This window comes from Dolichospermum sp. DET69 (assembly GCA_017355425.1).
GTDB lineage: Bacteria > Cyanobacteriota > Cyanobacteriia > Cyanobacteriales > Nostocaceae > Dolichospermum.
Window position 1 is genome coordinate 1369873 of the sequence record CP070233.1, and the last position, 57671, is coordinate 1427543.

Here is a 57671-nt window from a genome sequence, read left to right on the forward strand (position 1 = left end):
CAATAAACTCCTCTGCAATTTCCGACATTGGCCGAGTCGGAACAAAATTCATTAAAGCCTTTTGAGAACCCATGAACTCACCTAAACCATCCCTCAACCGTCCTTCTTTTTGCAAACGAGTCCACATGGCTGTATTCGGTAATGCTTGCAGTAAATTTAGATGAGCTTGGGGAATACAGGTTGCTTCCACAAATTCTTGAATCCGTTTACCTGCACCTGGTTTTTCACCATCAAATCCTAAGATAAAACCAGACATAATTTGCAATCCGGCTTTAGTAATTTTATTGCAGGATTCAACTAAGGAACTGCGAGTATTTTGGGGTTTATTAATTCCTACTAAACTATCTACATCAGGGGTTTCAATCCCCATAAATACCTGAACAAAACCAGCTTTTACCATCAATTCTAGTAATTCATCATCTTCTGCTAAATTTAATGAAGCTTCTGTTAATAAAGCAAAAGGATAATTACGTTCTTCCATCCAGGGAATTAATGCTCTTAAAAATACTTTAGCATTGCGTTTATTGCCAATAAAGTTATCATCAACTATAAACACATAACGCCACCAACCCATCTGATACAAAGCATCCAATTCTGCGAGAATTTGTTCAGGTGTTTTTGTGCGGGGCTTGCGGCCAAAAAGGGTAATAATATCGCAAAATTCACATTGAAATGGACAACCTCGTGAAAATTGCACCGTCATTGCTATATAAGCATTTAAGTCTAATAAATCAAATCTGGGTAAAGGAGTTGTGGTGACATCAGGTTTTTCTATAGCCCGGAAAATCCCCTTTTCTTCTCCCTTTTCTAAGGCTTCTAAGAACATGGGAATAGTGATTTCCCCTTCATCTAAAATTAAATAATCTGCTCCGGCTTCTAGCACAAATTCGGGTACAGATGTGGCAAATGGTCCCCCCACTGCGACTTTTTTCCCTAATCTCTTACCTTTTCTAATTGCTTCCCCAAAATCCTGTTTTTGGATAATCATTGCAGAGATGATGACTATATCGCACCATTCCCAATCTGCATCTGTCTCCAGACCGATATTGCGATCGCTCAACCGGAATTCCCAATCCTGCGGTAACATCGCTGCCACCGTGATTAAACCTAATGGTGGATTGGTAGCACGTAACCCAGCTAAATCAATGGTTTCCTGATAAGACCAAAAAGAATTGGGCATTATCGGCCAGATTAATAAAGCTTTCATTAAATATATTTCCCTGAGTTGTGTTCTGTTAAAAACCCATTTAGTCTTTAACTATAAAAGCTGGATAAATTGGTTTTTATCCGTCTAGGGGTACAGTTTTTTAAACTTCATGATTAAGAAACCAAATAGATGAAGTATGAATAAAATACAGTTCAGTAAACAAGAGTTATCTGCGTCTATACCTGATACAAAATATGTGGTGAATTTATCTGAAAATAGCTATAATATTACTCTGTTAACTTAATGGGTGTTATTAGCAAAAGAATACTTCGGGAATTTTGGGAAAAGCACTCCCAAGCAGAATCAGGACTTTTATTATGGTATCAGCGCATCTCCGATGCTCACTTAGTAACTTTTAATGATGTTAAACGAATTTTTCGATCAGCAGACTGTAACCACTATATAAAACTAATTACTATATTTCCTCCACGACCAATTACCAATGAAGATGAATTAATTGTCTGAATCAGGATACCCAGGATTTTAGGCTTTTCAGGATTGTTATTGATGAATTATCTGTGAGTTATAGATTTTAATTGTCTGAATCAGGATACCCAGGATTTTAGGCTTTTCAGGATTGTTATTGATGAATTATCTGTGAGTTATAGATTTTAATTGTCTGAATCAGGATACCCAGGATTTGAGGCTTTTCAGGATTGTTATTGATGAATTATCTGTGAGTTATAGATTTTAATTGTCTGAATCAGGATACCCAGGATTTGAGGATTTTCAGGATTGTTATTGATGAATTATCTGTGAGTTATAGATTTTAATTGTCTGAATCAGGATAGCCAGGATTTGAGGATTTTCAGGATTGTTATTGATGAATTATCTGTGAGTTACAGATTTTAATTGTCTGAATCAGGATACCCAGGATTTGAGGCTTTTCAGGATTGTTATTGATGAATTATCTGTGAGTTATAGATTTTAATTGTCTGAATCAGGATACCCAGGATTTGAGGATTTTCAGGATTGTTATTGATGAATTATCTGTGAGTTATAGATTTTAATTGTCTGAATCAGGATACCCAGGATTTGAGGATTTTCAGGATTGTTATTGATGAATTATCTGTGAGTTATAGATTTTAATTGTCTGAATCAGGATACCCAGGATTTGAGGATTTTCAGGATTGTTATTGATGAATTATCTGTGAGTTACAGATTTTAATTGTCTGAATCAGGATAGCCAGGATTTGAGGATTTTCAGGATTGTTATTGATGAATTATCTGTGAGTTATAGATTTTAATTGTCTGAATCAGGATACCCAGAATTTGAGAATTTTCAGGATTGTTATTGATGAATTATCTGTGAGTTATAGATTTTAATTGTCTGAATCAGGATAGCCAGGATTTGAGGATTTTCAGGATTGTTATTGATGAATTATCTGTGAGTTATAGATTTTAATTGTCTGAATCAGGATACCCAGGATTTTAGGCTTTTCAGGATTGTTATTGATGAATTATCTGTGAGTTACAGATTTTAATTGTCTGAATCAGGATACCCAGGATTTGAGGATTTTCAGGATTGTTATTGATGAATTATGGAATCTTAATGAAATTCAATATTTCCCTGTTCACTCTCTCTATTATATTACCAAAATGTAATAAATCATTATCATTTCCTTCTATCAACCCACATCCTTCCTCAAATCCCATTATCAATAACTCGATTTAAAACTAATTTTATGTAACGCTGCATAGAATCATAAAATCTATTGATTGATAGATCTTTATCTGCCTCTATCTGCCTCTATCTGCGTTCAATTACTCTTGAGATTTTATTCTATGCTTAGGACGGTTTTCAGGGGTTTGACATCACCCTCAAGGTCTATAAAATTGAGCAAGTTCTCGTTACACTGATAATTATGGGTAAGCAGCGCGTTTTGTCGGGAGTTCAACCAACTGGTAACTTACACTTAGGTAACTATTTAGGTGCAATTCGTAACTGGGTAGAAGTTCAAGACCAGTATGAAAATTTCTTTTGTGTGGTAGATTTACACGCTATTACAGTACCACATAATCCCGCCACCTTAGCGGCTGATACTTACAACATTGCGGCTTTATATTTAGCCTGTGGTATTGATTTACAGTATTCTAGCATCTTTGTCCAATCTCACGTTTCCGCACACAGTGAACTAACTTGGTTGTTAAATTGCATTACCCCCCTCAACTGGTTGCAAGATATGATTCAGTTTAAGGAAAAAGCCGTTAAACAAGGGGAAAATGTTGGTGTTGGTTTGTTAGATTATCCTGTGTTAATGTCAGCGGATATTCTGCTTTATCAAGCGGATAAAGTTCCTGTAGGTGAAGATCAAAAGCAGCATTTGGAACTAGCGCGGGATATTGTCAACAGGTTTAATCACCAATTTGCTAAGAAGAAACCAGTTTTGAAATTACCAGATCCTTTGATTAGAAAAGAAGGTGCAAGGGTGATGAGTTTGACAGACGGAACCAAGAAAATGTCAAAATCAGATCCTTCAGAATTAAGTCGAATTAATCTTTTAGACTCTCCAGAGGAGATTACCAAGAAGATTAAACGCTGTAAAACTGATTTGGTGCGGGGTTTAACCTTTGATGACTCAGAACGCCCAGAATGTCATAATTTATTAACTCTGTATACCCTACTGGCTGGAAAAACCAAAGAAGAGGTAGCAGTTGAGTGTGCAGATATGGGTTGGGGACAATTTAAACCTTTGCTGACAGAAACAGCGATTCAGGCTTTAAAGCCAATTCAAGATAAATATGCGGAGGTAATGGCAGATAAGGGCTATTTAGAGTCAGTATTGCGCGATGGTGGCGAAAAAGCCAGGGCGATCGCTAATCAAACTTTAGCAGATGTTAAAGCTGCTTTGGGTTTCACAGTTCCACTTTAAATCGGCGGTTAGAAACCGCGTCTACACAGACAAAACCCACCTGCGTGGGTTTCAAAATCTTGCTTATGAACTACCTTTAAGGTTTAGGCTTTTAGGTGTAATTTGTTTTACCCTTTAAGAAAACCGAACTATTGACACTCTCAGGTCTAAAGACACTGAGATTCTGCGGACAGAATAGTTTTAGGCAAAACCCAAAGTCTAATTCTCGCTACGATTGTCAAGGATCGTCTACTGAGTTGATTAAGTGAAAGACCTAATCTTCCCGCTACTTTTCGCAAAATATTCGCTGCACCATTTAGATTAGTATATCAACATATTTATTGAATAGCAATGCCATTCCAGAAAAATAACAAATTAGGTTTCACAAGTAAACAGCCCTTTGATAAAGACCCTGTTTGCTTTAAAGTGTTGCCTGGAGTCAAGGCAAACTTAAAAGCCGTCCCAGACTGGCAAGAACGATTAAGAGAATTTACTGATAAGCTTATAGAAAAAATGAAGACTGAAGGCGAATAAATTCGCCCGTGTCGCTTATATCTCAGGGAACCAAGCCACTGAGTTTTACGCTTACCAAGTTATCCTATAAAATTATGCCGGATACCGATAGCACTTTTAATAACTTTCGTAAAGCTGCCCAAAAGGGTGACTTTTTAATTACCGCCGAAGTTGCACCCCCCAAAGGTGGAGATCCTACCCACACCATCAAAATGGCAGCGACTCTTAAGGGAAGGGTTCATGCTGTCAATATTACTGATGGTAGCCGGGCTGTGTTGGGGATGTCTCCGTTAGCAGCTTCAGTGATTTTATTGCAAAATGGCATTGAGCCAATTTGTCAGTTTGCTTGCCGCGATCGCAATAGAATAGGATTACAAGCGGATTTAATGGGCGCTCATGCCTTGGGTATCCGCAACATTTTAGCTTTAACAGGTGATCCGATCAAAGCAGGTGATCATCCTGAAGCAAAAGCCGTTTTTGATTTAGAATCTGTGCGGTTATTGCAGTTAATTAGAAACATGAATCAAGGGTTTGATTTTAATCAAAAACCTCTCACTGATGGGGCTTTAGATTTATTTGTTGGTGCAGCAGTAGATCCCCAATCTAAAAGTTGGTCAGGTTTACAAAGTCGGTTTGAAAAGAAAATAGTCGCCGGAGCGCAATTTTTTCAAAGTCAATTAATTACTGATTTTGAAATATTAGAAAAGTTCATGGATAAAATCGCCGGAGGTTATAACAAACCGATTTTGGCGGGAATCTTTCTCTTGAAATCGGCAAAAAATGCCCAGTTTATTAATAAAGTTGTTCCCGGTGTGAATATTCCTGAACATATTATTAATAGATTGGCAAAAGCGAAACATCCCCTAGAAGAGGGCATGAAAATTGCAGCAGAACAGGTACAAATTGCACGGGAATTGTGTCAGGGTGTGCATCTAATGGCGGTGAAGAGAGAAGATTTGATTGCGCCGATTTTGGATTTAGCGGGGGTGGAAAAGGTTAGTTAATATTGAAATTAGATACCTGATATACTTAATAAGTCAGGTATCTATAATATCATCAACATCGAGGGCGGGGAAACCCCACCCCTACAGGGTTCGTAATTTAATAACTGTATCTCATCTAAGTGCATACCGCTATATCGGCTTTAAAACATTTTGTTAGTGATAAAAGTCAAGATATAGCGGTTCTCCGGCGGATGAAATACAATCGAGGGCGGGGAAACCTCACCCCTACAGAGTTTGTAATTCGATGACTGTATCTCATCTAAGTGCATACCGCTATAGACTTAAACTAAGTTGAACCGAAAGTTAACGCTTGGGGAGAGTCCCACCTTTGAGGTAGATAACGCCAGGAGTCTAGTTTAAGTGGTCTCGTTGAACTAAGAATCCCCGTGTCTTCAGACCGGAGAGTGTCAAGAATTACATACTTCTATCAAAAGGAATATAACCGTGACTTTATTTCACAAGCATACTAATTTATTAATAATGTCCGCATTGCTGGGATTAATAGCTTTGCCAAGCATGATAACTCCAGCTACAGCCCAAAAAGTTGATAATAGTGGTAATACAGACAAAAATCCCAGTCTTAATCAACCTAATTCTACCCCCACCTACCCAGCCGCACCACCACCAGAACGAATTAAACCCTTACCCAATGAGAGACAATTGCAACAGAGGGAAACGGAAGTAGATTATCGAATTAGTAACCTACTGGGAGATCTTACAGGTAATCTGTGGGTAGGTTCGTGGCGCGGATTATCACGTATTGACCCCAACACAGGTAGAGTTATTTCTCGTGTCAGTTTACCAAATATTGCTATTAGTGCTTTAGTCCAAGATAAAGTAGGGCGTTTGTGGGTAGGAAATAATGAAGGTTTAGCAAGAGTAGACCCCCAGACAAGTCAAATTACAGCCCAAAATTTATTATTACCCTCCAAACGAGTATTATCACTGCTACTTGATAAGCGGGGTTACTTGTGGGTAGGAACTGATGCTGGGTTAACTCTAGTTAGTCCTGACCAAGGCTTAATTATGACCACAGTTCAAAATATGCCTGGTGTCAGTGTTAACACAATGACTTTAGATGCTGACGGTCAACTGTGGGCTGGGACTTTAGAGGGAATAGTCAAAGTTAATACTTCCAGTGCTTTACTGATGAAGAGAATTCAAAATCTACCTGGGGGAACTGTCCAGACTTTAGCAATTAGTCCCCAAGGATTAATTTGGGCGGGAATGCCAAATCAATTGTTAGTGATTAACCCAAAAAATGGTATTGTGTTACGGTCTGTTACTCCCCTGCGCGGACGCAACGTTACATCAGTCAGATTTGCCAAAGATGGTAGTGTGTGGGTGGGTACTAACAATGGTTTACTCCGATTAAACCCATATACAGGAGCAGTATTAGACCAAGTTATGGGACTTCCTTCTAGTCGAGTTTTGACCCTAGCACCAGATATTGGTAATAAATTATGGGTAGGAACAACAGAAGGTTTAGCTTGGTTAATGCCTTCAGTCGGTAAAGCCCAACCTCATTTTGGTTTTGGTCGGTATGTAAAATAGGGAACAGGGAACAGGGAACAGGGAATAGGGAACAGGGAATAGGGAATAAAGGAAAGAATTTTCCAGTAATTCCTCATCCAAAATCTAAAATCTAAAATCTAAAATTTGGTTATGGCAGTTACTACCCAACAATTAACTCAATGGAAACAACAGGGACGTGCGATTGTTGCTTTAACTGCCTGGGATTATGCGATCGCTCAACTTTTAGATGTCGCTGGTGTAGACTTAATCCTAGTTGGTGATTCTCTTGCCGTTATCCTAGGTTATGAAACTACCTTACCCATAACTTTAGATGAAATGATCCATCATGCTAAAGCTGTGCGGCGTGGTGTCAAAAACGCTTTAGTAGTGGTAGATTTACCATTCTTGACTTATCAAGAAAGCATCTCTCAAGCCATGCACTCCGCCGGCAGAGTATTAAAAGAAACAGGAGCGCAGGCGGTAAAATTAGAAGGTGGTTATCCGGCAATGGTAGAAACCATTACCCGGTTAGTACAATCTGGGATTCCCGTTATGGGTCATGTCGGATTAACACCCCAATCAATCCATCAATTAGGGTTGCGACAACAGGGAAAAACCCAGGAGGAGGGAGAGAGGATTTTGAATGAAGCGATCGCTCTCGAACAAGCCGGGGTTTTTGCTATAGTATTAGAACATATTCCCGCCAAACTAGCTCTGCAAATTACTGATAAACTCCGTATTCCCACCATCGGCATCGGTGCAGGTTCTAGCTGTGATGGTCAAGTATTAGTCACTTCTGACATTCTCGGACTTTCGGAAAAACAACCACCATTCGCCAAAGTTTATACAAATTTACGAGAAACAATTACCAACGCTGTACAAGATTACGCTGTTGAAGTCCGAGAAAGACAGTTTCCAAAGTAGTTAATATTTCAGGAAAGAGAACCTTTTATCAAGCTATTGATTTTGAGGTTATTGACTAATTTTGTTTTTTTCTTTCATCCATTCCGTCAACTTATCTGACATCTCACACATTACAGATTCCACTATGTCAATCCTAATTAACTGATTTTGGTTTTCTCCTTCAATCCTAATTTACCGCTTTTGATTATCTAACATAACTTGTTGCTGAATAGCTACTTCAGCTAACCGGATATTTTCTTCTATTGGTACACCCTCTGCTGTCACCATTGGCGCATACCATGTAGCTTCTGAATCAGGAGTACGGCGACTCACCAGAATATCCAAAGCTTCCCAATCATTGGGATTCTTACGGACATAAGCTCTCAGTTCAGAATTTGACATTTCAGTAAAATCAGGTTTCATCAATAAACCTCCAATTTCCTTCAGGAAAAATTAATATTTGGATTTCATCACCTGCGAGAATGTATACATATCCCTTCATTTCATTAAATCGAATTAAATGGATATCTAGAAAACAGTTAGACAAATTGTGGCAAACCCTGAGACAGGTTAGGGCTTGTACGGCAGTAGGATGATAAATAGTAGTTTCCTCAATTGTGACATAAATAATCTTAAAACGAATCTGGTGATATTTGATTACAAGTCACTTCACTTTCAACTACTGCCAGCCCTTCCTGGACTCAAGCTATCTAAAAAAGGAAAATATCCGCATCAGAAAAAATCCTCAATCCCCAATTAAACCAACTTCAAATCAGGATATTCAGCAAACAAATCATCTGATGTTAATGTATCCCCTTTTGCTTGGGGAGTCCATAGCAATTCAATAGCTAAAAGTTGTTCACTAGGAAGACTACCAATTTGACGTAAGGCTTGACGTAAATCATCAGCACTATTAATAGCAGGAATTTCACACTTACCCAAAGTTGCTGCTAATAAAGTGACAATAATATATTCTCCTGGTCCTTCGGTAATCAAGCGAGTGGGATTATCTTCACCAGATAAAGCTTCCTGACTCAGAACAGCTTTTAGTTGATTATTGACATTAGAGAGAGTTTCTTCACTAAACTTACTGCGTTCCGCTAAAGATAAACGATTGAATTGAGATTCTGCGGAATTTAACTTTGCTTGTTGAGTTCCACCACCCGCATATACCCAATATTCAGGGTGACGCAATAAAGCCAAACTAGCCTCTTGTAAAACTTCGCTTCTGCCTTCTGGGCTATTGGTATCAGCAGTTTCAGCAATGCGATTTAGTTCGGGTTGTAGATCTCTAGCTTGGGCTAGTAAACCAACTTGTAAGCGAGTAACGGAAACAGAAGGGTTGCTGCTATAGCTGACTTCTTCCGTTTCTCCATTGGTAACACGGCGAAATGTTTGGACTAAAAAATTCGCCATGGTAAAAAAGATGATAATCCCAAACAAACCGCCAAAACCACCACCGAAACCCCATAAGGGCAAAAGAAACGGAAATCCGAAACCACCACCATAGGGAGCATAGTAGCCACCACCGCTAGGCATATTAGTGCGTGGTGCATAAGTACGACTAGAAGGCATTCTAAAGGAACCACCACCAATTCTGCCACCACTACGGGCTGCTAAAGCATCATTAGCATGACTAAAGGCTAAAGTTAGCACTAAGCTAAGGATAAAGACGGTTTTAAATAGGGGTTTGAGGAATCTTTGTAGTTTTTTACTCATAACTCATTTAGGACAACAACTGTATTTTTATGATGACTGCCTCTGTTAGAAGAAGCAAGACTATCTATAATCTACCGCTTCTGATCTTGGTTAGGGAGGAAATAGGGAGAGATTTCTGGAGTTGATAACCGTACCGTGAAACCTCCTTACCATCAAAAAACTTGGGAATCAATTAATAATTCCTCATTCCCGGTGATGCCATACTGATAATGTGAGGGCTGAAAAAATAATTTGTATCATTTATTAATTAATGATATCAGCAATAATTCTTGTTCAATATTTCAGCACTTACTAATTAAGTGTAAATCCTGCTACTTCTAAGTAGTATTTGAGTATCTGAATAAGAGTCTTTTAAATGATACGAGTTTTTTTATATTACTAATTTTGCTACTAACTAATTTTTTCCGGATAGAGACGGAATATTTAGCACTTATATTTTAGGGGGTTTTACTTTTTATCAGTGATGTAAGCACGGTGACACTTAAAAATTTTACACTTACTATCTATCAATTGTTAGCTTAGTTTGAGAAACCAGCTTTGAGAATAGGCTGTATTGTGACAAATATATCCATGTTTACCATTTAAAGGTATTCAATTTTAACATGGGCTAAATGCAATGATTGATACACTAACAAAAATGAAAATCAGGTAAACAACAAAGGTGAAAATGATGGGAATTATTAAATCATAATTTGGCAGTAAATGCTATGACGCAGATTACAAAATTACCTATATTTTCTGGCGATTTGGCATCAAAATAGCCAGTATTTGCGATATTATAAAGGAAATAGTTAAAGTTAACAATTTTCCGAGTAGTTTCTGAGTAATCTCTTGGGAGTATCAGTTATTAATCATAACTATCTTGGATTATACAAATAACTTATCCAGCACTGATAAACCTGGGTAAATTGAACAATAATGGGCGGTAAAATAGGTTGAAAATTTGTAATTTTGTCAGCCTGATGTTTGATCATTCCAAGAAAGATTCACCGAATCAGAATACTTGTTAAATCAAGAATATAGAGGAGCAAGATTTGTTAAAGAGGGAACAGGGAGTAACAAAAAAGGGGGATTTAGACCCCACTCGAAATACTCCACTTATAAAAGTCGAGGTCTCTTACTCCAAGTTCGGGAAATAGGAAAAACTATTCCCTGTTCCCCTCTTTGATAAAAATAATCTCAGTAAACTCTAAAATTCGTGATTATTTTGATAAAGCTGAATGCTCACAAATTTAAGAAAAGTATTGCATTTTTTCTAAATCAGCAAAATTTAAAAACTTTATTTCTATATACAGCAAAATTTAGTAGGAATTTAGCATTGCTAAACCCTTACGGAAGTAAAAGCCTTTTATTGAATTTAAGATAACGCCCTAATTCCAGTTAATTTATCAAGCTTAATTATGGAAAATATATCACGACTAGGGTTACAAGTTAGAGATAATACAGCTTATCCAGATATCCTAGTTATTTCCCGAATATTCCGCCCAGATGAGGCTGTAATTGGTGAATATGTATATAACCGTTGTTTACAAGATCCAGATCGGGTAATTGTTTTAGCGGGTGGTTGTGCTGGAGATAAAAAATTTGATAAATCCCAGCAATTTCCGGTTTATCGTTGGTTTAATTTTCCTGCTTGGTGTGATAACTGGTTAGGAAATATTATTCAATCTGGATTCAATATTAGTGCTGCTTTTTTATTAGCTATAAGATTATATTTTCGCTATCATTACCGCTACATTGAATGGTGTCAAGGTTATGATTTTCCAGCGTTGTTGGTACTAAGTTATATTTTACCAATTCGCTTTTTTATCTATTTACATGATAATGATTTAGTCCGTACAGCTAGTAACCCTTTATGGAGATGGCTATTAAAAGTAACTCTCAAACGCGCTGATGGAATTGTTTGTAATAGTTCTTATATTCGCAATTCTTTGAGAAATACTTTTCGTTTAGACACACCAACTCATGTTATTAATCCAGTCGTCAGACCAGAAAGATTTGGTAATCCTACTAGTCTGAGTCATATTGATGATTTACGTAATCGCATTCGTCAAACTTACAATATCCCAGAAACAGCAATTGTGATTCTTTCTGTGGGTAATTTAGTTAAATATAAGAACTTTGATCGGGTAATAGATAATATTCCCGTATTGCTAAATTTTGGTGTGGATGTTCATTATATTATTTGCGGTGAAGGAAGTTGTGAAAATCAGCTAAAATCCCAAGCCCAAAGGTTGCGAATCGCCAAAAGAGTCCATTTTGCTGGGTATGTACCAGAGCGGGATTTAGCCGGTTATTATGCAGCTTGTGATATTTTCGCTATGTTGAATTCAGATAATCATCAAGATCAAAATATAGATAAGTTTGGTGTAGTTTATTTAGAAGCAGGTTATTTTGGTAAACCTGTAATTGCTTCTCGTTTAGGTAGTGTTTTAGATGCGGTTCATCATGAAGAAAATGGCCTGTTAGTAAATCCCGACTCTGGTTATGAAGTTTTGCAAACTTTCAATCGGTTGTGTCAAGATTCACAACTACGGGAAAAACTAGGCCGTCAAGGTAAGGAATTAGCGAAACGGAAAACCTATCATCGCTGGTTATATAGTCCTGAATCTTGTTGTTCTTGTTTGTTGAACTAACCACCACCAACGATTGTAACTACTTCTAAGCGATCGCCATTTTTAATTTGAGTTTCTAACCAAAATTGACGATGTAAGATTTCACCGTTATATTCTACTGCTACTAAACGCGGATTAAAACCTAACTGTTGGAGTAATTCAGGTAAAGCAGTTGGGGATAAACAATTGCGAGTTTCTCCATTAACTTGGAGATGAATTTGATTGGACATAAATAAAAACTTTGAATTTAGGACCTATGAAAATAATAATGTAGTCAGAATCAGAATATCCACCGATTAAAGGATAAACAGGATGAAATAAGGATTTTATCACCAATTGTCAATTGTACATTATTGAAATCTCTTTCTAATATTTGCTAATTGATATTGATGTATTTCCTTGTGCGTAGTTGAGATTTTGCTGATATTCTATATAGTTATTCATATTTACTGAGAATATTAAATATCGTCTTCACTCAGATTAGCAACTTTTAGAAAATGCCGTAATAGTCCAGGTTTTAGTGATTGATTCCCATGAATAGGAACAGAAATTCGGGCTGGACTGTCGGATTTACCATAGATATGATGACTACCATTAATGCGTAGAAGTTGCCATCCCTGAGATTCTAATACTTTAGCAAAATTTTTCCCTGAAATTGATTTCATACGGCAATTTCTAATATTTGAGCAGATTCATCAAGTTCTAATGAATCAATATCAACAAGTAGGCAACCTTCAACGGCTTCATATATATTTTGTAGTAATTCTTCAAAAGTATCTCCCTGGGTGGCACAACCGGGAATAGCAGGAACTTCTGCCCAGTAACCTGTTTCTTCTTTATGAATAATGACTTTTATTTTCATGGTTTGAAGTTCAAGCTTTTAGGTGTGGTATGATTAAACATAATTATATCTTAATAGTATCCCTTCGTTGAATACAATTTTTTTAAGAATTATTGGTGTCTAAAAATTAACAATAATTAATGGATATTTTTCTCCACTGAGTAATTATTTAAAATAATAATTAATAGTAGTATACAATACCTTAGCCAAATCAAAAAATTCCTTGATTCGTAGGGTGGTTTGTGGAACGTGAACGTTCGCAAAGCAATGGGACGTATCCCGTCAGGGATACGTAAGGCATAACCCAACAAATACGTCGGGTTTCTCTTCGCTCAAGCCGACCTACACAAAAATGGCTAAGGTATTGAGTATAGATAGTAAATTTAATGAAATAATCAACGAAAGAATATTGAGAGAACTTACGCACTGTCCAAATCAATCATGATATGCGTTCACCAAAATACCTTTTTTCAGGGTGCAACTAATTCTATTGTTACCGATAAATCAACCGTAGAGTAGGGGTTTAGCTTTTGCTTTACCCCTAGGATAAATGTGGTTTTCACAGCAACACATATTTGATATTTTTGGTCAATGCGTAAGTCCTCCTCATTCACTTAATTCGATGGAGTTGAGAGAGAAAATATTGAGTTGCTAGAGTGGGTTGATCAGATTGGATGAGCGATCGCACTACAGCTACCCGTCGCGCTCCTGCATTCATGACATCATTCAAATTACTCATGTCTATTCCCCCAATTGCAAACCAGGGAATTTGACAATTTTGAGAAACATATTTCACATATTCTAAACCGGCTGCGGCTTTACCTGCTTTTGTCGGTGTTTCATGCACAGGTCCCACACCAATATAATCCGCACCTTCGGCAATTGCCCCTTGCATTTCTTGCGGATTTGTGGTAGAGCGGCCAATAATGCGCTGACTGCCCAGTAGTTGACGCGCTATAGCAATGGGTATATCCTGTTGTCCCAAATGTACACCATCAGCATCCACAGCCAAAGCCAAATCCACCCGATCATTAATAATGAATAAAGCCCCGTAATGGTGACATAACTGCCGTAGCTGCATAGCCATTTCTAAACGCACCGAATCATCGGCGGTTTTTTCCCGATACTGTAACAGAGTTAAACCACCTTGCAGAGCCGCTTCCACTATTGCCAATAGGTTATCTGTGGGAGATGTTACCAAATATAAATGCGATCGCCATAATAACTGATGACGCTGATAACCCATCAAATTGCTTTCCAGGGTATACACTTGATAACGCATTTGTTTACAAGCTGTCCCCATATTCCCATTATAAAGCTTGCCATATTCTTCTAATACTCGCAATGCTTCTTGCACACGGCAAAAATTAGCCTGTAATAGAGACGTAATATCAGCCCGTTCTTCCTCTTGGGGATGAGTTAAATCAGTTCCTGGATCACCCGGTGTATCTCGTGCTGCCCGGATTTCCGCCGTATGCCAAGTACCCAACTCTTGACGCAGGTGTTTACATATACTCGAAAACTGGGCATTATTTAAACCAAACCGACACCATTCCTCAATAATTCGCAACCCCTCACGAGCGCGATCTAAATTAGCATCTAAAATGCGATAAACAGTTTGCTGTGTGTGACTATGGGACAAAACCATTACAAACCTCTATTTTTCATGCTTTGATAGTAATAGCCAGCCTGATTCATATTTTTATGATTAAATATTTGCTAACTAATCGCGGTTAATTTGTCAAGATATAAATAATATCGTGGACATACTACTATTAAATAGTATAAAAATTGATTGTATAACAGTTGCCAGGTAGCAGTTGATATACAGTTTCAGAAACTAAGAGGTTGTTTGATAGCTTGGGTAGCGTAGCCATAAAGGGTTTCGCTGTGACTTTAGGCATTTTTAGATCCCCCCTAACCCTTAAAAAGGGGGGAACGGTTATCAAAGTCTGCCTTTTTAAGGGAGATTTAGCGGGATCTAAAACTTTTGATACCGACAAGAGAACTTTTCAAACATCTTCTACCGGAATCAAAGTCTCCCTTTTTAAGGGAGATTTAGCGGGATCTAAAACTTTTGAGACCGACAAGAGAACTTTTCAAACATCCTCTACCGGAATCAAAGTCTCCCTTTTTAAGGGAGATTTAGAGGGATCTAAAACTTTTGAGACCGACAAGAGAACTTTTCAAACACCAACAGATTTTCAACGTTCTTGATATATATTTTTCAGGAGTTTTATAAACAATGATAGTTTCCCAAAAATCCGTGAATACTCGGACAAACTCCCTGAGTTTCTCAATTTTGAGTTTAACTGTTGGTTTAGGAGTGACGAGTACAATACTCTTGATAACAAGTGTAAGTAGTGTCTTTGCTCAAGTTCCTATGGGAGTCGAACAAATACTCCAAGGTGAAAAAACAATCTCTCAGATTAACCAATCATTTGTCAACCCAAATACGGGAAATGACAAAACAGGTAATGGTAGTATCAGCGCACCTTGGCAGACAATTGGCCAAGCCTTAGAAGCATCACCATCTAATAGTGTAATTATCCTCTCTCCCGGTACATATAGTACCCAAACTGGAGAAGTATTTCCTTTAATGTTAAAACCAGGTGTGGCCATTCAAGGAGATATTAACAGCAAAGGCAGCACAGTAACAATTACTGGTGGTGGCGAATACCTCAGTCGCAGTTTTGGTGGTCAAAATGTGGCCATTGTCGGTGCTAACCAAGCTAGTTTAAGTGGTGTCACCGTCACTAACTCCAATCCTCGTGGTTATGGATTATGGATTGAATCCAGTAATATTCTAGTGCGAGAAAATACCTTTACTAATAATACCCAAGATGGAATTGCTGTTGCTGGTGATGGTACACCAAGTATTAGCAAAAATTCCTTTGTTCGCAATGGCGCTAATGGTATAACTATTTCTGGCAATGCACGCCCCGAAATCAGGGAAAACATCTTTCAAGAAACTGGTTTTGGGATTAATATTGCCCAAAATGCTGCTCCCGTAGTAGTAGCTAACCAAATTCAGAACAATAGATCGGGTATTATTGTCCAAGCAAATGCTACACCAATGTTAAGGAATAATCTTCTTCAAGGTAATAGAGAAGATGGTTTAGTAGTAATTGCCCAAGCTAGACCAGATTTAGGTACGAGTTATGACCCAGGCAAGAATATATTTCGGAATAATGGTCGTTATGATATCAATGCTCAAAGTGCCAAGTTAGTATTTTCTGCGGCTGGAAATAATCTGGTTAGCAATCGTATCAGCGGTAAAGTGGATCTTCAAGGTACAACCGCACCTACAGCCAGAAATCCTGGTTCTAATCCTTTATCAACAGAAACTTCAGCCCGCACCGTTCCCAATTCTCCTAATCAAAGAACTCTAACACCTTTAAAATTTAAACCGGTTCCTCAGCCCAATCAATTGCCACTATTACCAAATAATCTGTCTGATTCATCCCAATTTAATTATACGCAACTTGATTCCGGTGCTATTGAATTTGTGGCCCCTCAAGCAGCAGCAGGGGAAAATATTCAGAATTCAGCCCCAATATCAGACCCCCAAATTTATCCGGCTTCTGGGCAAAATGTCAGTTACCGGGTGCTAGTGCTAGTTGCAAATAAGCAGCAACAGAATTTTGTCAGTTCTCTCGTCACTGACGCTTTTCCTAAAGTTTGGCAAGGCCGCAGGGTAATGCAGGTGGGAGTATTCAAGGGTCAAGAAAGTGCCTCTGAAGTGATAAACCTCTTCAATAGCAAAGGTTTAAAAACAGTGCTTGAGGCTGTAAAGTAATGGGTAATTGGTGACAACGAGCAACGGTTACCTGTCAACCGTCCACCGTCAACCGTCAACCGTCCACCGTCAACCGTCAACCGTCAACCGTCAACCGTCCACCGTCAACCGTCAACCGTCCACCGTCCACCGTCAACCGTCAACCGTCAACCGTCCACCGTCAACCGTCAACTGACTAAAAAACCAACTCCAATCTTTCGCTGGTGAGGGATTTGAGTTTGGAGGTGAAGGATTCCGTGCGAGCGCTCTTTTGGGGCATAAACTGACCAATAGGCGGATGATTGGCGGTTGCTGGTAACATCAACTGTGGGGCAGGTTGGGGGGAAATTTCCTCAATAATTGGCTGTTGACTGATATTTGGTGTTAATTGAGCAGAAGGAGGGACTGGGACTAGATTTTCTAGGGTAGAGTCTCGTTTCTCTGCTGTTGGCTGTAAATTATTATTTATTTGATATTTATAACTAACTGGGGCAGGTAATAAACGAGGATTTTTAGATTTTTCCATCCTGATTTCCTGTTTAGGGGGTGGTAAAACTGGTAGAGAGAGGGAAGTGAGACGTTCTGGGAATTTGCTACAAATCATGCGCTCAAATTCCATGTTGAAATGATATGTTGTCTCTCCCTTTCGCTGCCAAGAGGTCAAGATTTGCTGGACAGATATGGCTTTATAACGACCTTGATACAAAGCTTCAATAACTGCTAAATGTAACCAATGAATGGGATATTCTGATTGCCAGCAGCTAACTAACTCACTAGCATTGTATCCATTCAGATCAAAGCTGTAGTGAGTTAATAACTTAGTTGCTAATTCGGCCGGAGCTGCAAAGGGTTGAGTAAACGGGGATGTAGTTAACATGGGCTGCAAGTTATAGGCAACAGGTATAAATATTTCACCCATCGCGTCTAGCCTAGCGTACTTTTAGCTACATGAGTAGTTTTTTTCACTAGCAGCAAAAGTGATAGGCAGTGTTTTTCATTCTACTTGTCAATTGCTGATATGCAAAACAATATATGGTGAGTTAATAACTTTTGTGCGTTGACTGGCTACTAATGCCTGATATACCATGGCGGCAACTTCGGCACGAGTGGCTTCCCTGGTGGGTGCTAGTAAGTTGGGATCTGGATAATTAACAATAATTTTCTGCTGGGTAGCGATGGTAACTGCTGTTCGGGCATATTCGGGAATTTTATCTTGGTCAATATAGGTTAGGGTTTTTTGTTCAGTTGCCGAAAGTCCCAATCCGTTAACCAAGGAGACTATGACTTGTAGCCGTTGAACGTTTTGGGTAGGACGGAAGGTGCGATCGCTAAATCCGCCCACAAAACCGCCTCTGGCTGCTATTTCAATGGCGTTAGCTGCCCAAAAATCTTTGGCGATGTCTGTAAATTCTGGGGAAGGACGTTTCGCTGGGGGATTAAAGGCAGCGGCGATTAAAGCTGTGTATTGGGCGCGGGTCATAGCTTGATCTGGTTGGTATGTGCCATCAGCAAAACCCTGAGTTAAGTTCATACTAACTAATGCCCGAATAAATGGTTCTGCCCAATGGCCAACAATATCGGAAAAAGAGGGAATCTCTGTCTCTGGTTTGACAATATAGGCAGAGGGCAGAGGATTTTCTAACCCTGTGGCCACGAGTGCCTGATAAATGAGAACTGCTACTTCAGCGCGAGTGATGTCCCGCAGTGGTTCTAATTGATCTGGTTGAGGATAATTGACAACTAATAGTTTTTGCGTAGCCACTGTCACGGCACTGGTAGCGTAACTAGGAATCTGGACGCGATCACGGTATACCATTAAAACGTTAGGATTACCACCACTTAAGTTTAAACCGTTAACAATGGAGACTAGTGCCTGAATTTTGGTTAAGTTGTTTTCTGGACGAAATGTGCCATCGGGAAAGCCTTTCAAAAAGCCTCTATCCGCAGCACTGGCTATGGCTTTAGCCGCCCAAAAGTCTGATTTTACATCTTTGAACTTATTTAGTTGATTACTTTCGGGTAGTTGAAATGTCTTTGTCATCAAGGCCGCATATTGGGCGCGGTTAATTGGTGTGGCTGGTTGAAAAGAGCCATCAGGAAAACCACTAATAATATCTTTACTGAATAAGGCTTCTACGAAGGCTGCCGCCCAATGTCCTTCTAAATCAGCAAACCTACTGCTTACTCCTATTTGACTAGGAGTGTCAGCGGTAGCAGCCATGAAATCTATCGCCCCAATCACCTGGGGAAGACTTAACTGATTACCCACAGAGATAATTTTTTGATCTGTAACATTTTGTAAATCGAATTTACCCTGTTCTCGAAAAATGTTGTCAGCAGGATCTTGGGGACTGCCTAAATCAGGAACAGCATTACCATTGACTAAAAGACCACCTTGGGTATTATTAGTAATGAGATTCCGCCGTAATACTGGTTTAGCATCACGAGACAGAGCGATCGCTGTCCCATTGGCTGAAAGTTGATTATTTGCGACTAAAGGCGCAGCAAAATCACTAATAGCTATGCCTAAAGCATTATTTTCAAATACATTACGCAGCACTTCTCCTTTGCTATTCTTAGCCATGACTAGCCCACTCACTTTATTGTTAATAAACAAATTATCTACAATACCCGGTTTAGCATTACCAGTGGTGAAAATTCCTTCTCTAGTACAGTTCTTAAATGTACTATTAGCCACGGTAGGTATTGATGATTCAATCCACACACCAGTACCTTTAGTAGCAGGATTAGTCACCGTCACACCCAAAAGACTGGCATCACCTTCTAAGAGTAAAGTGATATTCTGTACCCCAAAACTATGGCTGGTATATTCTCCACTGCCAGAAATGATCATTTCCTGACCTTTATTGGCCTCATTTCCGACTATCAACATGGACGGTGGAATGACTAAGGGAAAGACCTCTCCATTGGCTGTGCTATAAGTTCCCGTAGTTAACTGAATAATTGTTGATGTTTTCGCCTGTTTGAGGGCGCAGGTAATACTTTTTAGGGGATTGGCACGAGAACCCGTATTAGCATCATTTCCTGTAACAGGATTCACATAGAGTGTGGCCACAAGACTAGAATTAACCATTGATTGTTAAACGTGTAAGGTTTTAATAGTGACATCCATAACAATACTATTGCCAAATTACGAGGGTGAGATGATAATGCTTTAACCATGAACTCCCGTTTCTCACTCTTGCTTGGCAAAAACAATCAGCCTTAAAAATTCCTTAAAGGTTTCCGACAAGGATTTTTTAAATGTATTGACGGGGTAGATAAGGGTTTTAGATTCTAAATTACCTTTTCCTCAAAACGCTTATGTATGCTTATTTTTGCCGTTTTTGCCAAAAATTATCAAGGCTCTTATTTTGGCAACAGTATTGCATAATTAACCATATTTTTAGTTAAAATCCGGTTGATGAAAAAAAAGGAATAGGGAAACCCTATTCCCTTCGTGTCCTTCGTCCCTATTCCTTGCGGAACGCTTCGCGAACGTGGTTAATTTTCTATTTCTTTGCTTTGAATTTCATAAATCCTGCTAAAGTAACAAGTTAAATTAGCAGATTTTATGATTTATATATGAACAATAACGATCTAGCTTTTACTCCGGCTTTAGAATTAGCACAATTAATCCGTCTGCGGGAAGTGTCACCTTTAGAGTTGGTGGAAGTATATTTAGAGAGAATTGAACGCTTAAATCCCCAACTGGGAAGTTATTTTACAGTCACGGCTGCAAAAGCGATCGCTGATGCTAAAAACAAAACGGAATTACTGACAACGACTTCAGAATTACCGCCGTTTTTTGGTGTGCCAATTTCCATTAAAGATTTAAGTGCAGTTGCAGGTGTTACCTGTACTTACGGAAATCCGGCACTGTTAAATAATATTGCTAATCATGATGATGGCGTAGTTACAAAAATTAAACAAGCTGGATTTATTATTCTTGGTAAAACTGCAACTTCAGAATTAGGCTCTTGTCCTTACACCGAACCTCCGGGATTTCCACCAGCGAGAAACCCTTGGAATTTAGAATATACTCCGGGTGGTTCTAGTGGTGGTGCAGCAGCATCAGTAGCAGCAGGATTAAGTGCGATCGCTCAAGGTTCAGATGGTGGTGGTTCAGTCCGTGGTCCGGCGGCTTGTTGTGGTGTTGTTGGCATCAAACCAGCTAGAGGAAGAATCACTAAAGCCCCTGTAGGCGATCGCTTAGGAGGCATTGCTGTTGATGGTCCTCTTGCTCGCACAGTAGCTGATGCAGCGGCAATGTTAGATGTGATGTCTGGCTATGTGACCGGTGATCCTTATTGGTTGCCAGATCCGCAACCATCATTTCTCGCTGCGACTCAAATTAAATTAGATTCTCTAAAAGTTGCCTTTAGTACCAGTATTCAGCCCTTTGGAGAAGCTGATGCTAACTGTAAACAAGGAGTATTAAAAACAGTTGAATTATTGGCACAATTTGGACATCAAGTTACGGAACAATATCCAGACTTTAGCGGCTTAATTGAACCATTTATAGCAGTTTGGCAAGCGGGAATAGCAGCAGCAGGAATTCCCTCAGAAGCCTTACAACCTTTGAACCGCTGGTTATTAGCAAAAAATGGTTCTGCCGGTGAATATCTGCAAGCACTGTCCCAAATGCAAATTACCTCTCGGCAAATTATTGCATTTTTTGATACTGTAGATGTGTTAGTATTACCTGTTTATTTACATTCTCCCATTCGTGTAGGTGAATGGGCAGATTTGAGTGCAGAAGAGACATTTGCCAAAATTGCCCACTGGGTTGCCCCTTGCCCTGTCGCAAATGCTACCGGATTACCTGCGATCGCTCTTCCTGTCGGTTTTGATAGCAATGGTTTACCCCTGAGTGTGCAGTTAATTGGTAAACCTGCGGCTGAGTCTACTTTAATTAGTCTAGCAGCGCAATTAGAAGCCGCTAATCCTTGGATTCAACATCGGCCAAAATTTTAGATAAACTGTCAGAATCAGGATTTAGAGGATTTAAAGATTTACAGGATTGTTATCCATGAAATAATCTGAAAAACAAAAAGTTTGCAAATATCTCAATATTAAATCCTGTCAATCCTTAAATCGGTGGGTATCCTGATTCAGACATTTTAATTAGCAAGTTTTTCCTGTTCACGAGCATCAACAACTAGAACTAAACAAAGTGCTGCAACTGCTTTTTCCCATTCTTGACGCACTTTTTCCTCTTCAACCCCATCAAATAAGCCTACCAAACGAGGAACAGCTTGTTCTAAAGCTGCGTGGGGTACAGGACGATGTAATTCAACTAAGTGATTAATACTTTCTTGATTGTTGAGAAAACCAACTACCCATTTTGTTGTATGATCTGGACTGTCAGGAACACGCTTAACTCCTAATTCATTTTTTAGCCAATCATAAAAAAGTGGTAAATGTTCAGCTAAAACTGCACCGGCTGTAGGTAAGGTTTTTTTGAGTAAGTTAATATCTAAACTGTCCAATTCCTTTTTCAAAGCGGGTGAGTTAAGTACCTCATTTAAAGGTGTTGCAAGTATGGATTCTATTTCTGTTTCGGAAAAATCTAGATTTTGAGTGAAAGTTGAAATTAAAGATTTCATTTTTTACACTCCAGAGATGATCTCTTAAAGGTATAAAATAATTATAGCAATACTATAAGCTGTTGCTCATCATATAATTTCTTTTGCACTGGAGTATTGACAACCAAAAACGCAAATAAATGCTGGTAATTAATCAAAAAATCTGATTTTATTTGCCACTTATTATTTGATATTTATTTACAAAACTTAACTAATGGACAACTGATTTGGCATCACAAACAATACATACCCCACCATATTTTTTGAGAAGTGGTCTAAGTACAGAAAATAAGAGAGCATTACCTTCAGACTCGCCCAAACCGCAGTTTTTGATGCTATAAACAGTATTACCAAGACTTACAAAAACTATCATTTCACAGGTACAGCCCCGACAATTGTATCAGCAGAAGCCGCCGCCGCCTCAGCCGCTTATACCGTTCTCATCAATCTCTACCCTAACCAAAAAACCTTCTTTGATACTGCTTTAACAGCCTCCCTAGCTAAAATTACTGACGGTGAAGCAGAAACTACGGGAGTAACCTTTGGTCAAACTGTTGCCAATGATATCCTCACCTTGCGGAGTACAGATGGGTTCAATACCACCGTAAATTATACACCTGGAACTAACCCTGGTGATTGGCAACCAACACCACCAGCTAATGCTTCAGCTTTGTTACCACAATGGGGACAGGTGACACCATTCGGATTAACCAGTGGTTCTCAATTCCGTCCTGCTGGTGAACCCGCTTTAACGAGTGATCAATATACTACAGAGTTCAATCAGGTTAAGGATTTAGGCAGTATTAATAGTACCACCCGCACTGCTGACCAAACAGAAATTGCCAAATTCTGGGCAGACGGTTCAGGTACATTTACACCTCCTGGACACTGGAATCAAATTGCTCAAAATGCCGCTGCAACCAAGGGTAATTCCTTAGTAGATAATGCCCGTTTATTTGCCTTATTGGATATTTCCTTGGCTGATGCAGGAATTGCTGCTTGGGATGCTAAATATACCGAAAATTCTTGGCGACCCATTACCGCAATTCAAAAAGCTGATACAGATGGTAATCCTAATACCACTGCTGACACCAATTGGAAACCCCTAATTACGACACCGCCATTCCCCAGCTATATTTCTGGACATAGTACCTTTAGTGGGGCTGCGGCAACGGTATTAACGACAATTTTGGGTGATAATGTCAGCTTTAGTCTCAATTCTCTGGGAACTCCTGGTGTTAATCGTACTTTCACTAATTTTAATGCTGCTGCAAATGAAGCGGGAATTAGTCGGATTTATGGCGGGATTCATTTCAATGCAGATAATAATGTGGATGGATTAGCTACTGGTAAGTCGGTGGGTAATTATGTCTTACAAAACTTGTTAACGAAGGATGTTCAGGCTCCTGTTATTCAGGCAAGTTTAACTAATGATACGGGTAGCAGTAATACCGACAAGATTACGAATAATCCTGCTATTTCTGGCACGGTTACGGATGAAAATGCGATCGCGGTCTTCCGTGCCAAGTTGGACAGTGGGGCTTTTGTGGATGTTTTGGGAACTCTGCAAAAGGTCGGTTTTAGTTTAGACAGTGCCAAGCTGAAGGAAATTAATGGTAATACGGATCTTAGTCAAGGAGAACATACTCTTGGTTTAGAGGCAACAGATAGCAAGGGCAATGTTTCTGCTGTCTTGAATTACAGTTTTACCTTGGATTCAGTCTCACCGATCGCGGCGATTACGAGTGATTTGAGTAACGAACCAACCAGTTTAGATGTCACGGTGAGCGAAGTTGTTTCTGGGGAAGTTTTTGCTCAGGGTTCCTACAGTTTGAAGGTTGTGGGTGGGTCCAATGATGGTCAGTCCGTTGTGATCAATTCTCTTACTAAGGTTAGTGATACTTTAGTTCGATTGAGTTAGGTTTTGGGGATGCGTCTAAAGCGTTATTACAGCAGGCGTTACCTAATGTTGATCCATCGGTATGGGATGAGGTTAAGGTGATGTTTGCGCCAGGTTCGGCTCAGGATCGTGAGGGGAATGCCGCAACTCAGGCGATGATTGTCCCTGTGGCTCCTGATCGTTTGCCTGCTCCGTTACCGCCAGGGGTTGATCCGAAGTTGGTGATTTCGCTACCTACTCAAATTCAGGACATTGAGATTAGCTTTGTTATGGATGATGGTGATAGCGCACCAGGTGATTTTGATTTTAATGATCTAACCCTCTATCTGGACGACATCAATACAGGGATTATCTTAAATGGTTGGCCGAATGATGCCAATGATTTCAGAAATACAGTTTCAGGAACACCTCTGAATGGGGATGCAATTCTAGCCGCCCTTGAAGCTGATGGTAAATTAATTGCTACATTTAGTGATGCTGATCCAAGTGATAATTTCTGGGATTTAAGTGGTGGTTTCGATGCGACCCTTAAAATTAAGTAAAGTTATCTTGCCATTATTCCCAAACAAGGTTTGGAAGTAAATGAATAAAACAAGTCTCAGAGGTCTAGGTTTATTAGCGGCAATACTATCTTTGGCTACTGGTTGTGGTCTAAGTAATTCTCCCATTACGCGGAACCAAGGGTCAGAACGAACTCTTAATTTTCCGACTAATCGCTCTTTAGGTAAACTCTATATCCTAGAAGAGAACCTTCATTTTCTGAGCGGTTTGGGTAAGGAAGAAAAAGGAGAAGCACAAGGTAGCGTTCGTGTTGTAGTACCAGATGGATGGTTGCTAGAATTGCGGGTAAGTTCCGAAGCATCCAGCGATCTTTCTGCACTCTCTGCCCTTAAAGCTAATGATTTACAGGCAATCTCTCTATTACAATTGATAAAAAAAGACTTTTTCCTTCTTGTTATGCGCCATAGTGCGATCGCTTTTTGGGGTGTGAGAGGGCGATAGCGAAGCGCGACCTAGGAATCGCTTTTGGGAATGTGGAGGGGTGATCGCTTTTTGGGATGTGAGGGGGCGATCGCTTTTTGAGGGTGTGGGAGTGCGATCGCTTTTGGGGATGTGAGGGGCGATCGCTTTTGGGGATATGGGAGGGGCGATCGCTTTTTGGATGTGGGAGGGCGATAGCGAAGCGCTCCGTAGGAATCGCTTTTTTAGGATGTGGAAGGTGCGATAGCGAAGCGCTCCGTAGGAATCGCTTTTGGAGGATGTGGGAGGGCGATAACGTACCCGCAAAGGCACTCAGTCCTCCGTAGGAATCGCTTTTTCGTCCATGTTGGTGTGGGCTTTTCCCATTTTCTTCGATTCAGATTAGAATGAAGATAATATTCAGATTCAGTATTCAACACTTATTGTAAGAGAATTACTAATCATGACTAAACTAGAAATAAATCAATTCCAGTCTAATCTGACTAAATATCTTGACTTGGTAATCAAAGGAGAGAAAATCATTATTACACAAGATAATAAACCAGTGGCAGAAATTTCCCCAATTCAACGCCCATTGAAACGAGGTAGTGCTAAAGGAAAAGTGTGGATATCATCAGATTTTAACGAACCTCTCGAAGACTTTAAGGATTATATGGAATGAAATTATTATTGGATACCCAAATAATTATTTGGTTCGTTAACGATGATCCGCAACTGAATGATCATCTAAAAGATTTAATCGAAGACAAAAACAATACCATTTATTTAAGTATTGCTAGTCTTTGGGAAATGTCTATTAAATATAATTTAGGAAAACTAAAATTTGAGAGGTCATATCAAGAGTTTGTTGAGTTAGAAATTATCCAAAGTTGTATCAATTTACTTGACATCAAAGTAAACCACCTTTATGTTCATTCCCATTTGCCATTGCATCATAAAGACCCCTTTGATCGGCTCATTATTGCTCAATCCATAGCCGAAAATATTCCTCTCATCTCCGTTGATTCTATTTTTTCGCAGTACCCTGTAACAATAATCAATTAACTAGTACGATAGCGAAGCGCTCCGTAGGAATCGCTTTTTTGGGATGTGGGGGTGCGATCGTTTTTTTGGGGATGTGGAGGGGCGATCGCTTTTGGGGATGTGGAGGGGCGATCGCTTTTTGGGATGTGGAGGGCGATCGCTTTTTGGATGTGGGGGATGCGATCGCTTTTTTGGGATGTGGGGGTGCGATCGCTTGTTGAGGGTGTGGGAATGGGCGATCGCTTTTTGGGGATGTGGGGAATGGGCGATCGCTGTTTGGGATGTGGAGGGGCGATAGCGAAGCGCTGCTGCAAGCAGTTCGCTGTTTGGATGTGGGGTGCGATAGCGAAGCGCTCCGTAGGAATCACAAATATCTCATAAAAACTTTTGCGGTTATAATTATTAGCAATACAGTAAGTTATATTTGCTGCTATGAGTAACGCATTACAATACATCTGTGATTCAGAAGGGCAAACAGTTTCCGTAGTTGTCCCCATTGCCCTTTGGCAAGAAATAATTGCTGAGAGAGAAACTGCTTATCTACTGAGTAGTCCAGCCATGAAAGCAAGATTACTTACAGCTAGAAAACGTCAAGATGGAATTTCTTTAGAAGCAGCCTGTGAAAAACTTGGAATTTGATGCAGATGCTTTTGAGGACTTAGCTTGGTGGATCGAAAGCGACCGTAAAAAAGCATTAAAAATCATCAAACTAATTCGTGAAGTACAACGTAATCCATTTGAAGGAACAGGACAACCTGAAGCTCTAAAACACGATCTATCTGGCTGCTGGTCACGGCGAATCGATCAAGAACATCGTCTGGTTTATGAAGTCCTAGATGATAAAATCAGAATTCTCGCCTGTCGCTTTCACTACTGAAAATCGCTTTTGGGGATGTGGAGGGCGATAGAGCAAGCGCTGACTTGTCAGTTCGCTTTTTGGGATGTGGGAGGGCGATAGCGAAGCGCTCCGCAGGAATCACTTGTTGGGGGGATGTGGGGGTACAGCTAGTGTGTTAATTCTGAATTTCCTGTGAGTCTACCGAATTATATTCCTTTTCAGTTGGCCAATGAGTTTTCAACTGAAGTCGAGATACATAACGTACCACAGTTCTGGCATCAACATGAAGTCGTCTTGCTGTCTCCCGCAAACCTAATTTTTCTACTTCTACTAATACCTTTAACTTCTGTTCCCATACTTCACCAAAGGCTTTAATTTTACCGATGCGTATTTTATCATCATCATTTTGATCGGGACCTGTTCGACAATAAATCATGCCACAAGCACAAGAAAAAGTACCCACAGGTTTTTTAGCATCACAACATAGAGTAATTGTCAAATTTTTAATTACTGGCTGAAAATAATGGTCTGCCGCAGCATTGAGACATAGCCAAGGTGGATTACCAAAAGGTTTGTATTCGTAATTGTGTTGGAAAAATTCTTCAGGTGATGTTTGCAAAAATCTCATCATCAGTAAATGCCTGATGGGATGAAAGGATTTTCTATGCTTCCTAACAATACTACTAACCCAGTTATTTTTATTCGTGAAACTCACTATCGAATTGACTGCATTGAGAACTTCACGACCGTAAAATAATAAGAAACTATCTAGTAATTTCTTCTGATAGATTCGACCAGTAGCTGTTGCCAAACCATGCTCAATCATCAAGTTGACATATCGTTTCTGAAACCAATTAATTGCCTGGGAAGTTAAGTTACTATTTATCAACCAAAAGATATCTTTAGCCAATACCAGCAATTTTTCTAGTGTTTCACGACTATAAATATTATCCTGCTTATTTATATGACAATTTCTTGTACTACTTGCATAATATTCATGTCTATTAAAGCCTTGTAAAGAGACTATACTATTTTGCAAAACTTGCCGATGTAATGGACAAACTAATACTCCTGGTGTTTGATGGATACGATGCCAGTATGACTCTCCATAATTGTGTAAATCTTCTTCTAAACAAGTAGGGCAAAACCGAAAATACTTAGGCATAGTGATTGAACTTGCCATAATTCCGGCTCTGGTATGAATATCGCCTCCATCATCTCCTTTCATTGATTCTAAAACTTGACTTGCCCTTTCTGTCGGTAAAAAAGGACTATATAACGGGTAAAGAGTATGTTTATATATCAAATCTTCTATCTGATAATTTGAAACAAACTGAAGATTTTTAATTAAATAATCAAGATTAGATGGTAAATCAATTGTCGCTATAGTAGTTTGCGAATTAAACAATTCCTTGAGTGTCGTTTTTGGACTGGTATTACCACTTCTAATATGGTAACGGGCAAGAATACTGTACAAGATTTCATCTGGATAAGGCTTGGGTAAAAAACTAATCATAAAGAAACATCTGAACCATCTTGCAGATTCTTAACCATCCAAGTAGTGTCATAAAGCAATATGCCCTCAGACCTAAAAATAAATATTTTAGATATTACACAATGCCTATAATAATCTAACTTCAGGCATTACACAATACCTAAAATATTTTTGATGAAGTCGTAACCTTCAACTTTAGCCCCGGATGATGTTTATTATGATTAGGAGGTATTGAGTCATTAAAAACCAATGGGTAAGAAAGGGCAAAAAGGACAAAAAGACGTACCAGAACTGTACGATGAGGTGAAGAAGAGAGTTAGTGCGATTCGTTGTTAGTTGAATCACGGTATCCAGCCCGTACATAAGCTAACCAACCCAATCTAGCAATAGAAGAAGGTTGAACTCTCGGTCTGATATGGGTGAAAGTCCCATCTACCAGACTCAGGTATGACTCCCTATCTGCCTACGATGACCCGACTCGGTTTCGGGAGGTCGAAGCTCTTAACTGGACGCAACCAGACATCCGTTGTGGGGTGACACTGGTGCTAACGGGGAGTTCCCACGGTGAAACAGAGCCTAGAAAAGCAACCTACTTGTGAGCAGGACACAACATCAAAAACCTGACTTCATTGGAGATAATTCCCGCCGCATTTTTAACTTAATAGCGGTAAGAGTCTAGGGATTCCAGTGGTTGAATTGGCTACACCTAACGGAACTATCAATCAACCGAGGGAACGAATAAAAACGAGTTGAGGGTCTGAGGGCGGTCGAACCCCAAGTAGGCTGGACGAGCAGCGGAATCCCCCCAATTCGGGTAGGACAGACCGTAATTGGTCTGAGGTGTTCAGAATACACAAATTGGAGCAGAGCATGATTGGACACAGAGATAACTAAGCGTGAATCTTGGAAGACGTTGCCCTGGAAGAAATTCCGCCGCAGCCTATTCCGCCTACAAAAACGAGTGTACAAAGCGGTTCAAGTTGGCGACAAGCGCAAAGCAAAGTCCCTACAAAAGCTGATTCTGAAATCAACCGCAGCAAGATTACTGGCTATTCGTCAAGTATCACAGCTAAACGCACAGGAATTAGACCGCAGGAATTGACGGCAAAAAGTCCCTTAACTTTAAGGAACGCTTTGAGCTTAATGAACTGCTAAAAGCATCCGTTAGCAACTGGGTACACCAGGGACTAAGAGATATACCCATCCCTAAAAAGGACGGTACTATCAGGATTCTGAAAATCCCCACTATTGCTGATAGGGCGTACCAATGCCTTATCAAATACGCATTAGAACCAGCGCACGAAGCAACCTTCCACGCTTACAGCTACGGGTTTAGGACGGGACGTTCAGCGCATGATGCACAGAAAATCCTGTTTAATAACCTAAACTCATCCTGCAATGGAATAGATAAACGAGTTATAGAACTCGATATTGAAAAATGCTTTGATAGGATAAACCATTCCGCCATCATGGATAAACTCATCGCTCCTAAGAGTATAAGACAGGGAATCTTCCGATGTCTCAAAGCCGGAGTTAATCCAGAGTTTCCCGAACAGGGAACACCTCAAGGGGGCGTGGTAAGTCCACTTTTAGCCAACATCGCCTTAAATGGGATTGAAAGTATTCATAGATATCACCGGATGTCAGGCTACAGAATCACAGACAAAACCACCAGGAAAGATATTACCGAACCATCAATTCGATATGCGGACGACATGGTAATAATACTCAGACCACAAGACGATGCCACAGAAATACTTGATAAAATCAGTCAGTTCCTAGCAGAGCGGGGAATGAAAGTCAGTGAGAAAAAGACAAAGCTAACCGCCACGACAGATGGGTTTGATTTCCTCGGCTGGCATTTTAAAGTCCAGAAAAACGGAAAGTTTAGATGTGTTCCATCAGTGGACAACTTTAAATCTTTTCGCAAGAAAGTAAAACACATCGTCAACAACTCGAATTATGGTGCTACCACAAAGGCTGAAAAATTAGCCCCTGTAGTTAGAGGCTGGAGGAATTACCACCGCTTCTGCAAGATGGACGGGTCAAGAAACTCGTTATTTCACATCCAAAACAGAGCATTTAGGGTATTCAACAAGGAAACTAAACAGAATCGCTATACCAGTAAGCAATTACTAGATAAGGCGTTCCCAGCAGTTCCTTACTCCGAAAACAAACACATCAATGTCAAAGGTGAGAAATCACCCTACGACGGAGATTTAAGTTATTGGAGCGAACGTAACAGCAAGCTCTATGACAACCATACCTCTAAAGCCCTTAAACGGCAAAGCCATAAATGTGGTCATTGTGGTCTTAAAATGCTCAGTGATGAGAAGGTACATTTACATCATGTTGATGCCAATCATAACAATTGGAAACCAAAAAACCTTCTAGCAATTCATGAAAGCTGCCACGATTATATTCACATGAGCAAAAGCGAAAGCTAAGAATATCGGAAGCTGGGTGCGGTGAAAGTCGCACGCCCAGATTTAACAGAGAGGGGCGCGGGATAATACCCGCCCTCGACTCTACCACCTAGCCCTAACTCCTACGGGGATTAATGGATTGGATGCGATCGCATCTAGCCTAGATATCAGCAGATCAGAACTTGTGGAGCAAATTGGCACGAAGCGAATTCTCTTGGATGTTAATGCCTTAACAGAGGAGGATAGAGAAGCCATAAAAAAGCTCTGACAGAACTGATTGCTCTTTACCGTGAGCGTCTTAGCAGTCAGAGTTTATCTGCTGGTAATAGTTATGAGGGAAGCGTTAGCGAAGCTGACAGTAGGTATCTGATAATACAAATACAAAACCAAATTGAGCAATGGGAGGAAATCCTCTCAAAAATTTCTCAGTAAAACGGTAATTAGCACGAGTTATCTCACTCCCCAAAGCCGGAGAATACAACTGCTCAACGCCTGACGGCATCTAATGCTGAAGCACCTGCGAACACTGCCAAACCAAGCGAAATCGGAAAAAGCACTGCTCAACGCCTGACGGCATCTAATGCTGAACCACGTTGATAATATTGCTCTAAATGGCGGGACTTTGACTGCTCAACGCCTGACGGCATCTAATGCTGAACCACGGTGGGATTCTTGTATTTGTCTAGCGACTTTAGACTGCTCAACGCCTGACGGCATCTAATGCTGAACCACAGCGATTAGTACAGCCTATGAACTGTAGGGCTTCCTAAACGATTTTACAAGCACCTCCAATTAGAAATGAGTAAGTTTGCAAAATTTAACAGTTTAGCGTCAGTGAATGTAACCCAAAAGGTTTATGTTTAAAAGCTTTCCAATTAATTGCAAGCATATTTTATAAGAACAAAAACGCTGTGTTGCCTATCAGGTAAGGTATTGATACTACTCATCAATGAATTTTAACTGAACAGGCACATATCCTTGTAAAAATCTCAATATCCTCTATATTCAGACAGATTGAATGACAGTCCATGATAAATCAGGGGGTTGCCATATTTGAGATTCTTGTAGTGTGTAACGTTGCCAACGAGTTCCCTTTGAGCCAACATGATCAACCCAATAAGGTAAGGTCAAAAACCCTGTTTCATCTTGAATTAACCATAGTAGAGACTCTCCTTGATAGTTCTCTGGTACAAAACTCACGGCATTGACAAGATCCCTGCTTTCACCCAGGCAAAGTCCACCAAAACGATTGACTGAAGCAGGATTGTTAAAAGCTTGCTGTAATCGTTCTAGTAAAGTAGGTGTTGCTTGATCTTCTCCTGTTTTTAACCAAACAACCAATTCAATATTGGTAAGTAATTCCTGGTAATCAGGACGAGAATTACTAAGATCATGAATATTCTTCTTTTTAAATCGCCTGGATGTGCGAATGACAACGGACTTTTCTGGTTCGGAGAGTAGAGCTATGGCTAATTTTACACCACAATGCTTATATCTATTTTCTTCCCCTACAAGAGACAATAACATTCCATATACTGTTGATGGAGGAGGTACGGGGTATGTTTCAGCGTATTCTCTGGCACGAGATTGGCGAAAACACGCTATGGGTACTTCGACTTTTAAGGCAATTGTTGTCAAATTATTAACTCCTTAATTAGAGATGCAAATCTTGATTAATTACCTGTTTTAATGCTGCTACGGCTGCCTTCACACCGGGAAAAACATGAGTCCCTAAATCCTCTAAATCCCTAGAAATTGCACCCCCAATCCATAATTCATTAGGTTCAATATCTCCAGCCTCAATTCTTCGTACTAAATCTGGCACAGATATATTTCCTAATTCATCAGTTTCAAAACAATAAAGAATGCGAGGGGAAAAATCATGTGTCCACCGCAAGATTATACTTTCGGGAGAGAAGTCATAGAGAAAACGGGCATGATTTCCTGCAACTTCACCAATGGAAATTAAGCCATCGAGAATAGCATTTATACGAACTTGATCTGTTAGACTTTGAGGTATTAGTGCAAACCCATATTGATAACGAGTAGCGTGAACTTCTGTTCCATAAAGAGAAGTTCGTTCTTTTTTACCACTTACTGCATTAAAAGTAATATCCCCAGCGAAAGGAATCATTGATACTGCACGAGTAACTTCTAATGCACCTCGTCTAGCGGTTTTTTTCCCTTTAGGCTTTTGCTTACTCTTGGCTTTACGAGTTTTTTTGTTTTGATCTAATGTTTCTTCCTGTAATTCATCTTCAGATTCCTCAGATATTTCGTTTTTTGCTGCTTCTGCCCGCATAAACCCCAACACATCATCATCTATAAAGCGAACATTATCAAAGTTGATATCTTGCCAAACGTGTTCTGATTCTGGTTGGGCATTCTCATTCCAAATTCGATTTACTGGATAACCAGAATTTTGCCAATAGTAACGTAATGCCCAACGAATCGCTTCCGCAGAAACAGTAGTATGTACTTCTCCTTTCCATATTATTTTCTGCAAAGAAGTTATATTACCTTCATTTTCTCCACGATTATTAGCTGCTGTTCCATAACTGGTCAGAATATTACCAAATAGATGTAACATAAGGGTTATTGAATTGAAATCAATTATTTAATTATGTAAAAGTGTGATTAACTTTCAGATTTTCCTGACGTTTCTAATCCAGGTTCTTTTCTTTTTTGATAACTGGCAATAGCAATAAACGTTAAATCTCTAGCTATCTGCCAATTAGTTGCTCCGGTGGTAATAGGTAGTAGTTCTTCCCAATGTTCCTGTAAAATTGAGATTTGCCCTGCTTTACCCCAAAATTCAGCAATAAATTTTCTAAAATTATCTGCATTAGTACAGCGTCCTAATTGAGATACAAGTCGTTTGTTTTCACGTTCTATTTGTGCATAATCTCCTTCCTTAGTATTTGAATATATTTTGGCGTATCTTTTCCTTAATGCTTCATGGCAAGCTAGGATAAAAAGCTTTTGACTAGGAAAATCAAAGTTTGAATTTTGAATCATATTGTATATTTGTTTGTGTTCTTTAAAAATTTGGTTTAATAGATTTTTATTTTTTATCTTTATATAAAAGTTAGACCACCAGGGGAAACCTTTTGCTAAATTATCTGCTATCATTCCCCGAACAAAACTGATATAAAGACAATTTTGATTTTTGTACTGAAAAAAGCCTGTATCTGCAAAATATCTACGGCTGATTTGATAGTAATAGTCAATTTTTTCGTTTAATTCAACTATAGCGATTTCTATACGAGTTTTTTGTCGTTCAGACCAATCTGCTGTTCCAAATAGTATTACTTGGCATTGCTTCACTGGATTAAGCTGATTCATTTCTCCAGCGTTAGCGTAAGTCAAAAATTTTAATCCAGCATCTCCTATGCTAGAGGCATGGAAATATTTGTAACTCAAGTTCTCTAATTGCCAATAATACTGGGCATATAGTTCTAAATCCAGCACTTTAGGAATAATTAGAGCATACTGTGTCTCGTCAGGAGAAATGGGCGATAGCAAAGCAAAATACTGACACGCCATAGGTGCAAATAATAAAATTAGAGCATATTCTGGTTTTTCTTTAAACGTGGTTTCTTTTTCAAAGGCATAATGACGAACTACACATCCAGGATATAACCAACCTTTTACACCAATTGGATTTTTTAAGAATTGTCCATGATTATCACAGAGATGTTTAGCAAAGTGCTGATTTGCATAATAAGCAGCTTTTTTATACTTAACTAGAAATTTAATTTTATCAATAGTAATTAGACTAGATGCTGTACCTGCGGACTTAAAAAACTTATTGTGCTGTAAAAATGTTGCTGTAATACCTTGATGGATAACTATCTGAGTTTGTAAATCTAGTGGATTATTTAAACCCATGAGAAAGATTAATCCATTATCGCTAATCTGAAAAGATTGCTTTAATAACCAGTCTAAGACTATAAAATCTTGCCCTTCCCAAAAAAGGCTAATGCTTCGAGGAGTAAGTGACCAAGTTAAATTACCAACTCTTTGAGTACATATAGGATAAATTTTCTCTAACTGCTTGAGAGTCATCCAAAGTCCTGCCATGCCTGCACCATGCAACCATGTCATATTAGAATCGCTTAAATTTAGCTGGATTTTTGGCTTAACTAAACTCTCAACTATCGGCATAACAGTAATTCCTATCGGCTATTTTTGATCGGGACAAATACTCCACAACCCATTTTGTGTTTTCCGCCAATACCGTACACTTGCAGCATCAATGAATCTTCATCACTGAGATTTTTCACCTCTAATCTAAAACCTACAACTGTGAACTTCTTGATTTTGATAGTTCTACGTTCTGGCTGTCCATCTGTGTTAGTAGGAATGCGAACTGTTCCTTGAATACCCAGTTTTTCTAGTTGGCGTTGTGCTGCTGCTAAAAACGTTTCTGGTTGTTCATAACCCTTAATTACCACGATGCGCGATCGCAAATTTTCCACAGGTTGCAGCAAGTAAATTTGAGGGATTCCCAAGCGGATAGAATGCTTGCCAATGGTCAGTGATTTTCCAGCGAAGGAATAAACCAAGGGAATTTTTTCTGCTTGTAGCCGCATCCTTAGTCTAGAATGGTCATTAAGTTGAAGTTGAAGCAAACCTTGTTTATCAGGAATGCCTGGAATAGTTTGAATACTGAGGTTATCCAGAGCATGAATTTGGGATTTTATGTGCGATAGAGCAGCATATAACCCATAGCCATGATCTATAGGCAAAGTTTGTCCAATTATACTGAAACTTAAATCCACGTAGGTTAACTGAGGGTTTAAAGCTTCATTTGGATACATCTGCACTGAACTTTTACAAGTTTGTAGGCTGAAATTGCTACTCATGTTTTTCATCCCGTATCTTTAAAAATCGCTAACTATGAGACAATCTAAAGTTATTTTTTTAGATTACCCCATTACTGAATCTTTACCGCAATGCAAATTTTAATTAATGTAAAGCTAATTATTTTTTTGAATTAAAAATTAATATATAGGAGTCCGGTTTGATTCCTGAATTTTCCTCCGTAGGAAGGCAAGAGGCAAGGGGATTCGAGAATATGAAGGTGTACTGAGGTTTTTTCAAAAATCAAATAGGAGTCCTATATTCTATAAATTTTATTTAAAATGAGTTATTTGAAAAAATCTTCTATAGAAGTTGCTAAGAATTTTATTATTAAAATATGCGTAGTTCTATCTATCACTTGGTTCATATCACAGGACAGCAGACAATTAATAAAAAAAGTGTCTGGCTTTTTGAGAAGATTTGGGTTTATTGCCTTTAAACAGTTATAACCATAAAAATCTACCATACAATCTGAAAAATATTGGTCTTGAAAAATAAACTTACCACCAGGTAAGAGACTCATAAACTTTTGCTTTACTAAATAAGACTTATATTGACTACGAAGCCAAGCCAAACCTTTAAAAGAGAAATTGAGGTTAATTAGTTCACAAGTAGTCCTAGCAATCATTAAGAGTTGTTGTAAAAATTGCTCAGTATTATCATTGTTTTGTTGATTAATTAGGCAGTTTCCTAAGTGAGCAGCATAATAGTTTATACCAGCACTTTTCAAGGAAACTAAGCTATCATATAACAAAACATTATGAATAGCACATACCATTACACTAGGAAATTGGTGAGTTCTATGCCAGTAAGCTTCACCATAATTTTTCATATCTTCTTCCAGACATAAAGGGCAAAATCTTAAAAATTTTAAGTTATCTGTTGAATTTAAAGCTACCTTAGCTACCTGAAAAATTGACTGATTAACTTGTTTCTTCATTACATCTTTCAGCAACCAAGCTTCGTTTTGTGTAAGGAAAGTTGTATAAAAAGGATATAATGTATGACCTTGAATAATATTCTCTATAGTAATACTTGTTCCAAAAGGTAAAATTTTAATTAGTTTATTTAAGTTATTTGGTAAAATCAGTCTTCCTTTTTGTAAAGATGATTGGAACAATTCCAAATGTGATTGCCTAAAACTTTTATTACCACTTCTAATATGATATCTAGCCAAACCACTATATAAAAGCTCATCAGGATAAAGTTTAGGAAAAAAACTTAGCATATAATTTAATAGGTTTTAATAAAATCCTGTACTGGATCTTTGATAATTCCTAATGATTTCAAATCTTCATAGGCAGAAGTTTGATCTTTCTTAGCTTTCTCAACAATTTGCCGCATATCATCGGTTTGATATTTTGGTTTTACCTTGGTCTTGGATGTGGTTGTTTTAGTAGGACTTACCTGAGACTGTCCACCACTTAAAGCAAGAGTATACGCTTTCTTGACTAATGATGTAATATCTTCATCATCTTCATTAGATGCAACAACTATCTCAGCACACTCTTTAGCTGTAGATGCTTCCACATCCAAGTTTAAAAGTTCAATAATTACATAATTAAGCTTAGGTGAAACAGTATTACCTTGTTTTTTTCTGGCTAATCTGCGAATTTCTTTTAAGTCTCTTCCTTCTAAATTAGATAAACATTGTTTATAGTATTCTGTCGTATCTAAAGGAGCGATATCTTTATATTTAAGCATCCACTCTTGATCACCTGATCTGATAGCGTCCAACATCGGTTTGACTAAATATAGTCCATCTTTAGCAGCTTGTCGAATTAAGTCAACAGTAATTTTTTCGTCACCACCTAGTGAAATAGCTCTCCATTGAACCATCTTATAAAGTTTGATAGCAATATCAATAATACCTTGAGATTCAGAGTAAAAATATTTATTTATTTCATTAGAGAATGATACAGAAGTTTTTGTCCATTGGTATTCCCATATTCCTTCCATGAAGAAATCCCATTCATCGTCTTGCAACATTCTATCCCAAATTACGCTTCCTTCCCCAGTTCCTCGTCTAGCATTGCGGAAGTTGCCTTGTAAAATTGGAAAAGCTTCATTTGTTCCTACCCGAATTACTGGAACTCCTATAGTGTTATCCATTTTAACTAAAAAATTCAATAAATCATCTTTATTCCTTCTAGCATTAACTAAATTTTGCATTTCATCTATAACCAAAACCCCTAAGTTGTGAGTATGAGAAATTTGGGCAACTTGAGCCAGCATATAATCTTCTGAGTTACCTCTAGAACCAAATTTTTTGAAGTAATTAGTACCCAAAAGTCTGTCAATAGCAAGAAAAATATCAACACATAAACCTTTCAAAGAACCTGCGTGGGGACAATCAACTTTTAGCCAAACAATCTGAAAAGTGCTTTGTTCTGGGTGGAGAATAACCTGGGGATATAAAGCAAGAATATTCAGGAGATTAGTTGATTTCCCCATACCTGATGGTCCAATCAATGTCAACCCTGATGCAGAAGTAGGAACATCAACATAATTATCTAATGTTTTACCACCACCATCTTTTATAGCATCATAAATTTGTCTTGATCTACGAGCATAATCTGGTTTTAAAATGTTTCGAGCTAAGTAGCCTTGCATGATTAAAACACAAATTACTTTCTGTAGTTCGACTGTTTTATTTTGTGGATCAAAATATCTGGATAATCTTTCAATACAATGAAACCTATATTGAGCCTCTATTTCTCTTTCAGCAGGGTTATAATCAGGCGATTTTATAACTCTATCAACAAACTCTTCTTTTGATAGAATGGGAGGTAGTGCCTGAATTAATGGGTTGCTATTATATTCAGGTAACTGATGATCGTTGTATTTAGCAAGAGCAGCCCATTCACCATTGGGGATTTCTACCCATTTAAAATCATTCTTTCTTTCCACGTTTGCGCTCCAGTCGTTTTTGTTTGAGAATATCTAGATGGTTGGGTTGTAATGACTGAGGCTGTTCAGTATCTTCAATTTTTGTCTCTATAACCTCTATAGGCTCTATGGTATTTGGAGTTTCTACTTTTGCTAGTTCAAAACTCTCACTTTCACGGCGTTTAGTTTTTTCAAAATTTCTATTATCTCTAATTTTCGCTACTTTTTTACTAGCACTAATCTTATCATCTTGAACTTCCTCCGTCATCGCCTCAGCTTTTTTAACCACATTTTCTATATTAGCAAATAGATCAACTTCTTCTTGCAATTCTTTACCTTTATTTTTCTGATTTTGTAATTTTTCGTAATCAAACAAATATTCAATATCATGCAAATTTTTATTTATATATCTTGCTTCAGGATCTATGAGGTAACACTTTTCAAAATCTCTGCCATCGGGGGAACGTAGATAAATATAATCGAGATTTCTGATATCATAAGAAATTTCTAAAAATTTATCTGTTTTAGAAAGTAAATTACTTCTAGCTTTCTCGAACCAATATTCTTTCTTAGCTTTTTCACAGGTATAGTACATTCCTTTAAATTTAATTCCACGAGCAGTGATAGTTGCCCTATCCACTGGCATAAGATTTAGTTTGATAATATCTTCAGGAAATGTTCTAAGTCTACCAGAACGATTGGCAATTCCCCATTTCCATAACTCTCTAGGTATGGGAGTGACATCATCTGCAATCATCATCTCATCTCTATCATACTTCTCTAAGAAATGATGATTGTTGTGGTAAAGAATTAAATTAATAACAATTTCAGTAAATTGATTGATATCTAATCTGCTATCTAAACGATAGTCATGCCCTCCTCTTTGCCTAAAATCTGTATCTATATAACCAGGAACAAATGGCTTAACATACCCATGAATAATACGAAAATGCCTTTCGACTAATCCCTTCAAATCTGCTCGATAAGGAGCAGCATTTTCTATGCGAACATTAAGATTTGGAATTAATGTTTCTACTTTCATTCCTGCAAGTTCACCTCTGTCACCCAAAATTGCATCTGGAATGTGTTGACACAACCATTCTTCTTCTGTAATTTCTATACCGTATTCTTGACAGAACTTCACTTTATTTGTAGCAGCATTAGCTAGAGCCATCATTGCTCCTGTCCAAGATGGTCCTTCTAACCCAACATAAATACCTGTGATCATCCGACTGAAAACGTCAATAATTACATAAATAATTGGTCTACCAATAATCCAATTACGATTGTATTGAGAAACTAGGTATACATCAGCTATAGTGGCATCAATTTGGTATCGAGAACCTGGTCCGATAGTTTCCATTTGGGATGTTCCCAGAATAGCTCTATGTTCTAGATCATACTTTTTAGCTCCCTTTCGAGAAATTATTGTCTTCCTAATATCTGTCTGTTCTACTTCGTACCAGTATTTGAATTGAGTAAATGTGGGTCTTTGCTCTGGTGAAATTAAAATACTTCTTCTAACACCATTCTCATCAAAAATAATTTCTTCCGCATAATATTCTTTTATCATTAGGTTATAAGCCGTAGTCAGAAAATTTTGCTTTGGGTTATTATAGAATTTAGATATGGCAAACCTAAATACTTTTTTATCATCTTCAGTTATATTTATTCCCGAACCTATTTCAGAAATATGCGCGTATTTTCTTGGTCTACCTCTTTTTTTATCTCCCGAAGCTTTAAGTTTACCCTTGCCACCTGAATTAACATAGTCAGGTAAAAGAGCATTTTTATTTTTACCTCTTTGCCAAAACTTTCTCAAATATTTATAAACTGTTTTTTCAGTTAGTCTTTCCTCCTGCTTCTGTTTAGTATATTGATTAATAATATTTTTTATAAGAGAACCACGTTTATCTCGATAGTATATTTCTGGTTCTTGAATAACTAAGGTTGAGATTATATTCCATGCTTTATCTCTAATTTCTTTTTCTTTATCTGATAAATCTTCATCTCTTACTATTCTTGCCCAAGGATCTGATTTGAGTTTTAAAGCTCGACCATCATGAATAGCTTCTATTGTCGCTGTAATATTTTTAGGCTCAGGAAATCCTTTATCAGCATTGATATCAAGAACAAAGGCAATTATGTACCCTTCATCAATCCAGATAATTCTCTCTATCAAGTTTTCACTAGATTCGTTAGTCCATTCTATTAAATCGTTGACAAATAAATTGCTATCCATAATCAATGATAAAATCTAAAAAACAATTTTTTGGATTACTGTGGTAGAAGGACAGCTAGAAATTTTAGTCCCTAACATATCCATAAGTATTTCTTTTCTAGCAATCAGATGCTTAAAAATATAAAGTGATGTACCAGATTCTAAATTCATCTCTTTGTCTAAGCTAGTGGTTACTCGATTGATAGTAGTATCACTTTCTTGAAGCCTTGATTTTAAAATTTGTGCAATATCGCGCAGTTCTTCAATATTTATTTCATTAGTGGCTTCTAATTTATAAGCAGAATGTACCCACTCAACATTTTCTGCTAAAAGCCTTGGGATTTCTTTCTCAGTGATTATTCCCCAGTCAATATCTTTAGCAGCATAATAACGTCTTTCTAACTCGAATTTATTAGCGACAGATGTGCTGCTTATATCTTTTACTTGCTTGACAGTTCTGGCCTTTTGTACATTTTTTCCATTTTCCTTCACAGACAGCATAAAGTCAGTGGTTAAAATGTAGGGAGTATCACTATTGGGATCTTTGGGGTACTTGAATCCCATATCTTCTGCAATACTCATTATAAGATCAAGATCGAGTAGTGGAAATTGCTCTCTTGTATCTATTACGACATCTGACCACTCGAAGACATAAAACATCCGCCTCTCGTGATCAGATAAAAGATGATGTTCACGATTAGTTTTCCAGCCGGGTGGCCTAGAAACCCTACCTTTTGAGGGAAAATCCTGTATCTTGATCCAGGGTTGATAATTGCTGCCACTACCCTGACCACGACCTTCCTTTATGTAACGTTCAAATTTATCTTGTGTCCAGTCTCGCCTACTCCTACCCACAAAAAATTCTCCTTTGGATGATTGGTAGATACACCCATAGGAGAAATTGTACAACTTTTTTATTTATTTTCCAACTTTTTTATTTGTTTTCCAACTTTTTTATTCCTCCACATTTGCAATACGCCCCTACTAGGTTCATTATTCAACTGTTACAGATTTCGCCAAATTCCTTGGTTGATCTACATCCAAACCCCGCCGCGCCGCAATATGATAAGCTAACAATTGCAACGGGATAACTGTAAGAATTGGTGAAAGAATTTCCTCCACTTCCGAAACCGGAATTAAATCATTAAAGATTTCTGCCGCTTCACCATCTTTAACAGAAGTTACCCCAATTAATCGAGAATCTCTAGCTTTTGCTTCTTGGGCATTGGAAATTACCTTTTCATATACATTACCAGGAACCGCGATCGCTACAACTGGAACTTTAGTATCTAACAACGCAATTGGACCATGTTTCATTTCTCCCGCAGGATATCCTTCCGCATGAATATAACTAATTTCTTTTAACTTCAAAGCCCCTTCCAACGCAATTGGAAAATTAATTCCTCTACCAATAAAGATAAAATCTTTCGTTTCTGCAAAATCATGTACTAAATGCTCAATATAAAGTTCTTGAGTTTCCAAAATTGCTTCAATTTCTCCTGGTAGCTGACGTAAACCCGTGAGAATTTCCTCGAATCTTAATGCACTAATTGCCTGACGACGATAAGCCAAATCTAACGCCAAAGCGTAAAACGCCATCAATTGTGCCACAAAAGTTTTCGTTGCAGCCACACCAATTTCAATTCCCCCATGGGTATTGATAATATTTGCAACCATATTCCCCAAACTACTTTCTGGACGATTAGTAATCCCCAAAAGTCGCGCTTGATACTTAGCTTCCTTACCTTGACGGCGTTCTTTTTCCATAGACAAAGCTGCTAAAGTATCAGCAGTTTCCCCAGATTGAGTTACGCCAATAGTCAGAGTATTAGCCGTTAGCGGTGATGGGGCATAGCGAAATTCTGAAGCATATTGTACTTGTGTAGGAATTCCTGCCAATTGTTCTAATAAGTATTTACCCACTAATGCAGCGTGCCAACTTGTACCACAAGCCACAATTTGAACTTGTTCTAAATCTGCGTAAAATTCCGCTGGTAAATCTAATTTTACTGGTGATTCAGGAGTGATTTGGGCGTTCTCTCCTGTCGGGAAATAAGCCTCCAAACAATCCCGTACCACTCCCGGTTGCTCATAGATTTCCTTGAGCATAAAATGTTTGAATCCCTGTTTTTCCACCATAATGGGATTCCAGTTCAGGGTGCGGGGATGCTTTTTCAAGCGATGTCCAGCAAAGTTATACACTTCCACGCCTAAAGGAGTCAAACGGGCAATTTCGCCGTTTTCTAGGGACAATACAGCGCGGGTATAAGGGGCAATTGCCGGGGTATCAGAAGCACAGAAAAACTCACCCTGTCCAAAACCAATGACTAAAGGAGCTTGTTGGCGGACTACAATCAACTCATCAGGGAAGTCAGCAGAAATAGCAGCAATTGCATAAGCTCCCTGCAACTTACTTGCAGCATCCTGCACCGCATCTAAAAACATTGAAGGGGAAGCAAGATTTTCAGAAGTATGCTTTAAACATTCAGCAATTAAATGGGGAATTACCTCTGTATCGGTTTCCGAACGGAATTCATGTCCTAGCGCCTTCAGGTGTTCCCGCAACTCTCGATAATTCTCAATAATCCCATTTTGCACCACCGCTATCCGCAACGCCGTATCTAGATGAGGATGGGCATTATACTCTTCAGGTTTACCATGAGTTGCCCAGCGCGTGTGGCCAATCCCTATTTGGGCAGGATTTTCGATTTGTGCCAGTTTAGAACGCAGGTTAAGCAATTTGCCCTTAGCCCGCACACAATGCACGTCACCTTCCAAAATGGTGGCAATTCCTGCCGAATCGTAACCTCTATATTCTAGTTTTTCTAGTCCAGCCAGTAAAATATCTGTCGCTGCCTGAGTTCCTATATATCCAACTATTCCACACATTGCTTAAACTACTCCGGTTTCAGGATGATTAAATTTTAAGTATAGTTGCTGGGATAGATCAGCCACTTTAGCAAATAAAAGCAGATTAGTCATTAGTCATTAGTCATTAGTCATTAGTCATTAGTCATTAGTTATTAGTCATTAGTCATTAGTCATTAGTCATTAGTCATTAGTCATTAGTCATTAGTTATTGGGTAACTTCTTTCTTCTTCCTTCGTGTTCTTCGTTCCTATATCCCTCCGGTCCCGTCAGGGATACGTGGTTTATTAACTCCTGACTCGGTGACTCCTGTAGGGGCGTATTGCAATACGCCTCTACTGACTCCTTACACAAAAATGCTGAGGAATGAGGGAAGAATCTGAATGTTTCTCCCATTTTCATTCCTCAGCACTAAACTACCCAGAATTTAGGAATTCTTAGTAAGCCAAGCCCATGCTGCGAGTTGTTTCAGCACCTAGATAAACGCGAATGCTCAAAAAGTCGGTGGGGCAAGCAGTTTCACAACGCTTACAACCAACACAGTCTTCAGTGCGGGGAGAAGCAGCCACTTGAGCAGCTTTACAGCCATCCCAAGGAACCATTTCTAGTACGTCAGTAGGGCAAGCGCGGACGCATTGTGTACAGCCAATGCAGGTGTCGTAGATTTTTACGGTATGAGACATTGAAAAAGCTGCTCCTTGCGGGTGTTCTTCTGGAGGGAAATAATCATAATCAAGGCATAGTTTACCCCAGGGCTTGATAGCTTGTAAGTAAAAGGCTACATAACTTTAAACAACGTAATAGACACCTTGAATAATTTATCTACCAAGATCGCTGTTATCTGGCTGTAATCAGCAACATCGCCATCAAGTGTTTACCCAACTAACACTCTTCCCAACATGGCAAATTGTAAAGATGTGTAAATTAAGAGTCGTTTTTGGGAAGTAATTTATCATACCTATAATCTTCAATCTATATATTGATTCGTCTTTATCTGGTTGTGATGAAATATTAACTTTCAGCCTCGCTCACAAATACGCTCATTCTTTTTTCATCAATTTTAAATACAATTAGAAACTATATATTTAAGACCATAGCTTTGTGAAATATATAAGTCTAAGCAAAATATTACCAAAATGTTGCGATACTATACTCTATATGTAAATCAAATCACATTAACCAAATTATGGAGCTAAATTCTTTACCAACTGAGATAATTTTGACACATCCCCATCAGTCTCTGGGTAAATTGCAACTTGATTGGACACCTCAACCGGGAAACTATCTTGATTTTGACGGACAAACCTACGCAGTCTTAGAGCGTTGCCATAGATATCAGCTTAAAGGAGGACGCTATAGTTTACACAATATCGCTATTTATGTACAAAAGGCCCAAAGACCAGAAGAGCAAAGTTTAGTAGAGGGACGTTGGGTGATTGGTGATGCTACCTGCAACTATAATGCTCTTTCAGAAATTATTCGTTGTGCAGTTAACCCAGAGGGCCCCTGTAATACTTGCCGTTTCTATGAAAATTAGGGAACAGAGGTAGGGAGCAGGGGGAAATATGACTAATGACTACCAATTACCTCACCCACCGTTAACCGAGTCCCATTAACAAAATCCCATCCTGACTGGGGACGTTTACCAGTTAGCTGCACTTCTAGCAATAGCAATAAACCTTTCCCTGTTTGGACAATTGCTCCTAGTCCTTTAGTAATACTCACCACTTCTCCTGATTTACCTGATATGATTGATAGGTTAGGTGTTTTGTATATTTTTTCTTGTAACGGCTCTGGTAATTCCTGAATATACGCAGCATCTATGGGGACAGTAGCAGTAATCTTTAATGGTTGGTTGCGAAAGGTAGCAATACAGTTAGGATAAAATCCGCGAATTTGATTGTGTAATTGAATAGCACTTTGTCCCCAGTCTAAATTGTAGTCTGGCTTTTGAATCAAAGATGCGTAAGTGGCTGCTGTATGATCTTGGGGAATGGGTTGGATTTCCTGACGTTCTAGTTTGTACAGAGTTTCTATGAGTAAATCCGCACCAGTGAGAGCCAACTTTTCGGCTAAAATCTGAGCATTATCTAGTAATTGAATCGGTGTAGTCGCTTTTAAGAGTATATCCCCTGTATCCATGGCTTTATCCATGAGCATAGTTGTGATCCCGGTTTCTTTTTCCCCATTATGTATACTCCACTGAATTGGCGCAGCCCCTCGATACTGAGGTAAAATAGAACCATGTACGTTAATACAACCCAGCTTTGGCATATCTAATATCTTCTTAGACAAAATTTGTCCATAAGCAATAACTACAAATACATCTGCTTCTATCTGCTTGAGTTGTGTTAAGATTTCAACATCTTTTTTGACTCTTTCAGGTTGCCAGACTGGGATATGATGGTTTGTCGCCAAGGCTTTGACTGGTGAAGGTGTCAGTTTATTCCCACGTTCTCGGCGTTTATCCGGTTGAGTAACTACGGCAATTACCTGAAAATCCTTATTCTCCAAGAGTTTTTCTAACGTAGGAACTGCAAAGTCAGGAGTGCCAAAAAATACTATCTTCATTAGTTATTACTTGTCAATTACGAGTTATGAGTCATCAATCAATAGTAAGTGTGTTCCTCATTACTGACAACGGCAACATCTGAAATATTCCGAGGATAATGTTGAGGATTTTTTGATCATCGGCAATGAATTTTCACAGTTTGATGGTATAGTGTTAAATATTGGTTAAGCAGAAACAGTCTCGATAAACTATAATACCTTGGGTAATTAGTTCAGCGATGCTTTGGGATCGCAAACCTACCTCCATTTGCATCTACTATTGACAGGTTTTGTATGTCTAGCTGTGTTTTACAGTTGTCCAATTCTTTACTAAATCAAAATTATTCGATAATTGCCCCAGTTTAAAATAAATTGCCTTTGCTTAATCGCAGCATTTACGAGGGTAATTTGCAGTTTATGGGTTTGGGTGTATGTATTTAATGTTTTTGTTTATTGTGCATCAGTTAATCTAAAGTTTCTAGTAATATTAGGAATCCTATTTGGTTTTTGAAATATAGATACGTGGCCATTGCCCACCCTACACTGCTTATCTGTTTTTTAGGAATCATTTAGGATGGCTATAGATAAGTTTTAGTTAGGTAAAGGGTGTGCTGTTATATCTATTATAACAGCTACTGTTTTAAACAGCATTTCTATACTTTGGCTAATAGCTTCGGTCACTTATAAACTTAGTCATGATTGTTATAAACATATCTATATTCCACTTAAATTGGATATGGCTGTGACTTAAACTATCAATAATGACGGTATTTATTAACAGATGTAATTTACTGTTCACTTTAAGCCCGTCGTGATTGTATATTATGTAAAGATTATCAGGGGTAAATGGTGACACTAAAGTTTTTGTAAAGCAATGCAACATTTGCATAAATTATTTCGTAAAAGCTTTTGGTTTGTTGATATACATATAGTCATAGCTTTTTCCATTCCTGTATAGATACTGCCCGCACTTAGCAACTGCCCTATAGAGAGTCTCATCATGCTTAAACCCCTTTTGGTGTCAGGATGGTTCCGTGTTAAACCACTTCTTAAGTACATTGCCATTGTTATTGTCATTTCACCTTTCGCAGGGATGTCTCTTCATGCTACTTTAGCGAAACAATCAAAAGTAGCAAATATTAGTGCAGGAAATGGCAAATCTCAGGAAAAACTGGCAGAAGGTGCTGCTCCTAGGCAGTTAAATTTCCAATTTGCTCAAGTTAACTCTCAAACAGGAAAAATATCTGTTGGGGAAGGAATACATTCATTACCAAAAGATATAGTTATTTCAGGGGCAGAAAGAGCAAATTCTCAAGTGGGGAATAATGTTGTCAGCGAAACTGTACCATCAGTTGATGTTGCACAATTTCTCGCACAAACATCTGTTAATCAAGTTAATCCCAGCCAAAAACTAGAAGACGCGAAAGTACAAGCTGATTTAAATTCTTCAGTAAGTGGGAATTCCGAATCTAAAGAATTGGCAACATCAACAGTTACTCCCAGAAATGGAGAAATACCTGTAAGTGAACAGCCAAATGAGTCAGAGATGGTACAAACTGATCCTATAGGTAGTCCCCATCCTATCCCTTGGCAATGGATTATGGCTACTCAGGAAGCGGTTGGTGGTAAAGGTGGTTCTGGTGTCCGCTACTACCGGAGTATTCCTGTAATTTCTCCTGATGGCAAATATGCGATTTATAGCCGGGTGCAAATGGAAGTAAAACCCGAAATGCACAATAGCCGAGTTAATAGCGTGTTGTTTGTGGAAGATAGACAAACTAAGCAGTTACGGGTGATGACATCAACCAGTGTGGTGATTGATCCCCTATTAAATAGGCAGGCAAATTTACCAGTAAACCCAGATAGTGATGGTAAAATTGGGGTATTAGTGCCTGTGAGTTGGTCTGAAAAAGGCGATCGCTTTCTCGCCCGTAAATTTGTAGCTATTTTCAATACAGCAGATGCGACAGATCAGGCTGTAATTTGGAATCGTCAACAGAATCATCTCAAGGTAGTTAATCCTGTGCAATCACAAGATGATCACGAAAAAATAGCCATTTTGTTAGGTTGGAGTAAAAAGCAGCCTAATAGTGTATTATTCCGTGCTGGTGAACTAGGTGAGGAAAATTGGCCTTTGTTACAAGTGGCTAATGATGGTAAAACTGTAGATATCTCAGCAGAAGGGGATCAGCCTGTAACTTTTGGTGAAAGAGGTAGCATTTGGGCAGATCCACAAGTTGCTTCTCGATAATTAATGAGACATCTCCAGAAAAAAATGTAGAGACGTTCCATGGAACGTCTCTACAAAGGTTCTAGGAAATGTATATTTAATTTTCAGCAAGCCCTATCTAAGGATACAAACCCCGATCATTCAATGCTTGGGCAACTCTACCTACACCTAAAGTATAAGCAGCCAAGCGCAGATTTACTCCCCGTGCTTGTGACTCATGAATCACCTTGCGGTAAGCCTGAACCATCAAATGTTCCATTTCCCGGTTGACTCGTTCCTCATCCCAGAACAGGTAAGAAAGACCTTGTACCCATTCTAAATAACTGACCACCACACCCCCAGCATTGGCTAAAATATCTGGTAAAACAGTCACACCCTCTGCTTCTAGCACTTGGTTAGCTTCTAATGTCACCGGACCATTAGCAGCTTCCGCGACAAATCGGGCTTTGATTTGATGGACATTTTCTTCGGTAATTTGGTTTTCCAAAGCGGCGGGGATCAAGACATCACAAGGTAAAGTTAGTAAATCTGCATTACTAATGGCTGTCCCTTGGGGGAAACCTACTACACTGCGGTGGTTTGCAGCAGCATAAGCTTTGACAGCGGGAATATCAAGACCATCTTCAGCAAATACACCACCTGCACCAGTGGAAACAGCAATAATTTTTGCTCCTTCTTGGTGTAGTAATTCCGCCGCAGCCCCGCCCACATTACCGAAACCTTGAATGGCTACCTTAACTCCTACAAGGGATTTACCGTGATCTGCCAGTGCTTCACGGACAATAATCATCACACCGCGTCCAGTCGCCATTTCTCGTCCTAGAGAACCACCAATAGATAAAGGTTTGCCTGTTACCACACCAGGTACAGAATGACCAACATTGACAGAGTAGGTATCCATCATCCACGCCATTTCCCGAGATGAAGTCCCCATATCTGGAGCAGGTATATCTACTGCTGGCCCAATGTCTTTAATTAATTCACTAATATAACGACGGCTAATCCGTTCTAATTCCCCTACGCTGAATTGTTTGGGGTCTATGGGAATTCCCCCTTTGCCACCACCATAGGGAATACCTAACAATGCACATTTCCAGGTCATCAGCATGGCTAGGGCTGATACCTCCCGCAGTGTCACTGCTGGATGGAAGCGAATACCACCTTTATAGGGGCCTAAAATATCGGAATGTTGGACGCGATGTCCTGGGAAAACTCGCACTTCCCCATTATCCATTTTGATAGGAATGGAAACTGTGACAACTTTCCGAGGATGACTTAGTATTTCTACTATACCTTGATCTAGTTTTAATTCTTTGGCAGCCCATTCTAAATAGCTACAGGCTTGATCATACGGGCAAATATAGGCTGAAGATTGAGTTTCCATAAGCGGGAGAGATGTTGTAACCATAATCCTTACTCCTCATCACAGTATCTTCGTAAACCGGATTGATATTGTTAGCTTACCCTCCTTTTTGGGAAAGATATCAATTTTGTAGTTTTCGTTACAATTTTATTTTTATGAATGTGATAGGAAATTATGCTGGTATGTATTTAAAATCTCTACAATAGTTATAGTATGCAAATCCACACTATTACAGATGCTTGTATAGCAGTATGCACTTAGATTAAATACAGTTATTAAATTACGAACCCTGTATGGGTGGGGTTTCCCCGCCCTCGATTGTATTTCATCCGACTGAGAACCGCTATAATAGGGTGGTAATGTTTTTAATAAAGTACAAAAATGAAAACGGTTAATAGGATATATTTAAAACATATTCAACATTTTTATCAGCAGTGTTGGGTTGCGTTATCGCTTAACCCAACCTACATGAGACATCTCCAGAAAAGAATGTAGAGACGTTCCAGGTCACGTCTCTACAAAGGTTATAGGAAACGCACATTTAATTTTCACAAGATGTCTATTAATTAATTGAATGTTTCTGGTGTAAAGCTCCCATGTAAACCATAAGGAATATGATGTTTAAGATGTAGTTTTGCAATTGCACCTTTTTCAATATTTTCAGCATCTAAAATTACGACATCTGAACGATGATATTCTGCATCATAAACTAAAGCTATTACCCAGCCATTATCTTCTTGTTGAGAATTTGCGCGAGGAACAAAAATTGGTTCACCGATAAAACCTTGTGGTGCTGCACTCCATAGTTGTCTGTTTTGTGATTCTAAATCAACTTTGAGAATTGTTTGTAAGGGTGCATTACCCGTTGCGTGATCAGCCGCAGCAACGTATAGATAACGATATGATTTACCGACATTATTCGGGTGAATAGTCGGAAATTCACAAGCTCGATGATCTATTAACTGATTTTGGACTTGATTTGTTTCTAAATTAAGATGAAACCGCCAAAGTTGTCCGGGAGAATTAGCATCAAAGTCAGTTTCTCGATAATCGGTATTTGGCTCAACTTCTGTTAATGATTTATAGCAAATTGAATCAATGATGATTTCATTTTCAACCTCAAAAGCATTAACATGATGAAAAATAAAACCTGCTTCGGTTTCTAAAACTTGAACTTTTTCATTTACGCTTTTTGCTATGCGAGGAATAATGATGATTTTTGTAGGTTGATCTTTTTGAAATTTAATACATTGACCTGCGCTGGATATTCCTAAGGCAAAAGGTATGGGATTAAAATTAACAGGATTTTGAAAGAAGATACAGTAATTTTCTGTAATCACAAAATCATGAATGAAGCAAAAACCAGGAATGCTATGATTTTGTTTTTTAATAATTTCCCCATTTGTGTTCAATTCAAATATGGTAATTGTCGTTGATAGTCCTGGTTTAATAGCAAAGTTAACTAATGTGCCATTGGGATCAATTCGAGGATGAGCGCTAAAGGCTTCTCCTTTAGATAAAACACCATTGAAATATTCATTTCCTAATGTTTCTAAAGTCTGGGGATTAAGTACATAAGGTTCTGCTGCTTCCCATAATGCTAGGAGTTTTTTACCCCAATAAATAACATTTGTATTAGCAATATGTTTAATTTTGAAATCAAAAATATTAGCTAACCAACCACCTGGTTTTTGAGTTCCAAAAACACCACGATAAAGGATTTTACCTGCTTTCTTTTCTGCTAAATAACCTTCCGTCTGTACAAACCGGTTACGAAAATGGGCGCGGCCATTGGTAAATGTAATCCGGCTAATCATCCCGTCACCATCAAAAGGATGATGAAATCTTTGCTTATTTATATCTAATAAACCGGGACCATTTCTAAATAATGTTCCTGCTAATTCTAGGGGAATTTCTCCTTCTATATCATCAATCCAATAATCAAATTCTTGAGTAAGGGATTCATATCCCCCTTGCCAATCTTTAAGGGTATAAGACTTTTCTAATATTTGCATTTTTTGGGATTATCAAGGAATATATCACACAGATACCCGACTTATTTAAGAAGTTTGGTATCTAATATAATTTTAACATATATAATATATTATTTATCAACTAACTACATTATTATCAATATCAACTTGAGCATCTGGTAGCCATTTAATGAATAGAATGGGGATCAGAGAGGTACAGTTGGTAATAATGATTAATAACCACAATGAATCAAATTGATATTCTGTGATTCCTAACCATTTCATCATCAAAGATCCTATCCAGTAGGAAACTGTTCCTCCGAAATTCATGACAGACATCAATACAGCAAAGAATGTGGCTTCTATACCGGGAGGACAAAGCCTTGTTGATAATACCAGTACGGGCATAAATACAACTTTCCCAATCACAGTCAGAATCAAACTATCACCTAAACTAAACCAATGATCATCTATTCCTAAAAGTCTGTTGGTGTGAGTTACTAGTAATAAGGTTGTCATTCCTAAAGCTGTGGATACAAAAATACCCCAACTAAATATAATTCTAAAAGGAACTGTTTTAAAATAACGCTGAAAAGCCCACACTCCAAGCAAGGAAGCAAAACTTGTCACTAACCGAACTCGCCCTAAAAATTCTGGTTGAAAGTGCAGTTCATTGGTTGTAAAATAGAAAAATGCTGAATCAGCATTTGGTGTAGCTTGCCAAATAAATATAAATAATGTTGGTAACCAAATTACTTTTTGAGTAATTGCTTGGCGGATTTGCAATAATTGATTTTTTATGTTATTACTTTTTTTAGCATCTTTATCAATAGGTTGTTCGGCAATGAACCAAGCTACAGATGAGACAATTAGCGGAAATGATGCTGTTATTAAAAATACTGTACGAGTGGTAAAATATTCTAAAAGTAAGCCGCTAAAATAAGCTGTACACAATGCACCAACGGCTGAACTACCCCAGCAAAGAGATTGTAAAGAACCTATTTTAGCTTCTGATTCGCTTCTGGCTCTTTCAACTACAATAGAATCAACTATCACATCACTAATAGCAAGAGATAGAAAAGTAAGGATAATCATAATTGTGGCTGTTGAGCTATTATTAACGACTGTTCCTAAACATACCCAAGCTGCACAGCCGATAATTCCAGATAGAACTATATAAGGTTTTCTATGGTAGCCAAATAAGGGTAAACTATCAGAGATAAAACCATATAATGGCTTAATCATCCAAGGTATTGTGCCAATACCGATAATTGCTGACATTTGTACTGGACTTAATAGTAATTCATCTTTGAGAAAGAAGCTAACGGCTAAACGCGATAATGTTAATATACCTTGGACAAAATAGATAGTAATAATTACTATTAATTCAGCACTAGGCTCATTACCTAAAAGAATTTTCTGTGTTAGGAAATCTTTAATTTTGGATGAACTAGAGAGGTCATTTAGCATTTAGATGAAGATTTTTGAATTTTCATGTACTTTTATATCATAGTTGATTACCCATCATTTTGAAACAACTGTCCATAAAATCCCCAAATTCTTGAAGAAGTCGGGGATATTAGTTTCAGAAATAGGGTTGAGGTTGAGGTGAATTAGCAGCACGTCCTAACTGAAAATTACTGTACTTATACATTAATATTACTAATTTTGAAAAATCTTGAGCAATGATTATTGATGCAGATTGATAGCCTACTAATAGTACCAGGACGGGCAGGATGCCCATCCCACAATATTGGATAATTTATTTTTTCGAGTTCTCTAGGTTAATGTACTTGTAAAGTAATATTACGAACCTTGGCAAAATATTGAGAAATTGTTCTTCAGACAAACATAGGTTTAAGGTAGAAATTATAGAAAAAAATTGACTCAAATTAAAATGAACCAAAATAATATTCAAAACTATCGGTTTGTTTGTACCTTGACTTTTGGTGATATCTACGGTCAGATTATCGTTTGGTTAATTACGATTACCATTAGCTTGGCATCAGCTTTAGCACTAATGGGTGCAAAAAGACCAGTATACGCTTTAGCTACTGTAGGTCTTGTTGTCCTCTTATCTCTGCCTTTTTTACTTTTTGCCTTTGTGACGACTTTATTAAACAATATTGAACTCAATGCTGTAGAGCCAAAAACACAGACAGAAACAACACAAACTCATATTTCCCCACAAAATCCCATCCAAGCAACTAGCTAAGGGGAATTTAGCTTAACAGCAAGAAGCCCCACGTCTCACTCTTAGGAGCGTGGGATGAATGCGCGTGAGTGAGGAATTGACGGGGAATTTTTTTATAATCGGTGGTTAACGATGCTAGAACATGATGTAATTATTGTTGGTGGTGGTTTGGCTGGATGTCGAGCGGGGCTGGAAATTGCCCGGATTGATCCTAGTTTAAAGGTAGCGGTGGTTGCCAAAACTCACCCCATTCGCTCCCATTCTGTGGCTGCTCAAGGTGGTATGGCGGCTTCTTTAAAAAATGTTGATGATCAGGATAGTTGGGAAGCACACGCTTTTGATACGGTTAAGGGTTCTGATTATTTAGCTGACCAAGATGCAGTAGCAATTTTGACTCAAGAAGCGCCGGAGGTGGTGATTGATTTAGAACATCTGGGGGTGTTATTTTCCCGTTTACCTGATGGTCGCATTGCTCAACGGGCTTTTGGTGGACATTCTCACAACCGCACTTGTTACGCTGCTGATAAAACTGGTCATGCAATTTTACATGAGTTGGTAAACAATCTCCGCCGTTATGGTGTGCAGATTTACGAAGAATGGTATGTAATGCGCCTGATTTTAGAAGATGGTCAGGCTAAGGGTGTGGTGATGTTTCATCTCTTGGATGGACATATTGAGGTGTTACGGGCAAAGGCTGTAATGTTCGCCACTGGGGGCTATGGTCGGGTTTATAACAGGACTTCCAATGATTATGCTTCCACTGGTGACGGTTTGGCGATGACGGCTTTGGCTGGTTTACCTTTGCAGGATATGGAATTTGTGCAGTTTCATCCGACGGGGTTGTATCCTGTAGGAGTGCTGATTTCTGAGGCTGTGCGCGGGGAAGGGGCTTATTTAATTAATTCCGAGGGCGATCGCTTTATGGCCAATTATGCCCCCAGTCGCATGGAATTAGCCCCTCGTGATATTACCTCAAGGGCGATCGCTCTGGAAGTTCGAGCTGGTCGAGGTGTAAATAAAGATGGTAGTGCGGGTGGTCCTTGTGTTTATCTGGATTTACGTCACATGGGTAAGGAAAAAATCATGAGTCGTGTGCCTTTCTGCTGGGAAGAAGCCCATCGTCTCGTCGGTGTGGATGCGGTGACTGAACCCATGCCCGTGTGTCCTACTATTCATTATTGTATGGGTGGTATTCCTGTGAATACTGATGGTAAAGTCCGCAATAGTAATGATGGTTTTGTGGAGGGCTTTTTTGCGGCTGGAGAAACTTCTTGTGTGTCTGTGCATGGGGCGAATCGTCTCGGTAGTAACTCGCTGTTGGAATGTGTTGTTTATGGCAAAAGAACTGGGGCGGCGATCGCTCATTATGTCCAAAATCGTCAATTACCATCAATAGATGAAACACGATATATCAAGGAAGCCGAGCAACAAATTCAAACTTTAATAGAACAACCAGGACAATATCGAATTAATCAAATTCGTCAATCTTTCCAAGATAATATGACTGAATATTGTGGCGTTTTCCGCACTCAAGAATTAATGAGTCAAGGATTGGAGAAAATTGCCGAATTACAACAAAAATCTTCACAAATATATTTAGATGACAAAGGAACTAGCTGGAATACAGAATTAGTTGAAGCTTTGGAATTACAAAGTTTAATGGTAGTAGGACAAACAATTTTAGCTTCAGCCCTGAATCGTCAAGAAAGTCGCGGCGCTCACTTTAGAGAAGATTTTTCTGGAAGGGATGATAACAAGTTCTTGAAACATACAATGGCTTATTATTCCCTAGAGGGAATTGATATTCAATATCGTCCGGTGACAATTACAATGTTTGAACCAAAGGAACGGAAGTATTAAGAGGTAATTGGTAATTAGTGGGATTCTTTCCTTACCGATTACCTTCTCTTGGTTAAGGTAATCGGATTAAAAATTCTCAATTATTAAATATGAATAACAAAACCATTCCTACTGGCTATTTATGCAAAGTCCATCATATCGCTTTCAATGTTGCTGATATGCAAGCCTCTCGCCATTTTTACGGTCATATTTTAGGCTTACACGAACTCACAGGGAAAGAAATACCAGAAACATTAAAAGAACTCGTTGCTGTGGGTAAAGTCGCTAATTTCGTCACTCCTGATGGCACAATTATAGACTTATTTGGAGAACCAGAATTATTACCACCAGATCCCAATCCTAGTAAGTCATTTACAAGAGCATATCATTTGGCATTTGATATTAATCCCCAATTCTTTGATCAAGCTGTAGCTGTTATCAAGGAAAATAATCTAGTCATTGCTTATGGACCGCTTACCCGTCCTACAGGTAGAGGAGTTTACTTTTATGACCCCGATGGATTTATGATAGAAATTCGTTGTAATCCTGATTAAATCACAAAATAGTATCGTAGGGTGTGTTAGAACGAAGTTCGTAACGCACTGGCATCAAAATTTTAATACGATATTTGCGATATCTTAAACAAAGCTAAAAATGTACATTCCCAAACTAAGCGAGGTTGGGCATAACAAAGTAAATGTTTCCGAGTTTTTTCCAATTGTTGAATAATTTTTGGTTCATGTATTTGTTGCCAATAGTATTGTTGCAAATAATCAATTAACCATAATTGGGCTTCACTATCTAATTCCTTATCAATTTTCTTGGCTAATTCTAAAGCCTGACGGTAAGATGTTGGCGTTTTCTTCACCTGTGCTATAAACTCACTGGGAATATTTTGTAATTGTTGATAAGATAAAATCGCATTTCCTGGACTACCTGCGGCGATATTTAGAACTTCTGGATGTTGCAAAATCTCGGCATTTCCTGTTTGCGTCAATACCTGATTCATAGCGGCAGTATCTAACCGATAAAAAGGAACTTTTTGACAACGAGATACTAAAGTTGGTAACACAGATTCCGGTGAAGGAACAATTAAAATTAACGTTGCTCTTCCTGGTTCTTCTAAGGTTTTTAACAAGGCATTGGCCGCAGATTCAGCCATTGTTTCCGCTTGTTCTAAAACTATGACATTTCTCAATGCTTCCAACGGTGGACGGGAAAGAAATTGCGTAATTTCTCGAATTTGTTCTAAACGAATTACTGGTGGTGCTTTGCGTTTAACTCCCTTTTCTGCTGCTTCTGCTGGGGTGAGTCTTTGTCCTTGATATTGATAAGTTGGTTCTACCCACAATAAAGCCGGATGATTTCTTTGGCGAATCCGATTTTGTAAAATAGGAATTTGATCAGGTTTTACAGAACTAGAAAAAAGTAATTCAATAAAACACCTGGCTGCCAAACTTCTGCCCACACCATCTGCACC

49 protein-coding genes, 2 pseudogenes and 1 CRISPR repeat array (2 of these 52 only partly in view) are annotated in these 57671 nt (G+C 38.6%); of the genes and pseudogenes, 23 read left to right on the forward strand and 28 right to left on the reverse strand.

Going from position 1 to position 57671, the window contains the following annotated elements; all coding sequences use genetic code 11:
- Nucleotides 1-1207, reverse strand: the 5' portion of a protein-coding gene (locus EZY12_06620; protein QSX69306.1) for a DUF4070 domain-containing protein. The gene continues 371 nt to the left of window position 1, outside the view; the window shows 1207 of its 1578 coding nt (coding positions 1-1207); its start codon is at nucleotides 1205-1207; its stop codon lies beyond the left edge, outside the window.
- A 243-nt stretch (nucleotides 1208-1450) separates the two neighbouring features.
- On the opposite strand from EZY12_06620, the gene EZY12_06625 reads away from it, so the two are divergent.
- The 6 genes from EZY12_06625 (at nucleotide 1451) to panB (ending at nucleotide 8015) form a co-directional block, all read left to right on the forward strand.
- Nucleotides 1451-1672: a hypothetical protein gene (locus EZY12_06625; protein ID QSX69307.1), complete on the forward strand. Its 222-nt coding sequence runs from the start codon at nucleotides 1451-1453 to the stop codon at nucleotides 1670-1672.
- Nucleotides 1673-3072: 1400 nt separating this feature from the next.
- On the forward strand, nucleotides 3073-4080 hold the full coding sequence (gene trpS, locus EZY12_06630; GenBank protein QSX69308.1) for a tryptophan--tRNA ligase: 1008 nt from the start codon (nucleotides 3073-3075) through the stop codon (nucleotides 4078-4080).
- A 330-nt stretch (nucleotides 4081-4410) separates the two neighbouring features.
- Entirely contained in the window at nucleotides 4411-4593 is a 183-nt protein-coding gene (locus tag EZY12_06635) for a hypothetical protein (protein ID QSX69309.1), read from the forward strand.
- 74 nt (nucleotides 4594-4667) lie between these two features.
- Nucleotides 4668-5576, forward strand: coding sequence for a methylenetetrahydrofolate reductase (locus tag EZY12_06640; protein QSX69310.1), 909 nt, complete (start codon nucleotides 4668-4670; stop codon nucleotides 5574-5576).
- Between the two features lie 480 nt (nucleotides 5577-6056).
- On the forward strand, nucleotides 6057-7130 hold the full coding sequence (locus tag EZY12_06645) for a transcriptional regulator (protein QSX70547.1): 1074 nt from the start codon (nucleotides 6057-6059) through the stop codon (nucleotides 7128-7130).
- Between the two features lie 111 nt (nucleotides 7131-7241).
- Nucleotides 7242-8015: a 3-methyl-2-oxobutanoate hydroxymethyltransferase gene (gene panB / locus EZY12_06650; GenBank protein QSX69311.1), complete on the forward strand. Its 774-nt coding sequence runs from the start codon at nucleotides 7242-7244 to the stop codon at nucleotides 8013-8015.
- Between the two features lie 171 nt (nucleotides 8016-8186).
- On the opposite strand, the gene EZY12_06655 is transcribed toward panB, so the two are convergent.
- Together EZY12_06655 and EZY12_06660 are read right to left on the reverse strand one after the other, a co-directional pair.
- The gene (locus EZY12_06655; protein QSX70548.1) at nucleotides 8187-8396 is read right to left on the reverse strand and encodes a hypothetical protein; all 210 of its coding nucleotides are present in this window, start codon (nucleotides 8394-8396) and stop codon (nucleotides 8187-8189) included.
- A gap of 354 nt (nucleotides 8397-8750) precedes the next feature.
- Complete coding sequence (locus tag EZY12_06660) at nucleotides 8751-9713, reverse strand: DUF1517 domain-containing protein (GenBank protein ID QSX69312.1); 963 nt, start codon at nucleotides 9711-9713, stop codon at nucleotides 8751-8753.
- 1400 nt (nucleotides 9714-11113) lie between these two features.
- On the opposite strand from EZY12_06660, the gene EZY12_06665 reads away from it, so the two are divergent.
- Complete coding sequence (locus EZY12_06665) at nucleotides 11114-12349, forward strand: glycosyltransferase family 4 protein (protein ID QSX69313.1); 1236 nt, start codon at nucleotides 11114-11116, stop codon at nucleotides 12347-12349.
- On the opposite strand, the gene thiS is transcribed toward EZY12_06665, so the two are convergent.
- The 4 genes from thiS to EZY12_06685 form a co-directional block, all read right to left on the reverse strand.
- Complete coding sequence (gene thiS / locus EZY12_06670; GenBank protein ID QSX69314.1) at nucleotides 12346-12558, reverse strand: thiamine biosynthesis protein ThiS; 213 nt, start codon at nucleotides 12556-12558, stop codon at nucleotides 12346-12348. The two genes, EZY12_06665 and thiS, sit on opposite strands and share 4 nt — an antisense overlap.
- Nucleotides 12559-12786: 228 nt before the next feature.
- The gene (locus EZY12_06675) at nucleotides 12787-12993 is read right to left on the reverse strand and encodes a type II toxin-antitoxin system HicA family toxin (protein QSX69315.1); all 207 of its coding nucleotides are present in this window, start codon (nucleotides 12991-12993) and stop codon (nucleotides 12787-12789) included.
- Nucleotides 12990-13190, reverse strand: coding sequence for a type II toxin-antitoxin system HicB family antitoxin (locus tag EZY12_06680; protein QSX69316.1), 201 nt, complete (start codon nucleotides 13188-13190; stop codon nucleotides 12990-12992). The genes EZY12_06675 and EZY12_06680 overlap by 4 nt, the downstream gene beginning before the upstream one ends.
- Before the next feature lie 589 nt (nucleotides 13191-13779).
- Nucleotides 13780-14817 carry a thiamine phosphate synthase gene (locus EZY12_06685; protein QSX69317.1) on the reverse strand — a complete coding sequence of 346 codons (1038 nt, stop codon included), beginning with the start codon at nucleotides 14815-14817 and terminating at the stop codon, nucleotides 13780-13782.
- A gap of 242 nt (nucleotides 14818-15059) precedes the next feature.
- Here EZY12_06685 and EZY12_06690 point away from each other — a divergent pair, with 242 nt between their 5' ends.
- Nucleotides 15060-15386, forward strand: coding sequence for a hypothetical protein (locus tag EZY12_06690; GenBank protein QSX69318.1), 327 nt, complete (start codon nucleotides 15060-15062; stop codon nucleotides 15384-15386).
- Nucleotides 15387-15414: 28 nt separating this feature from the next.
- Nucleotides 15415-16968: a DUF1565 domain-containing protein gene (locus tag EZY12_06695; protein QSX69319.1), complete on the forward strand. Its 1554-nt coding sequence runs from the start codon at nucleotides 15415-15417 to the stop codon at nucleotides 16966-16968.
- A gap of 175 nt (nucleotides 16969-17143) precedes the next feature.
- On the opposite strand, the gene EZY12_06700 is transcribed toward EZY12_06695, so the two are convergent.
- Together EZY12_06700 and EZY12_06705 are read right to left on the reverse strand one after the other, a co-directional pair.
- Entirely contained in the window at nucleotides 17144-17866 is a 723-nt protein-coding gene (locus EZY12_06700) for a hypothetical protein (GenBank protein QSX69320.1), read from the reverse strand.
- Between the two features lie 87 nt (nucleotides 17867-17953).
- The gene (locus EZY12_06705; GenBank protein ID QSX69321.1) at nucleotides 17954-20041 is read right to left on the reverse strand and encodes an S-layer homology domain-containing protein; all 2088 of its coding nucleotides are present in this window, start codon (nucleotides 20039-20041) and stop codon (nucleotides 17954-17956) included.
- Between the two features lie 491 nt (nucleotides 20042-20532).
- Between EZY12_06705 and EZY12_06710 the strand changes: the two genes are divergently transcribed.
- The gene (locus EZY12_06710) at nucleotides 20533-21924 is read left to right on the forward strand and encodes an amidase (protein QSX69322.1); all 1392 of its coding nucleotides are present in this window, start codon (nucleotides 20533-20535) and stop codon (nucleotides 21922-21924) included.
- Between the two features lie 146 nt (nucleotides 21925-22070).
- Here EZY12_06710 and EZY12_06715 read toward each other — a convergent pair whose 3' ends face one another.
- Nucleotides 22071-22556 carry a hypothetical protein gene (locus EZY12_06715; GenBank protein QSX69323.1) on the reverse strand — a complete coding sequence of 162 codons (486 nt, stop codon included), beginning with the start codon at nucleotides 22554-22556 and terminating at the stop codon, nucleotides 22071-22073.
- A gap of 190 nt (nucleotides 22557-22746) precedes the next feature.
- Nucleotides 22747-22908, reverse strand: coding sequence for a hypothetical protein (locus tag EZY12_06720; protein QSX69324.1), 162 nt, complete (start codon nucleotides 22906-22908; stop codon nucleotides 22747-22749).
- A 201-nt stretch (nucleotides 22909-23109) separates the two neighbouring features.
- Here EZY12_06720 and EZY12_06725 point away from each other — a divergent pair, with 201 nt between their 5' ends.
- The 5 genes from EZY12_06725 to EZY12_06745 all read left to right on the forward strand — a co-directional run bounded on the left by EZY12_06725 (nucleotide 23110) and on the right by EZY12_06745 (nucleotide 26460).
- The gene (locus EZY12_06725; protein QSX69325.1) at nucleotides 23110-24456 is read left to right on the forward strand and encodes a vanadium-dependent haloperoxidase; all 1347 of its coding nucleotides are present in this window, start codon (nucleotides 23110-23112) and stop codon (nucleotides 24454-24456) included.
- A gap of 80 nt (nucleotides 24457-24536) precedes the next feature.
- Nucleotides 24537-24977 carry a hypothetical protein gene (locus tag EZY12_06730; GenBank protein QSX69326.1) on the forward strand — a complete coding sequence of 147 codons (441 nt, stop codon included), beginning with the start codon at nucleotides 24537-24539 and terminating at the stop codon, nucleotides 24975-24977.
- A gap of 40 nt (nucleotides 24978-25017) precedes the next feature.
- Entirely contained in the window at nucleotides 25018-25437 is a 420-nt protein-coding gene (locus tag EZY12_06735) for a hypothetical protein (protein ID QSX69327.1), read from the forward strand.
- A gap of 421 nt (nucleotides 25438-25858) precedes the next feature.
- The gene (locus tag EZY12_06740) at nucleotides 25859-26077 is read left to right on the forward strand and encodes a type II toxin-antitoxin system prevent-host-death family antitoxin (protein QSX69328.1); all 219 of its coding nucleotides are present in this window, start codon (nucleotides 25859-25861) and stop codon (nucleotides 26075-26077) included.
- Entirely contained in the window at nucleotides 26074-26460 is a 387-nt protein-coding gene (locus EZY12_06745) for a type II toxin-antitoxin system VapC family toxin (GenBank protein QSX69329.1), read from the forward strand. The genes EZY12_06740 and EZY12_06745 overlap by 4 nt, the downstream gene beginning before the upstream one ends.
- Here the strand turns inward: EZY12_06745 and EZY12_06750 are convergent.
- The gene (locus tag EZY12_06750; protein ID QSX69330.1) at nucleotides 26457-26807 is read right to left on the reverse strand and encodes a hypothetical protein; all 351 of its coding nucleotides are present in this window, start codon (nucleotides 26805-26807) and stop codon (nucleotides 26457-26459) included. The genes EZY12_06745 and EZY12_06750 overlap by 4 nt on opposite strands.
- Nucleotides 26808-26871: 64 nt before the next feature.
- Here EZY12_06750 and EZY12_06755 point away from each other — a divergent pair, with 64 nt between their 5' ends.
- On the forward strand, nucleotides 26872-27078 hold the full coding sequence (locus EZY12_06755; protein ID QSX69331.1) for a prevent-host-death protein: 207 nt from the start codon (nucleotides 26872-26874) through the stop codon (nucleotides 27076-27078).
- Nucleotides 27059-27316 (forward strand): Txe/YoeB family addiction module toxin, encoded by a 258-nt coding sequence (locus tag EZY12_06760; GenBank protein QSX69332.1) that lies wholly within the window; start codon nucleotides 27059-27061, stop codon nucleotides 27314-27316. The genes EZY12_06755 and EZY12_06760 overlap by 20 nt, the downstream gene beginning before the upstream one ends.
- Nucleotides 27317-27476: 160 nt before the next feature.
- Here EZY12_06760 and EZY12_06765 read toward each other — a convergent pair.
- Nucleotides 27477-28793, reverse strand: a pseudogene (locus tag EZY12_06765) (TniQ family protein).
- A gap of 853 nt (nucleotides 28794-29646) precedes the next feature.
- Here EZY12_06765 and EZY12_06770 point away from each other — a divergent pair.
- Nucleotides 29647-31219 (forward strand): annotated as a pseudogene (locus tag EZY12_06770) (reverse transcriptase N-terminal domain-containing protein).
- Between the two features lie 459 nt (nucleotides 31220-31678).
- Nucleotides 31679-31930: direct repeats of the CRISPR family, unit length 37 nt; unit sequence ACTGCTCAACGCCTGACGGCATCTAATGCTGAACCAC.
- Between the two features lie 273 nt (nucleotides 31931-32203).
- Here the strand turns inward: EZY12_06770 and cas5 are convergent.
- The 10 genes from cas5 to psaC all read right to left on the reverse strand — a co-directional run bounded on the left by cas5 (nucleotide 32204) and on the right by psaC (nucleotide 44725).
- A complete protein-coding gene (gene cas5, locus EZY12_06775; protein ID QSX69333.1) occupies nucleotides 32204-32836 on the reverse strand; it encodes a type I-MYXAN CRISPR-associated protein Cas5/Cmx5/DevS in 633 nt (210 codons plus the stop codon).
- Nucleotides 32837-32852: 16 nt separating this feature from the next.
- Complete coding sequence (locus EZY12_06780) at nucleotides 32853-33788, reverse strand: DevR family CRISPR-associated autoregulator (GenBank protein ID QSX69334.1); 936 nt, start codon at nucleotides 33786-33788, stop codon at nucleotides 32853-32855.
- A gap of 47 nt (nucleotides 33789-33835) precedes the next feature.
- Nucleotides 33836-35365 (reverse strand): type I-MYXAN CRISPR-associated Cas8a1/Cmx1, encoded by a 1530-nt coding sequence (cas8a1, locus tag EZY12_06785; GenBank protein ID QSX69335.1) that lies wholly within the window; start codon nucleotides 35363-35365, stop codon nucleotides 33836-33838.
- Between the two features lie 11 nt (nucleotides 35366-35376).
- Nucleotides 35377-36021: a type I-MYXAN CRISPR-associated protein Cas6/Cmx6 gene (gene cas6 / locus EZY12_06790; protein ID QSX70549.1), complete on the reverse strand. Its 645-nt coding sequence runs from the start codon at nucleotides 36019-36021 to the stop codon at nucleotides 35377-35379.
- Nucleotides 36022-36350: 329 nt separating this feature from the next.
- On the reverse strand, nucleotides 36351-37292 hold the full coding sequence (locus EZY12_06795; protein ID QSX69336.1) for a TniQ family protein: 942 nt from the start codon (nucleotides 37290-37292) through the stop codon (nucleotides 36351-36353).
- A gap of 5 nt (nucleotides 37293-37297) precedes the next feature.
- The gene (locus EZY12_06800; GenBank protein ID QSX70550.1) at nucleotides 37298-39007 is read right to left on the reverse strand and encodes an ATP-binding protein; all 1710 of its coding nucleotides are present in this window, start codon (nucleotides 39005-39007) and stop codon (nucleotides 37298-37300) included.
- Entirely contained in the window at nucleotides 38958-41195 is a 2238-nt protein-coding gene (locus EZY12_06805) for a transposase (protein ID QSX69337.1), read from the reverse strand. The genes EZY12_06800 and EZY12_06805 overlap by 50 nt, the downstream gene beginning before the upstream one ends.
- 15 nt (nucleotides 41196-41210) lie before the next feature.
- Nucleotides 41211-42029: a heteromeric transposase endonuclease subunit TnsA gene (locus tag EZY12_06810; GenBank protein ID QSX69338.1), complete on the reverse strand. Its 819-nt coding sequence runs from the start codon at nucleotides 42027-42029 to the stop codon at nucleotides 41211-41213.
- 138 nt (nucleotides 42030-42167) lie between these two features.
- The gene (gene glmS / locus EZY12_06815) at nucleotides 42168-44063 is read right to left on the reverse strand and encodes a glutamine--fructose-6-phosphate transaminase (isomerizing) (GenBank protein QSX69339.1); all 1896 of its coding nucleotides are present in this window, start codon (nucleotides 44061-44063) and stop codon (nucleotides 42168-42170) included.
- A 416-nt stretch (nucleotides 44064-44479) separates the two neighbouring features.
- The gene (gene psaC, locus EZY12_06820; protein ID QSX69340.1) at nucleotides 44480-44725 is read right to left on the reverse strand and encodes a photosystem I iron-sulfur center protein PsaC; all 246 of its coding nucleotides are present in this window, start codon (nucleotides 44723-44725) and stop codon (nucleotides 44480-44482) included.
- A gap of 503 nt (nucleotides 44726-45228) precedes the next feature.
- Here psaC and EZY12_06825 point away from each other — a divergent pair.
- Nucleotides 45229-45579 carry a hypothetical protein gene (locus tag EZY12_06825; protein QSX69341.1) on the forward strand — a complete coding sequence of 117 codons (351 nt, stop codon included), beginning with the start codon at nucleotides 45229-45231 and terminating at the stop codon, nucleotides 45577-45579.
- Nucleotides 45580-45611: 32 nt separating this feature from the next.
- On the opposite strand, the gene EZY12_06830 is transcribed toward EZY12_06825, so the two are convergent.
- On the reverse strand, nucleotides 45612-46613 hold the full coding sequence (locus EZY12_06830; GenBank protein QSX69342.1) for a methionyl-tRNA formyltransferase: 1002 nt from the start codon (nucleotides 46611-46613) through the stop codon (nucleotides 45612-45614).
- Between the two features lie 979 nt (nucleotides 46614-47592).
- On the opposite strand from EZY12_06830, the gene EZY12_06835 reads away from it, so the two are divergent.
- On the forward strand, nucleotides 47593-48843 hold the full coding sequence (locus EZY12_06835) for a hypothetical protein (protein QSX69343.1): 1251 nt from the start codon (nucleotides 47593-47595) through the stop codon (nucleotides 48841-48843).
- 97 nt (nucleotides 48844-48940) lie between these two features.
- Here EZY12_06835 and EZY12_06840 read toward each other — a convergent pair whose 3' ends face one another.
- The 3 genes from EZY12_06840 to EZY12_06850 form a co-directional block, all read right to left on the reverse strand.
- On the reverse strand, nucleotides 48941-50230 hold the full coding sequence (locus tag EZY12_06840; GenBank protein ID QSX69344.1) for a Glu/Leu/Phe/Val dehydrogenase: 1290 nt from the start codon (nucleotides 50228-50230) through the stop codon (nucleotides 48941-48943).
- 521 nt (nucleotides 50231-50751) lie between these two features.
- Nucleotides 50752-52200, reverse strand: coding sequence for a carotenoid oxygenase family protein (locus tag EZY12_06845; GenBank protein QSX69345.1), 1449 nt, complete (start codon nucleotides 52198-52200; stop codon nucleotides 50752-50754).
- A 96-nt stretch (nucleotides 52201-52296) separates the two neighbouring features.
- Nucleotides 52297-53628 carry a folate/biopterin family MFS transporter gene (locus EZY12_06850; protein ID QSX69346.1) on the reverse strand — a complete coding sequence of 444 codons (1332 nt, stop codon included), beginning with the start codon at nucleotides 53626-53628 and terminating at the stop codon, nucleotides 52297-52299.
- A gap of 427 nt (nucleotides 53629-54055) precedes the next feature.
- Here EZY12_06850 and EZY12_06855 point away from each other — a divergent pair, with 427 nt between their 5' ends.
- The 3 genes from EZY12_06855 (at nucleotide 54056) to EZY12_06865 (ending at nucleotide 56745) form a co-directional block, all read left to right on the forward strand.
- Nucleotides 54056-54373 (forward strand): hypothetical protein, encoded by a 318-nt coding sequence (locus EZY12_06855; GenBank protein QSX69347.1) that lies wholly within the window; start codon nucleotides 54056-54058, stop codon nucleotides 54371-54373.
- Between the two features lie 111 nt (nucleotides 54374-54484).
- Nucleotides 54485-56212: a succinate dehydrogenase/fumarate reductase flavoprotein subunit gene (locus EZY12_06860; GenBank protein QSX69348.1), complete on the forward strand. Its 1728-nt coding sequence runs from the start codon at nucleotides 54485-54487 to the stop codon at nucleotides 56210-56212.
- Nucleotides 56213-56301: 89 nt separating this feature from the next.
- Complete coding sequence (locus EZY12_06865) at nucleotides 56302-56745, forward strand: VOC family protein (protein QSX69349.1); 444 nt, start codon at nucleotides 56302-56304, stop codon at nucleotides 56743-56745.
- 62 nt (nucleotides 56746-56807) lie between these two features.
- On the opposite strand, the gene EZY12_06870 is transcribed toward EZY12_06865, so the two are convergent.
- Nucleotides 56808-57671 carry the 3' portion of a DNA polymerase III subunit delta' gene (locus EZY12_06870; GenBank protein QSX69350.1) on the reverse strand. Its footprint extends 93 nt past the window's final position, so 864 of the gene's 957 nt are visible here — the last part of the coding sequence; its start codon lies beyond the right edge, outside the window; its stop codon occupies nucleotides 56808-56810.

Bases quoted from the DNA above. Each gene is read 5' to 3' on its own strand.
- EZY12_06625 (QSX69307.1), top strand. From the start codon at position 1,451: ATGGGTGTTATTAGCAAAAGAATACTTCGGGAATTTTGGGAAAAGCAC.
- trpS (QSX69308.1), top strand. From the start codon at position 3,073: ATGGGTAAGCAGCGCGTTTTGTCGGGAGTTCAACCAACTGGTAACTTA.
- EZY12_06635 (QSX69309.1), top strand. From the start codon at position 4,411: ATGCCATTCCAGAAAAATAACAAATTAGGTTTCACAAGTAAACAGCCC.
- EZY12_06640 (QSX69310.1), top strand. From the start codon at position 4,668: ATGCCGGATACCGATAGCACTTTTAATAACTTTCGTAAAGCTGCCCAA.
- EZY12_06645 (QSX70547.1), top strand. From the start codon at position 6,057: ATGTCCGCATTGCTGGGATTAATAGCTTTGCCAAGCATGATAACTCCA.
- panB (QSX69311.1), top strand. From the start codon at position 7,242: ATGGCAGTTACTACCCAACAATTAACTCAATGGAAACAACAGGGACGT.
- EZY12_06655 (QSX70548.1), bottom strand. From the start codon at position 8,396: ATGTCAAATTCTGAACTGAGAGCTTATGTCCGTAAGAATCCCAATGAT.
- EZY12_06660 (QSX69312.1), bottom strand. From the start codon at position 9,713: ATGAGTAAAAAACTACAAAGATTCCTCAAACCCCTATTTAAAACCGTC.
- EZY12_06665 (QSX69313.1), top strand. From the start codon at position 11,114: ATGGAAAATATATCACGACTAGGGTTACAAGTTAGAGATAATACAGCT.
- thiS (QSX69314.1), bottom strand. From the start codon at position 12,558: ATGTCCAATCAAATTCATCTCCAAGTTAATGGAGAAACTCGCAATTGT.
- EZY12_06675 (QSX69315.1), bottom strand. From the start codon at position 12,993: ATGAAATCAATTTCAGGGAAAAATTTTGCTAAAGTATTAGAATCTCAG.
- EZY12_06680 (QSX69316.1), bottom strand. From the start codon at position 13,190: ATGAAAATAAAAGTCATTATTCATAAAGAAGAAACAGGTTACTGGGCA.
- EZY12_06685 (QSX69317.1), bottom strand. From the start codon at position 14,817: ATGGTTTTGTCCCATAGTCACACACAGCAAACTGTTTATCGCATTTTA.
- EZY12_06695 (QSX69319.1), top strand. From the start codon at position 15,415: ATGATAGTTTCCCAAAAATCCGTGAATACTCGGACAAACTCCCTGAGT.
- EZY12_06700 (QSX69320.1), bottom strand. From the start codon at position 17,866: ATGGGTGAAATATTTATACCTGTTGCCTATAACTTGCAGCCCATGTTA.
- EZY12_06705 (QSX69321.1), bottom strand. From the start codon at position 20,041: ATGGTTAATTCTAGTCTTGTGGCCACACTCTATGTGAATCCTGTTACA.
- EZY12_06710 (QSX69322.1), top strand. From the start codon at position 20,533: ATGAACAATAACGATCTAGCTTTTACTCCGGCTTTAGAATTAGCACAA.
- EZY12_06715 (QSX69323.1), bottom strand. From the start codon at position 22,556: ATGAAATCTTTAATTTCAACTTTCACTCAAAATCTAGATTTTTCCGAA.
- EZY12_06720 (QSX69324.1), bottom strand. From the start codon at position 22,908: ATGATAGTTTTTGTAAGTCTTGGTAATACTGTTTATAGCATCAAAAAC.
- EZY12_06730 (QSX69326.1), top strand. From the start codon at position 24,537: ATGTTTGCGCCAGGTTCGGCTCAGGATCGTGAGGGGAATGCCGCAACT.
- EZY12_06735 (QSX69327.1), top strand. From the start codon at position 25,018: ATGAATAAAACAAGTCTCAGAGGTCTAGGTTTATTAGCGGCAATACTA.
- EZY12_06740 (QSX69328.1), top strand. From the start codon at position 25,859: ATGACTAAACTAGAAATAAATCAATTCCAGTCTAATCTGACTAAATAT.
- EZY12_06745 (QSX69329.1), top strand. From the start codon at position 26,074: ATGAAATTATTATTGGATACCCAAATAATTATTTGGTTCGTTAACGAT.
- EZY12_06755 (QSX69331.1), top strand. From the start codon at position 26,872: ATGAGTAACGCATTACAATACATCTGTGATTCAGAAGGGCAAACAGTT.
- EZY12_06780 (QSX69334.1), bottom strand. From the start codon at position 33,788: ATGTTACATCTATTTGGTAATATTCTGACCAGTTATGGAACAGCAGCT.
- cas8a1 (QSX69335.1), bottom strand. From the start codon at position 35,365: ATGCCGATAGTTGAGAGTTTAGTTAAGCCAAAAATCCAGCTAAATTTA.
- cas6 (QSX70549.1), bottom strand. From the start codon at position 36,021: ATGTATCCAAATGAAGCTTTAAACCCTCAGTTAACCTACGTGGATTTA.
- EZY12_06795 (QSX69336.1), bottom strand. From the start codon at position 37,292: ATGCTAAGTTTTTTTCCTAAACTTTATCCTGATGAGCTTTTATATAGT.
- EZY12_06805 (QSX69337.1), bottom strand. From the start codon at position 41,195: ATGGATAGCAATTTATTTGTCAACGATTTAATAGAATGGACTAACGAA.
- glmS (QSX69339.1), bottom strand. From the start codon at position 44,063: ATGTGTGGAATAGTTGGATATATAGGAACTCAGGCAGCGACAGATATT.
- psaC (QSX69340.1), bottom strand. From the start codon at position 44,725: ATGTCTCATACCGTAAAAATCTACGACACCTGCATTGGCTGTACACAA.
- EZY12_06825 (QSX69341.1), top strand. From the start codon at position 45,229: ATGGAGCTAAATTCTTTACCAACTGAGATAATTTTGACACATCCCCAT.
- EZY12_06830 (QSX69342.1), bottom strand. From the start codon at position 46,613: ATGAAGATAGTATTTTTTGGCACTCCTGACTTTGCAGTTCCTACGTTA.
- EZY12_06835 (QSX69343.1), top strand. From the start codon at position 47,593: ATGCTTAAACCCCTTTTGGTGTCAGGATGGTTCCGTGTTAAACCACTT.
- EZY12_06840 (QSX69344.1), bottom strand. From the start codon at position 50,230: ATGGTTACAACATCTCTCCCGCTTATGGAAACTCAATCTTCAGCCTAT.
- EZY12_06845 (QSX69345.1), bottom strand. From the start codon at position 52,200: ATGCAAATATTAGAAAAGTCTTATACCCTTAAAGATTGGCAAGGGGGA.
- EZY12_06850 (QSX69346.1), bottom strand. From the start codon at position 53,628: ATGCTAAATGACCTCTCTAGTTCATCCAAAATTAAAGATTTCCTAACA.
- EZY12_06855 (QSX69347.1), top strand. From the start codon at position 54,056: ATGAACCAAAATAATATTCAAAACTATCGGTTTGTTTGTACCTTGACT.
- EZY12_06860 (QSX69348.1), top strand. From the start codon at position 54,485: ATGCTAGAACATGATGTAATTATTGTTGGTGGTGGTTTGGCTGGATGT.
- EZY12_06865 (QSX69349.1), top strand. From the start codon at position 56,302: ATGAATAACAAAACCATTCCTACTGGCTATTTATGCAAAGTCCATCAT.